Source organism: Amycolatopsis thermophila (assembly GCF_030814215.1).
GTDB lineage: Bacteria > Actinomycetota > Actinomycetes > Mycobacteriales > Pseudonocardiaceae > Amycolatopsis_E > Amycolatopsis_E thermophila.
On the sequence record NZ_JAUSUT010000001.1, the window covers coordinates 5,691,981 to 5,748,053 of the forward strand.

The window sequence follows — 56,073 nt, forward strand, 5'->3', positions numbered from 1 at the left end:
ACCGGCTGGCCCGGTTCAAGGCACCCAGGCGGGTCGTGTTCGGCCCGCTGCCCAAGACCTCCACCGGCAAGATCCAGAAATACGTGCTGCGCGACCAGGCGTGGGCCGGCCGGGACCGGCGTATCCAATGAGTAACAGCCGGGTTGGCCCGCCACCGTCCGGGGTAGCCGGGGGCGGAGAGTTCCGGCGCGGTGGGAGCGGCACCGCGTACGCATGCAAGGCAGGGGAGGGCGCGGTGTTGTGGTTGATGTTGCTGGTCCCGATCGTGATCCTGGTCTCGACGGTGAGTTTGCAGAAGTTCGAGGCCGTGATGCTGGGGACCGACCCGTGGCGGGACCGCCACCGGTAGGCGCCGGGGACGTGCGGGCATGACGACGGTCTTCCTCGTCGACGACCACGAGGTGGTGCGGCGGGGCGTCGCCGACCTCGTGGAGGCCGACGCGGACCTCACCGTGGTGGGCGAGGCCTCGACGGTGGCCGAGGCGCTGGCCCGGGTTCCGGCGGCGCGGCCGGACGTCGCGGTGCTCGACCTGCGTCTCCCCGACGGCAGCGGCATCGAGCTGTGCCGCGAACTGCGCTCGCGAATGCCCCAGCTGCAGTGCCTGATCCTGACCTCCTACACCGACGAGCAGGCCATGCTCGACGCGATCCTCGCCGGGGCCGGCGGGTACGTCGTCAAGGACGTGCGGGGCATGGAACTGGTCTCCGCGGTGCGCCAGGTCGGTGCCGGGAAGTCCCTGCTGGACACCCGCGCCGCCTCCGCGCTGATGTCCCGGCTGCGCGACGACGCCGCCCCGACCGGGGTGGTGGCGCGGTTGTCCGAGCAGGAGCGGCGGTTGCTCGACCTGATCGGCGAGGGCCTGACCAACCGCGAGATCGCCGAGCGGATGTTCCTCGCCGAGAAGACCGTGAAGAACTACGTGTCGCGGCTGCTGCACAAGCTCGGCATGCAGCGCCGCACCCAGGCCGCGGTCCTGGCCAGCAGCCTGCGCAAGGACCGGCCGGGCCACCGGTGAGGCGGCCCGGCCGGGTCCGGGCGTCAGCGCACGTTGAAGGTGTCCGGGTCCGGGCCGGTGCGCAGGCCCTTCTCCAGCTTCGCCAGGTCGGCCAGGTCGCTGTCGTCCAGCTCGAACCCGAACAGGTCCAGGTTCTCCCGGACCCGCGAGGGCGTGACGGACTTCGGGATGACGACGTTGCCCAGCTGCAGGTGCCAGCGCAGCACGATCTGCGCCGGGGTCCGGCCGTGCTTGTCCGCCAGCGCGGTCACCGCGGGCTCGGCCAGCAGCTCGCCGCCCTTGGCCAGCGGGCTCCACGCCTCGGTGATGATGCCGTGCTCGGCGTGGTAGGCACGCAGCTCCTGCTGCTGCAGGTAGGGGTGCAGTTCGATCTGGTTGACCGCGGGCACGATCCGGCTCTCCTGCGCCAGCCGGTCCAGGTGGTGCGGCTGGAAGTTGGAGACGCCGATCGCGCGGACACGGCTGTCGGCGTAGACCTGCTCCAGGGCGCGCCAGCTGTCGGTGTACAGCCCCGCCTCGGGGACCGGCCAGTGGATCAGGTACAGGTCCAGGTACTCCAGGCCGAGCTCGGACAGGCTCTTGTCGAACGCGCGCAGCGTCTCGTCGTAGCCCTGGTCGGCGTTCCACAGCTTGGTGGTGACGAACAGCTCGTCGCGGGCGATGCCGGAGTCGGCCAGTGCCCGGCCCACCGCGGCCTCGTTGGCGTAGGCGGTGGCGGTGTCGATGCTGCGGTAACCGGCCTCCAGCGCGGTGGTGACGGCCCTCGTGGTCTCTTCGGCCGGGACCTGGAAGACCCCGAAGCCCACCTGCGGCATGTGCACGCCGTTGTTGAGCTCGACGGTGGGAATGGTGGTCATGCGTTTCCTTTCGTTCATCGGTGGACGGCCGGGATCTCCGGTGCCGTCCGCTTCGCCGGGCGCTTCTCGAGCGCGCCCGAGACCAGCGCGACGCCGAGCCCGGCGGCGGCCAGCGCCGCGCCGATCCAGTTCGGCGCCGTGTAGCCGAGACCGTGCTCGATCGCGAGCCCGCCCAGCCAGGCGCCGCCCGCGTTGCCGAGGTTGAACGCCCCGATGTTCGCGGCCGAGGCCAGCGCCGGGGCGTCCCCGGCCTTGGTCATCACCCGGGCCTGCAGCGGCGGCACGGTCGCGAACCCGGCCGCACCGAACAACGCGATCGTGATCGCCGCCGGCAGCTGCGCGTGCGCGGTGAACACGAACGCGACGAGCACCACGGCCAGTGCGGCCAGGATGGCGTACAGGCTCGGCATCAGCGCGCGGTCGGCGGCCTTGCCCCCGGCGAGGTTGCCCACCACCAGGCCCCCGCCAAACAGGACGAGCAGCCACGTCACCGCGCCGGGGGAGAAGCCGGCGACCTCGGTCATCATCGGCGCGATGTAGGTGAAGGAGGCGAACACCCCGGCGAAGCCGAGCGCGGTCATGGCCAGCGCGAGCCACACCTGCGGACGGCGGAACACGGCCAGTTCGGTGCGCAGGCTCTGGCCGTCGGCGACCGGCCGGCGCGGCACCAGCGCGATGATGCCGAGCAGCGCGATCACGCCGAGACCGGCGACGGCCCAGAAGGTCGAGCGCCAGCCCAGCTGCTGGCCCAGCGCGGTGCCGGCGGGGACGCCGAGCACGTTGGCGACGGTGAGGCCGGTGAACATGATCGCGATGGCGCCGGCCTGCCGGTTGGGCGCGACCAGCGACGCGGCGACGACCGACCCGACGCCGAAGAACGCCCCGTGGGACAGGGCGGCCACCACGCGACCGGTCATGAGCAGACCGTATCCGGGGGCCAGTGCGGAGACGACGTTGCCCGCGATGAACAACACCATCAGTCCGGTGAGGACGGTCTTGCGCGGGATCTTCGAGCCCAGCGCGGTCAGCAGGGGAGCGCCGACCACGACGCCGAGGGCGTAACCGGAGATCAGGAGCCCCGCGGTGGGCACCGTCACGGCGAGATCGGTGGCGACCTCGGGCAGCACGCCCATGATCACGAACTCCGTCGTGCCGATGCCGAAGGCGGCGATGGCCAGCGCGAGCAGGGCGACAGGCATGAGGTTCCTTCTGACGAGTCTTTGGGGGTTCTCCGCAACGACCCGCCTCGACAATAGTTGCACACGCGGGTTATTGCCAACGGCGGCTACACTAGCAGGAAAGAAAGTGGTGGGTAGGCTGGGAGGCCCGGCGGAAGAGGTGGAGCGTGTCACTGCCCGACGACGCGGTCGAAGCCCGCGCACACGGCTGGCGGACCCTGGCGGCGCTGCACGCGCGGATCGAGGACCGGCTCGAGCGCGCCCTGCAGCGCGAGCACGAGCTGTCCGTCAGCGAGTACACGGTCCTGGAGGTGCTGTCCCGCCAGGACGGCTTCCACCTGCGGATGAACCAGCTCTCCACGGCCGTGGTGCTGAGCCAGTCCGCGACGACACGGCTGGTGAGCCGGCTCGAGGACCGGGGCCTGCTGCAGCGCTACCTGTGCCCCACCGACCGGCGCGGGATCTACACGGAGGTCACGCCGGCGGGCCGCGCCCTGCTGAACGCCGCGAAGCCCACGCACGACCGCGCGCTGACCGGCGCGCTGGCGGAGGCCGAGGAGCTGCCCGAGCTGGCGCCGCTGGTCACGGCGTTGCAGTCGCTGGAACTGCCGGCCGCCGCGTCACGCTGAGGACCGGTCGGCGGGGAAGCGGCCGGGCGGTTCGCGGACCGCTGGAGGAGGAACCTGGACCGGGGAGCCGGGTTCGGCGGTGTTGGCGACCAGCAGCCGGTCCGGGTGTCGGCTAGGCACTGGATCAACGGCGCGACCCGCATCGACCTCGACGAGCGGGACGAGTACGTGACCCCCCACGCTCACCGAAGCCAGCCGGCTTCTTCGGAACCCACCTCGGAGCGGGCACCGCCGCCGCGGGGCGGTGACGCTCTCGCGCTCGTACCGCAAGATCGGAGAAGCGCGCCGCGACGGAACGGTCATAGGGTTCGGGCATGACGAACCAGATGATCTTCGTGAACCTGCCCGTCGCCGATCTCGATCGCGCCAAGAAGTTCTGGGCGGACCTCGGCTACGAGTTCAACCCGCAGTTCACCGACGAGAACGCGGCCTGCCTGGTGTTCAGCGACACGATCTTCGCGATGCTGCTGAGAACCGAGTTCTTCACGACCTTCACCGGCAAGCAGATCGCCGACAGCGCGAAGTCCACCGAGGTGCTGCTGGGCCTGTCCGCGGAGAGCCGGGAAGCGGTGGACGCGCTGGTGGACAAGGCCGTCGCGGCCGGCGGGCGGGAGAGCCGCGACCCGATGGACCACGGCGTCATGTACCAGCGCTCGTTCGAGGACCCGGACGGGCACACCTGGGAGATCATCTGGATGGACCCGGCGAACATCCAGAACTGATCGCCGTATAACGACCTATACGGCGCGGCTCAGCAGCCCAACCGGTCCGCCAGCTCCGGGAAGCCGGAGACGTGAAGATCGGCCCGGACGTCTCCGGCCCGGTCGGCGGCGTGGTCCGGACCCTTCTCCCGCGGGCGCTCCAGGAAGGCGGTGCGCAGGCCGGCGGCGCGGGCGCCGTCGAGGTCCCACGCGTGCGCGGCCACCATCAGCACCTCGTGCGGCGCGACGTCCAGCAGGCCCGCCGCGGTCAGGTACACCTGGGCGGCCGGCTTGTAGGTGCGCGCGAGCTCGGCCGACAGCACGCAGTCGAACCGCAGGTCGGCGGCCTTGAGCAGGTGCGTCATCAGCGCGAAGCCGCCGTTGGACAGCGCGGCGACGACGTACCGCGACCGCAGCCGCGCCAGGCCCTCGGCCGAGTCCGGCCACGCGGGCAGCCGGTGCCAGGCCCGCACCAGCCGGGCCCGCGCCTGCTCGTCCACCTTCCCGGCCACGCCGTGCGTTTCGAGGAGCCCGTCCAGGGACTCGCGGTGCAGGGTGTCCAGGTAGGCCCATTCGCGCGAACCGTCCAGTACCCGCCGCATCGAGGGCAGGTACTCCTCGCGCCAGGCGGAGGCGAACCCGCCCGGGTCCAGCTCGACGCCGGCCGCGCCGAACACCTCGGCCACCTGGTCGCGCACCCCGCTGTACCAGTCCACGGTGGTGCCGAAGATGTCGCACGCGATCACGCGCACGTCGCTGACGTCGCTCATGACTCACCTTTCGGTCGTGCCCGGACGTGCACCCGTTCGCCCTGCGGGCCGAACAGGCTCAGCACCTCCGCGGTGTCCGGGCCGGGGTTGCCGAACCAGTGCGGGGTGCGCGTGTCGAACTCGGCGGCCTCACCCGGGGTGAGCACCACGTCGTGCTCGCCGAGCACCAGCCGCAGCCGCCCGTTGAGGACGTAGAGCCATTCGTAGCCCTCGTGCACCTGCCGGTCGGGCGCGGCCGACGGCTGCCCGGGCGGGTAGATCATCTTGTACGCCTGCAGTCCGCCCGGCCGCCGCGTCAGCGGCAGGAACGTGATGCCGTGGCGCACGACCGGCCGCGCGTGCACCCGCGGATCACCGGTGGCCGGCGCGCCGACCAGTTCGTCGAGCGTGACCTGGTGGACCCGCGCCAGGGGGAGCAGCAGCTCCAGCGTCGGCCTGCGGCCGCCGGACTCCAGCCGGGACAGCGTGCTGACCGAGATCCCGGTGGCCGAGGCCAGCTGCGCCAGCGTCACCCGCCGCTGTTTGCGCAGCGCCCGCAGCCGCGGCCCGACCGCGGCGAGCACGTCCTCGGAGATCTCCCCGTCGCCCACCCCGCCCATCTTGCCGCAGGGAAAACGGACCCGGGCGCGGCGCGCCAGCGCGGGAAGCCCCGCGGTCGTAACGGTGACGGCCGGGCGGACGACTTCGACAGCATTCGCCCCCGGGGGAAGGGAAGGCGTGCCATGTGCGGAATCGTGGGATACCTGGGCCACCGGCCCGCACTGCCGATCCTGCTGGAAGGGCTGCGCAGGCTCGAGTACCGGGGGTACGACTCGGCGGGTGTCGCGCTGGGGCGCGACGGCAGGCTGCTGGTGCGCAAGGCCGCCGTGCGCGTCTCGGAGTTGACGCGGCTGACCGCGAACCTCGCCGGCAGCACCACCGGCATCGCGCACACCCGGTGGGCCACGCACGGCCCGGCGACCGCCACCAACGCCCACCCGCACACCGACTCCGGACGCCGGATCGCGGTGGTGCACAACGGGATCATCGAGAACGCGACCGCGCTCCGGGCGACGCTCAGCGCGTCCGGTGTGCGGCTGGTCTCCGACACCGACAGCGAGGTCCTCGCCCACCTGATCGCCGCGGCGGCCGCGCGCGGCGGCACCCTGACCGAGTCGGTGCGCACCGCCCTGGCCGACGTCGAGGGCACTTACGGGCTGCTGGTCCTCGACGCCGAACGACCGGACGTGCTGGTCGCCGCCCGGCACGGCAGCCCGCTCGTGCTGGGGCTGGGGGACCGCGAGATGTTCGTGGCCTCGGACCTGGCCGCGCTCGTGCGGCACACCCAGCAGGTGATCTACCTCGAGGACGGCGAGCTGGCCACGGTGCGGGCCGACGGGTACGAGACCGGCAGCGGCGCCGCGCGTGAACCGACCGTGGTGGAGGACCTGCCGGCCGACTACGAGCTGGGCGGATACCCCGACTACATGGCCAAGGAGATCGCCGAACAGCCGGAGGCCGCCGAGCGGGTCCTGCGGGGGCGCCTGGACGAGCGCCTGGGCACGGCCCGCTTGGACGGGCTCCGCCTCACCGCGCGGGAGCTGCGCGGGATCCGCCGGGTCAAGTTCCTCGGCTGCGGGTCGGCCTACTACGCCGGGCAGATCGGTGCGGGCCTGGTCGAGGAGCTGGCCCGGGTGCCCGCCGACGCGGAACCGGCCGCCGAGTTCCGCTACCGCAACCCGGTGGTCGACCCGCACTGCCTCTACGTGGCCGTCAGCCAGTCCGGGGAGACGGCCGACACCCTGGCCACCGTGGAGGAGCTGCGGCGCAAGGGCGGCCGCGTGGCCGGCGCGGTCAACGTCGTCGGCTCGGCCATCGCGCGGGAGTGCGACAGCGGCGTGTTCCTGCACGCCGGGCCGGAGATCTCGGTGGCCTCGACGAAGGCGTTCACGAACATGGCGCTGTCGTTCGCGCTGCTGGCACTGACGCTGGGTCGCGTCCGGGACCTCTCGCTGGGGGAGGGCAGGCGGATCGCGGCCGGGCTCGCCGCGCTGCCGGAGCTGATCGGCCGGGTGCTGGCGGAGGAGGACCGGGTCGCCTCCCTGGCCGGGCGGTTCGCCGACGCCGCGCACGTCTTCTTCCTCGGCCGGGTCCGCGGCTGGCCGGTGGCGCGCGAAGGCGCGCAGAAGCTCAAGGAGATCTCCTACGTGCACGCCGAGGCCTACCAGTCCTCGGAGCTCAAACACGGCCCGCTGGCGCTGGTCGACCCGGCGATGCCCAGCGTGGTCCTGGTACCCGACGACGACCTGGCGGCCAAGAACCTCGGCACGATCGAACAGGTCAAGGCCCGCGGCGGCCCGGTCGTCGCGGTCACCACCGCCGATCTGCCGCTGCCGCAGGCGGACGAGGTCGTCCGCCTGCCCTCGGCGGGGCCGGAGCTCGACCCGATCCTGATGACCATCCCGCTGCAGATGCTGGCCTACCACGTGGCGCGCAAGCTCGGCCGCGACATCGACAAACCCCGCAACCTGGCCAAGAGCGTCACCGTGGAGTAGTTATTCTAGTGCTAGAGTAAACGGGTGGCCCCCTCGCTGACGCCCGCGGAGCTGACCCTGCTCGGGTTGCTCGTGGAGAAAACCCGGCACGGCTACGAGCTGGACGAGGTCATCACCGCACGCGGCATGCGCGAGTGGACCGAGATCGGGTTCAGCTCGATCTACTACCTCCTGGGGCGGCTCCGGGACCGCGGCCTCATCACCGAGGTCGCCGCGCCGGGCACCGGCCGGGCCAAGGCCCGCAAGGTGTTCGGGCCGACCGCGCAGGGCCGGCGGGTGTGCGCGGCCGAGGCCGAGGCGGCCCTCGCCGAACTGCGGCCGGTGTTCCCGCCCGTCCTGGTCGGACTGGCGAGCCAGCCCGTCGTCCCGCCCGACCGCGTGCGTGCCGCCCTGGCCCAGCGCGCTACGGCGCTGGAGGAACGCGTTGCCGCCGTGCGCCGCGCAGCGCGGGCTCAGGCGGGTGCACCCGCGCACGTCCGGGCGATCTTCGACCATTCGCTCCACCAGCTCACCGCCGAACAACAGTGGCTGTCGGACTACCGCGCAGCACTCGACGAAGGAGACACCTGACCGTGCCGCCCTACGACCCGAAACGGGAGCTGAAAGCGCTCTACGCGCCGAAGAACACCGAGTGGGCGCTGGTCGACGTGCCCGAGCAGCAGTTCATCGCCATCGACGGCAGCGGCGACCCCAACACCTCCGCCGAATACGCGCGCGCCGTCGAAGCCCTCTACACCGTGGCCTACACCATCAAGTTCGCCGTCAAACGCGGCGGCGGCCGGGAATTCACCGTGGCGCCCCTGGAGGGCCTGTGGTGGGCCGAGGACTACGCGGCCTTCACCCGGCGCGACAAGGACTCCTGGCACTGGACGATGATGATCAGCCAGCCGCCGTGGGTGGGCGAGGACGTGGTCGACGACGCCCGCGACACCGCGCTGGCCAGGAAAAGGCTTCCCGCGATCGGCGAAATTCGCCACCACACCCTGCGCGAAGGACGCTGCGCCCAGGTCTTCCACGTCGGCTCCTACGACGACGAAGGACCGGTGCTGGCCCGCCTCGGCAGCTTCCTCGACGCGCACGGTCTCCGCCACGCCGGTCTGCACCACGAGATCTACCTCAGCGACGCGCGCCGGACCGAGCCCGCCCGCCTGCGCACGGTCCTGCGCCAGCCCGTCGAACCCCTCGGCTGAGCGGCCCGGTCCTTCGCGGGGACGTCGGCCTCCCGGACCGGGGACCGAGTGCTCTTCGCCGGGGCGCGCCCGGCCGTGAAGCTGGTCGTGGGTCACCGGGCCCGGAACGCGGAGAGCGATCATGAACCACGCGATCACCGGCGACAGCGTCGTCGCCGGCGTGGACGGACCTCCGGGCTCGACGCGGGCCGTCGAGTGGGCTGCGCGGGAGGCGTCGCGGATGCACCGGCCGCTGATCCTCGTGCATCAGGTGTACGCGAAGCCGCTGCTGGGCGCGCCATTTGCCCGGCGGGCTGCTCCCCGGGTGCGGGTCACCGTCGAGTCGAGTCTGGACGGTCCGATCCCGTTGCTGGTCAACAAGTCCGGAACGGCGCGCGTGGTGGCGCTGGGTTTGGCCGACCGCAGCGCGCTGCGCGACCTGCTGGCCGTGCACGGGCGTTCGCCGGTCACGGTCGTCCACAGGCGCGAGCCGGCGGGGCCCGCTGGTCGCGGTGGACACTGTGGAGCGAATTCGACCTGGCCGAGGCGTTCGGGTTCGTGCCCGACCCGTTCGGCACCGCGCCGCGCGACGACGCCGGGCGTGAGGTGCTGGACCGTTCCCCGGCCGCGTGGCGGGTCGAGTACCCCGAGATCGAGGTGCGGCCGGTGAGCGAACGCGAGCAGCCGCGAGCACGGCTGCTGGAGTGGAGTGCGCAGGCGCAGCCGAGGCCGCGGGGGATTCCGCGGCATGCTGCTCGATTCGACCACCCAGGCCCTGATCCACCACGCCGAATGCCCCGTGCTGATCGCCTGGTCGCGCCTCGATCAGGGACTTCTTGCGCCCTTGTGCCCGGCGCCCCTCCCGCGTTCCCCGGGGGACCGTCGTGCACGCTGAGGAGCGCGGAGCGACCGACCCGGGAGGAGTCCGCTGTGGACGGTGCGGGCCGCGAGAGCGACCGCCGCCCACTCGCCGGCCGACTACGCCGACCGCGCCAGCGCGGTCTCGATGACCTCGCGGCTGTCCACGTGCAACGCCTCCGCCGCGCTGCGCCCGGTCGCGGCCAGGTACGCGTCCACGAGCCGGTTGCCCACCGCGTAGCCGGCGCCGGCGGGCAGCCCGACCGGCGTCGCGCCGAACCGCGCGGCCGCCTCGTCGCCGTGCACCCACGCGGTGAAGTTCCGCATGCCGGTCACTCCCAGTCCCTCCACGACCTTGGCGAACACCGCGTCGTCGTGCAGGTGCGGCACGCCGAGGCGGGCGTAGCCGAGCTCGTCGCCGTAGAGCTGGCGGGCGAAGGCGTCGGCCAGCCCCTCGGACACCACCTGCTCGCCGACGGTGACCGTCGCCGGATCCCACACCACGCCGCCCTCGGCGTAGCGGAGGTTGTGGTGCAGCTCGTGCACCGCCGTCGCCTCCAGGCGCGCCAGGTTCTCCGGGTAGGGCCAGAAGTTGAGGAACAGGTAGCCGGGCACGCTGCCGTTCGCCGTCATGCCGAGGGCGGGGCCCATGAAGTAGGCGTCCCCCGGGTCGCCCAGGACGATGAGGACGGTGACGTCCGGGACGGTGATGCCGGGGGTGGCCGCCAGTTGCACGGCGAGGGCGTCCTCCAGTGCGTGCTCGATCCGGGGCCACGCGTCGGCGTCGTGCAACGCCTCCAGCGCCTCCCGGCAGGGCTCCTCGTCGCGGTCGAGCGGGAACCCCGATCCCATCCGGTGCATCGCAACGAGGTCCACCTCGCCCGGGAAGTACCGGTACATGCCTGCGGCGGGCGCCAGCATGGCCCGCAGGAGCGCGGCGCGGTCGGCCGGCGGGGCGCGCAGGATGTCGCGCATGGCGGGGCAGGTGTCCAGGACCGTGATCGTCATGCCGACGACGGTAAGGTCTCCAGTGGCGGGAGACTCAAGCGTCAGAGTGCGGCGAGTTCCGGTTCCAGGTCGTCCAGGCCGAGCGTGCCCACCGACAGGGCCGCCATGTGCCACGCCTTCAGGTCGAACCGCGGGTCGCGTGCCCGCGCGGCCGCACGGCCGGCCAGCCAGGCCCGCTCGCCGAGCTTGTAGCTGATCGCCTGGCCCGGCACGCCCAGGTAGCGCACGATCTCGCTGTCCAGGAACTCCGACTCGCGGGTGGTGTGCGCGCCGAAGAAGGCGCGGCCGGTCTCCGCCGTCCAGCGCAGGCCCGGCCCCAGCCCGGCCTCCTCCGGGACGGGCAGGTTCAGGTGCATGCCGATGTCCACGATCACCCGGATCACCCGCATCATCTGGGAGTCCAGGTACCCCAGCCGCATCCCGGGGTCGGCGAGGTAGCCCAGCTCGTCCATCAGCCGCTCGGCGTAGAGGGCCCAGCCCTCCGTCGTCGCGCTCACCGACCCCGCGCTGGTCTGGAACAACGACAACCGGTCGGCCAGCGTCGCCCAGTGGGCGAACTGGAGGTGGTGCCCCGGCACGGACTCGTGGTACCAGGTGCTGACCAGCGTCCACAGCGGGAAGCGGGTGCGCCCGAGGGTGGGCAGCCAGGTGCGGCCCGGCCGGGAGAAGTCCCGCGCCGGACGCGTGTAGTAGGGCGCCGCCGCGCTGCCCGGCGGGGCCAGGCGCGTCTGGAGCACCCGGACCGGGGGCGCGAGGTCGAAGTGCGTGCCGTCGAGGTCGGCCATCGCCCGGCCGGTGAGGTCCTCCAGCCACTGCCGGACCTCCTCCGCGCCCTCGACCGCGGGCCCTTCGCGGTCCAGGTAGGCCATCGCCTCCAGCACCGGGGCGCCGGGCAGGACCCGGCCGGCCTGCTCGCGGATCTGCCCGGCCAGCGCGTGGTACTCCTGCCACGCCCACTCCGTCGTGGCGGCGAGGTCGAGGTGCGCCCCGGTCCACTGGCGGGCCAGCAGCAGGTAGCGTTCCTCGCCGACTCCGTCGGGGGTGCCCTCGGCCTGCGGCAGGTACTCGTCGGTGAGGAACGTGCGCAGGGCGGCGAGCGCGTCCTGCGCGGCGCTGCTGGCGCGGTTCAGGTCGGCCCGCAGTGCGATCGGCACCTCGGCGCCGGCGGCGAAGTCCGCGAACCAGCCCCGCCCGTCACCGTCCGCCATCCACGCGGCGAGCTGGCCGGCGGCGGTGTCCACCTGGCGGGGCGCGGCGAACAGCCCGCGCCGGGCGCCCTCGCGCAGCGACGCGGTGTATCCGGCGAGCGCTTCGGGCACCCGGGAGATCCGGCGCGCGAGGACGGCCCAGTCCTCGTCCGAGTCCGTGGGCATCATCAGGAACACGTTCCGCAGGTTCTGCAGCGGCCCGAGGATGTTGCGGACCGAACGCAGGTGCTCGCCGGACGCGCTGACCGCCAGGCCGGTCTCCAGCCGCTCCCGCAGCAGCCGGGCGCAGCGGCGCTCGTCGTCGCCCTCCGGGGTCAGCGCGTCGAGCCGGGCCAGGGTCGCGGTGGCCAGCTCGTCGCGGGCGAGCTGGCCGTCGGGGGAGAGGTCGGTGAGGCGGTCCTCCCCGGGCGCGATGCCGAGCATGGTGCCCAGCTGGGGGTCGGCGGCACAGGCCTGGGCGACGTGGGAGTCCGCGAGATCACGCACGGCGGCGGTGGGGTCCGGCACGGTCGGAGTCTAGATCTAGGCTCGGAGGGGCAAGGCAACGCACGCGGAAACGGGGACAGTGTGACAGCAGCGCAGGGCCACGACTTCACCTCGCTCTACCGGCACGGCTTCGTGCGGGTGGCCTCCGCGGTCCCGGAGGTCCGCGTGGCCGACCCGGAGTTCAACGCGGACGCGACGCTGGCGATGGCCCGCCGCGCGGCCGACGACGGCGTGGCGCTGACCGTGTTCCCCGAGCTGGGCTTTTCCGCCTACACCGCGGACGACCTGTTCCACCAGGACGCGCTGCAGGGCGCGGTCGACGACGCCGTGGCCCGGTTCGTCCAGGAGTCGGCGGACCTGCCCGGGGTGTTCGCGATCGGCGCGCCGCAGCGGATCGACGGGCGGCTGTTCAACTGCGGCATCGTCGTCCACCGTGGACAGGTGCTGGGCGCGGTGTCGAAGAGCTACCTGCCCAGCTACCGCGAGTTCTACGAGAAGCGGCAGTTCGTGGCGGCCCGCGACGCGGTGTCCGAACGGGCCCGCATCGCCGGGCAGGACGTGCCCTTCGGCAGCGACCTGCTCTTCGCCGCGCCGAACGTGCCCGGCCTGGTGTTCCACGTCGAGATCTGCGAGGACGGCTGGGTGCCGGTGACCCCGAGCGGGTTCGGCGCGCTGGCCGGGGCGACGGTGCTGCTCAACCTGTCGGCGAGCAACATCGTGATCGGCAAGGCCGGGTACCGGCGCACGCTGTGCACCGGCCACTCCGCGCGGTTCGTCGCGGCCTACGTGTACTCGGCGGCCGGGCCGGGGGAGTCCACGACGGACCTGGCCTGGGACGGTCAGGCGGTGATCGCGGAGAACGGGTCGTTGCTGGCCGAGGGCGAGCGGTTCGTGGCGGACCAGCTGGTCACCGCGGACGTCGACCTGGAGCGGCTGGCCGCGGACCGGTTGCGGATGACCAGTTTCAGCGACAACGCCCACGACCACCGGGAGCGGCTCAAGCGGTTCCGGCGGGTGGAGTTCGACCTTCAGCTGCCGCCGGGGCCGGTGCGGCTGCGGCGCGAGATCCAGCGTTTCCCGTACGTGCCGGCGAACACGGCCGACCGCAACGAGCGCTGCCGCGAGGTCCACCACATCCAGGTGCAGGGGCTGACGCAGCGGCTGGCGGCGACCGGGATCGAGAAGGTCGTCATCGGCGTGTCCGGCGGGCTCGACTCGACCCAGGCGCTGATCATCGCCGCGCAGAGCATGGACAAGCTCGGCCTGCCGCGGGAGAACGTGCTGGCCTACACGATGCCCGGGTTCGCCACCAGCGACCACACCCTGGCCAACGCGCACAAGCTGATGAAGGCGCTGGGGGCGTCGGCGCACGAGATCGACATCCGGCCCTCGGCGAAGCAGATGCTGGCCGACCTCGGGCACCCGGCCGCCGACGGGGCGCCGGTGTACGACGTGACGTTCGAGAACGTGCAGGCGGGGGAGCGGACCTCGCACCTGTTCCGGCTGGCCAACCACCACGGCGCACTCGTGGTGGGCACCGGCGACCTCAGCGAGCAGGCGCTGGGCTGGGCGACCTACGGGGTGGGCGACCAGATGTCGCACTACAACGTCAACGCCTCGGTGCCCAAGACGCTGATCCGCTACCTGATCGCGTGGGAGGTGGCGACCGAGCGGCTCGGCGAGGGCGCGGACGAGGTGCTGCGCTCGATCCTGGCCACCGAGATCTCGCCCGAGCTGGTGCCGGGGGAGGGCCCGGGCTCGGGGCCGGCGCAGAGCTCGGAGGCGAAGGTCGGCCCGTACGAGCTGCAGGACTTCCACCTGTACTACCTGCTGCGGTTCGGCTACCGGCCCAGCCGGATCGCCTACCTGGCTCAGCACGCGTGGGGTGACGTCGACACCGGCCAGTGGCCGGACCTGGTGCCCGAGGACGAGCGCAACAGCTACGACCTGCCCACGATCAAGAAGTGGCTGCGCGAATTCCTGTGGCGCTTCATCCAGACGAGCCAGTTCAAGCGCTCCGCGATGCCCAACGCGCCGAAGGTCGGATCGGGCGGATCGCTGTCCCCCCGCGGCGACTGGCGCGCGCCCAGCGACGCGAGCGCGCGGGCGTGGCTGGACGAGCTGGAGGCGAACGTCCCCGGCTGACGCCGCAACGGGCGGGCGTGCCCGCGCCGGCGAGGGGAACCCCGCCGGGTCAGGTGACGCGTTGCCCGGGGAAGGTGAACTGCGTGTCGATGTCGGAGGCGACGGCTTCGAGCAGTTCCTCGGTCAGGTCGCTCAGGGCCCGCGCCAGGGCGAGTTCGGCCGCGATCGGCGGCAGGTGCTGGCCGCGCGGTCCGTTCTGGACCAGTCCGATGCCGGTGAAGCGGGTACCGTCGGTGCCGCCGAGCCGGATTTCCGCGCGCGTGACACCCCCGATCTCGTCCAGGCCGATGTCCATCTTCCAGTGGCAGGGTTGCCGCATGCACGCTCCTCGTCCGATCTGGCCTCACTGTCCCTGTTCGCGCCGTCCCGGCCCAAGAGTCGGAAGTCCCTAACTCCCGCGCTGCACGGCCCAGGCGAGCACCAGCCCGCCCGAGTTGAGCGCCAGGTGCACCAGCGCGGGGGCCAGGATTCCGCGGCCGCCGTAGCGCAGCGCGCACAACGCGACCCCGGCGGCCGCCGCCCCGGCCATCGCCAGCACCGACAGCACCGGCAAGGGGATCTGCCCCGCCGCGGCGTCGACGGCGGCGTTGCGGCGCAACGCCAGTGACGGCAACAGGTGCCACAACCCGAACAACGCCGAGGCCCCCAGCACGGGACGCCAGCGCCACCGGTCGCCGCCGCCGAGCAGCGCGGGCAGGACGCCGCGGAAGGCGACCTCCTCCACGAGCACGGTGCCCAGCGGGATGCGCACCAGCGCCAGCCACACCACCTCGCCCACCGGCGGCCGCCCGACGCGGCCGTCGTGGAACAGGGTCCGCAGCGCGGGCACGGCCAGCGCGACCGCGAACCCGGCCACGACCACCAGACAGGCGATCCCGCCGGTGCGCGCCGACCGTCCCCCGTGCCGCGCGGACAGCCCCATCTCGGCCCAGCCCAGGCCGGCCAGCCGCCCCAGTCCGATGAGGACACCCGCCGTCGCCGCCCCGCACACCGGGTAGGCCCAGCCGGGCAGGACCCGGTTGGCCAACGTGGTCGCCGCGGCCAGCGCCGCGACGGCACCGGCGACGGCGATCCGGCCCGGCAGCCGGGGCAGGGCGTCGATCTCACGCATCCACCCCAGTGTGCCCGCCGGGCAGGGACCAACGGCCCTTCACCTCCGGCCCCCTCGCCGGTCACGCTGGACACCGGAGCACCCGACGTGGAGGACGGAGATGACCGGCGCAGCACTGGTCCGGACGGGCGGCCGTGAGTGGATCCCCGTGCCGGCGCGCGGGTTGAACTGAGGTGCGCGATGACGGCCCCCGTCTCCCCGCTCCTCCGGTTCTGGCGACTGCTGCGCCCGGGCGGGCCGCTCGCGCGTCCGTGGGACCGCTGGGAGGCGCGCCTGCTGATCGCCGCGATCCTGCTGGCCCTTCTCGCCGTGCCGGTCTCGGGCGCGCTGGCGTCGGACGTCTACGGGCGGCAGGCGGAGGTCGCGCGGGAGCAGCAGGCCGACCGGACCCGGGCGAGCGCACTGCTGCTGGCCGACGCGGACCCGTTCGTGACCGGCGGACCGGCCGCCCAGGTGGACGAGGTCCCGGCGCGCTGGCTCCTGCCGGACGGCACCGACCGCACCGGATCGCTGCAGGTCCCGGCGGGCACGCACCGGGGTGCGCGGGTGCCGATCTGGATCGACCGGACGGGGGAGCCGGTCCCGCCGCCGCTGTCGACGTTCAACGCGCTGAGCATCGCGCTCAGCATCGCCCTGCTCGTGTGGCTCGGCGTGGTACTGGCCCTGGCGTTCGTCGTGTTCGTGGTGCACTTCGCGCTCGACCGTCTGCGCGCGGCGGCCTGGGCCCGGGAATGGGAGACCCTCGGCAGCGACCGATGACCGCTCCCGGGAACACCTCCACGGTGTATAACGCCCTATACGGCGCGGCTTTGTCGCGACCTATTCAGGTCGCTGCAGCTTCCCCGCCGGGCGCAACTTCGTCGCAAGGACGGCGGCCTGGGTCCGGCGCTCGAGCCCGAGTTTGGTGAGCAGCCGGGAGACGTAGTTCTTCACGGTCTTCTCCGCCAGGAACATCCGCTCGGCGATCTGGCGGTTGGTCAGGCCTTCGCCGATGAGCTCCAGCAGGGTCCGTTCGCGGTTGCTGAGGGCGGCCAGCGGGCCGGTCTCAGCGGCGTCGGCGCGCAGCTTCGCCATCAGGGTGGCCGCTGCGCGCGTGTCGAGCAGCGACCGTCCCGATCCGACCTCACGCACGGCGGACACCAGCTGGAGCCCCTGGATGTCCTTGATGACGTAGCCGCCGGCGCCGGCGAGGATCGCGTTGAGCATGGCCTCCTCGTCGGTGTAGGAGGTCAGGATCAGCACGTTCAGCTCGGGCAGCCGGGACCGCAGCTCGCGGCACAGCTCGATGCCGTTGCCGTCGGGCAGCCGCACGTCGAGCACGGCCACGTCGGGCCGCAGCGCCAAGATCCGGGAGAGGGCCTGGGCCGCGGTCGACGCTTCGCCGACGACGGTCAGCCCGGGGTCGGTCTCGAGGAGGTCGCCGACCCCGCGTCGCACGACCTCGTGGTCGTCGACGAGAAAGACCTTGATCACGCCGTCATCCCTTCCGACCGACGGAACCCACCCAGGGTACGGGCGGCCGCACCCCGGGCAGGCGGCCTTGGTCCCGAATCGTGGGGACCAAGGTCCCCAACCGAGTGGTTCGCCTCGCCCGCCCGTTCAGGGCCGGAGAACCGCCGCGCCGCGGACCCGGCCCGCGGCGAGGTCGGCCAGCGCCTGGTCGGCCTGGTCGAGCGCGTACTCCGTGGTCACGACGCGCAGCGGGTGCTCGGCGGCAAAGCCGAGGAACTCACGCGCGTCACGGCGGGTGGCGGAGGTGACGCTGCGCAGCGTGCGCTCCTGGAACAGGTGCCGCTGGTAGTGCAGGGCCGGGACGTCGGTGAGGTGGATGCCGGCCACGGCGAGTGTGCCGCCGCGATCGAGGGCCGCCAGTGCGGGCGGCACGAGGTCTCCGGACGGGGCGAACAGGATCGCCGCGTCGAGCGGTTCCGGTGCCGGGTCCTCGGCGTCGCCCGCGGAGGTGGCGCCGAGGTCGAGCGCGAGCTGCCGGGCGCGGTTGCTGCGGGTCATGACGTGCACGGTGGCACCTTCGGCCAGGGCGACCTGGGCGGCCAGGTGTGCGCTGGCGCCGAAGCCGTAGATCCCGAGCCGCCCGCCGCGGGGCAGTTCGCTGCGGCGCAGGGCGCGGTAGCCGATGATCCCGGCGCACAGCAGGGGCGCCAGCTCGGTGACGGAATAGCCGCCGGGCAGCCGGTGCGCGTAGGCGGCCGGGACGGTCGTGAAGCGGGCGTAGCCGCCGTCGTCGTCCCAGCCGGTGTAGCGCGAGTCCGGGCAGAGGTTCTCGGCGCCGCGGCGGCAGTACCGGCACTCGCCGCAGGTGCCGCGCAACCAGGCGGCGCCGACGCGGTCGCCGGGGGTGAACCCGGTGACGTGCGGGCCGAGGGCGGCGACCTCGCCGACCACCTCGTGGCCCGGGACCACACCGCCGCGGTGTACCGGCAGGTCGCCTTCGACGACGTGCAGGTCGGTGCGGCAGACCCCGCACGCGAGGACGCGCAGGAGCAGGTCCCCGCCGGCGACGTCGGGGACCGGTTCGTTGCGCAGTTCGAACTTGCGGGTGCCCGGAGGGCCGGGCCGGAACACTCGCCAGGCGTGCACGGTTCCAGCGTGGCCGAGCCCGGCGCCCGCGGTTAGGGCCGAAGGGCCCGAGCGCTGGTGCGGGCCAGGTCAGCTGACGGGGGCGGACCAGGTGAGCCGGGTGCCGCCGGTCGCGAGCGCGGTCACGGTGCAGGTGCCGCCCGCCTGGGCGGCCCGTTCGGTCAGGTTGTGCAGGCCGCTTCGGGCCACCTTCTCCGGGATGCCGGTGCCGTTGTCGACGACGTCGATCACCAGGTCGTCGTCGACCGAGACCGTGATGGTGAGCGTGGTGGCGCGGGCGTGGCGGACGGCGTTGGCGAGGGCTTCGCGCAGGACGGCTTCGGCGTGTTCGGCCAGTTCGCTGCCGACGACGCCGATGGGGCCGGCCATGCGGACGGTGGTGCGCAGCCCGGTGTCGCCGGTGACCTCGGCGATGATCTCGTTGAGCCGTTTGCGCAGCTGGGTGGTGCCCTGCAGGCCGCCGTGCAGGTCGAAGATGGCGGTGCGGATCTCGGCGACGATGTTCTGCACGTCGTCGATCATGTCCGCCAGGCGCCGCTGGATCTCCGGGTTGCGGCTGCGCATGTGCGTGCTCTGCAACGCCAGACCGTGCGCGAACAGGCGCTGGATGACGTGGTCGTGCAGGTCGCGGGCGATGCGGTCGCGGTCGGCGACGACCTTGAGTTCGCTGAGGGAGCGCTGGTCCTCGGCCAGCTGCAGGGCGAGTGCGGCCTGGTCGGCGAAGGCGGCGGCGAGGGTGAGCTGGGTGGTGTCGAAGGGGTCCTGGCCGGCTTTGCGGAGTGTGACGAGCACGCCGGAGACGTAGTCGCGGGACGCGCGCAGTGGCAGGACCAGTGCGGCGCCGAACTCGGTCGACAGGTCGTAGGCGAGGTTCTCGACGAGCCGGGGCTGGGCGTCGGTGTAGGCCGCGCCGCAGCTGGAGCCGGCGATCGGGATCTCGCGCCCGATGAGGGGGTCGGGGTCGAGGCCGGCGCAGACGGTGATCGTCAGGTGGGTGACGTCGGCGGGGGGCGCCTCGGGGTCGTCGGGCTGGGCGATGAACGCGTAGTCGGCCCCGGCGAGGGCGAGCGCGCGGTTGGCGATCAGGTAGAGGACGTCGGTGGGTTCGGCGGCGGCGAGCAGTTCGGCGCGGATCTCGCTGGTGGCCTCCTGCCAGCGCTGCCGCAGCTGGGCCTCCTCGTAGAGGCGGGCGTTTTCCACCGCGATGCCGGCCGAGGCGGCGAGTGCCTGCACGACCACTTCGTCGTCTTCGGTGAAAGGCTGTCCGTTCTTCTTCTCGGTGAGGTAGAGATTTCCGAAAACCTCATTGCGGACGCGCACCGGTACGCCGAGGAATGTGCGCATCGGGGGGTGGTGTTCGGGAAATCCGGACGAGGCGACGTGCCGGGAAAGATCGTCGAGGCGGATGGGTTTCGGTTGCTGGATGAGCAGGCCGAGCAGGCCGTGCCCGGTGGGCAGGTCGCCGATCCGGCGGCGGGTCTCCTCGTCGATGCCCTCGTAGACGAACTCGGCGAGCTCTTCGCGGTCGGGTGCGAGCACACCCAGTGCGCCGAAACGGCAATCGACGAGGTTGATCGCGGCGTGCACGATCCGGCGCAGGGTCGCGTCCAGTTCGAGACCGCCGGCGACGGCGAGCATCGCCTCGAGCAGCCCGTCCATCTGGTCCCGGGACTGCACCAATTGCTCGATGCGTTCCTGCACTTCTCGCAACAGTTCGCGCAATCGCAACTGGGACAGCGTTTTGCGCAACCCGGCGATGAGTTGGTCAGGGTCGGAATCGCTGGTCCCGGGCATATCGCCAGACTGGCATGCCGATTGCGTGAACACCAGTCAAAAGCGTCCACGCGGTGGGCGATCGTGGTCGTGGAAAGGGCACAAAGACCCCGGGCGCGGTGACGCCGGGCCCTCGTGCGGGGTGGGGTGCGGGGGGACAGTGGGGTGATCCTGGTCCCTTCGTGGCCTGGAGGTCCGGATGTCTCTCGCGAGCCAGGACCCGGTCAGGGCCGCACTCGACGCGGCGATCCGTGCGCCGTCGCCCCACAACAGCCAGCCGTGGCGGTTCCGGGTGTGCGGTGACCGGATCGACGTGGTGCTCGACGGCGACCGGATCCTGAAGGTCGCCGATCCGGAGGGGCGGGAGGCGCGGCTGGCCTGTGGGGCGGCGATCCTGAACGTGCGGCTGGCGTTGCGCGCCGCGGGGCGGGTGCCGGTGGAGGAGCTGATGCCGCGGCGGGACGCTCCGGAGCACCTGGCGACGGTGCGGCTCGGCGGGTGGCGGCCGGCGACGACGGACGATCTGGCGCTGGCGCGGGCGATCGGGTACCGGCGCAGCAACCGGCGCGCGTTCACGTCGCGGGAGGTGCCGGTGTGGGTGCGGCAGGCGCTGGTGCGGGCGGCGGCCGAGGAGGGCGCGGACCTGGTGGTCGTCCACGACGCCGGGCGGCTGGCGGAGCTGGAGGTGCTGGTGCGGGAGGCCGAGCGGTTGCAGGCGGAGGATCCGGCGTTCCAGGAGGAGGTGCGGCGGTGGACGGCGACGGACCCGTCGCGCGAGGACGGGGTGCCCGCCGCGGTGGTGGGGCGGGGGCCGGAGTGGCCGTACGACCGCAGGCCGCTGGTTGCGGTGCTGGTCTCCGGTGCGGACACGCGGCTGGAGCAGGTGCGGGCCGGGCAGGCGTTGCAGCGGGTGTTGCTGCGGGCGACCACGGCCGGGGTCAGTGTGTCGTTCGTGTCGGAGCCGGTGGAGATCCCGTTGTTGCGGGCGGCGGTGGGCCGGCTGGCCGCGGTGCCGGGGTCGCCGCAGGTGGTGCTGCGGTTCGGGTACGGGTTCGCGGCTCCGGCGACGCGGCGGCGCCCGGTGTCGGCCGTGACGCGTTACACCGGTGGGGGTTAGCGGGGGCCGCGGCGGGGCATCTGTGCGGCATGTCCGTTGACGATTCTCTGCCGACGCTGCGCCGGCTGGCCGACCTGGCGGAGCTGCTGATCCCCGGCGTGGTGGTCTACGTGCGGTATTCGCCGGGCCCGGAGTCCGATGCCGGGCACCCGAGCACCGACCACGAGAGCGGGCTGGAGATGCCGGGGGTGTCGGTCAACCCGCTGAACGCGCCGGGCTGGTGGTCGTTGCCGGTGGAGGACTGGCTGGCGCGGCGGATCTGCCAGTACCTGCACCAGCAGCGGGAGGGGGCGCGGCCGTGGGTGCTGACCGGCAAGGAGGTGGACTTCGGGCCGGACAACGAGCCGCTGCTGGTGGACGTCGAGCCGATCGCGTGGATCGCCGACGAGCTGGTGGAGGAGGCGCGGGATCGGTACCACTCCCGGCTGGACGCGGGGCGCTCGACGCACGAAGATTGATCGTAGGTGTTTCGCGCGCCGGGTGATCGGGAATGCGGGGCCGGGAGGTGAGCGATGGGCGTGGGTGACTGGCTGCGGCGGTGGCCGGTGTACCGGCAGCTGACCGGGGACGACCGGCTGGGCCGGGGCGCGGCGGCGCAGTCGGCGCGGTCGCACTCCCTGATGCCGCGGACGGCTTCGGCGGACCGGGTGGTGCATTCGGTGTGCCCGTACTGCGCGGTGGGGTGCGCGCAGAACGTGTACGTGAAGGACGAGCGGGTCGTCCAGATCGAGGGCAACCCGGATTCGCCGATCTCCCGGGGCCGGTTGTGCCCGAAGGGGTCGGCGAGCAAGCAACTGGTGACCGGGCCGCAGCGGGTGGAGAAGGTGCTCTACCGCGCGCCGTACGGCACGCAGTGGCAGGAGCTGGACCTGTCCACGGCGATGGACATGGTGGCCGACCGGGTGCTGGACGCGCGGCGCAAGGGCTGGCAGGAGACCGACGAGCGGGGCAACCGGCTGCGGCGGACGATGGGTCTGGCGAGCCTGGGCGGCGCGACGCTGGACAACGAAGAGAACTTCCTGATCAAGAAGTTGTTCACGGCGCTGGGCGCGATCCAGATCGAGAACCAGGCCCGTATTTGACACTCCGCCACGGTTCCCGGTCTGGGAGCCTCCTTCGGTCGCGGTGGTGCGACGGACTACCAGCAGGACCTGGTCAACGCCGACTGCGTGTTCATCATGGGCTCGAACATGGCCGAGGCCCATCCGGTGGGGTTCCAGTGGGTGATGGAGGCCAAGGCGCGGGGCGCGAAGGTGTTCCACATCGACCCGCGGTTCACGCGCACGAGTGCGCTGGCGGACCGGCACGTGCCGTTGCGGGCGGGGTCGGACATCGCGTTCCTGGGCGGGGTGATCAACTACATCCTGTCGAACGGGCTGGAGTTCCGGGAGTACGTCACGGCGTACACGAACGCGCCGTTCCTGGTGAGTGAGGAGTTCCGGGACACCGAGGACCTGGACGGGTTGTTCAGCGGGTACGACCCCGAGACGGCGTCGTACGAGACGGCGAGCTGGCACTACGAGAGCGCGCGGCCGCGGGAGGGCCGGGGCGCGCGGGCGAAGGAGCAGTCGGCGCCGGACCAGCACGGGTCGGGCGGGCCGTCGGTGGAGGGTGCCGCGGACGAGATCGCCGCGGATCCGACGCTGGAGCACCCGCGGTGCGTGTTCCAGATCCTCAAGCGGCACTTCGCGCGGTACACGCCGGAGATGGTGGAGCGGACCTGCGGGGTGCCGGCCGAGGTGTTCCTCGAGGTGTGCCGGGCGTGGACGGAGAACTCGGGGCGGGACCGCACGGCGGCGCTGGTGTACAGCGTGGGCTGGACGCAGCACTCGATGGGTGCGCAGTACATCCGGGCGGGGTCGATCATCCAGTTGCTGCTGGGCAACATCGGGCGGCCGGGTGGCGGGGTGTTCGCGTTGCGCGGGCACGCCTCGATCCAGGGATCGACCGACATCCCGACGTTGTTCAACCTGCTGCCGGGTTATCTGCCGATGCCGGACACCGGTCACGGCGACATCGGCGAGTACCTGCACCTGGTGCGCGGTGACCGGCAGAAGGGGTTCTGGCGCAACGCCGACGCGTACCTGGTGTCGTTGCTGAAGGAGTACTGGGGCGACCACGCGACGGCCGAGAACGACTGGTGCTTCGACTACCTGCCGCGGATCAACGGCGATCACGGCACCTACCGGACCGTGATGGACATGATCGACGGGAAGGTGTTCGGGTACTTCCTGCTCGGGCAGAACCCGGCGGTGGGGTCGGCGAACGGGCGGTTGCAGCGGCTGGGCATGGCGAACCTGGACTGGCTGGTGGTGCGGGACCTGGCGATGATCGAGAGCGCCACGTTCTGGAAGGACTCGCCGGAGATCGAGTCCGGGGAGATCGTGCCGGAGCGGTGCCGCACCGAGGTGTTCTTCTTCCCGGCGGCCTCCCACGTGGAGAAGTCCGGTACGTTCACCCAGACGCAGCGGATGCTGCAGTGGCGGGACAAGGCCGTCGACCCGGCGGGTGACCAGCGCAGTGAGCTGTGGTTCTTCTACCACCTGGGCCGGATCCTGAAGGAGAAGCTGGCGGGGTCCACCGACGAGCGGGATCGTCCGCTGCTGGACCTGTGGTGGGACTACCGGATGGAGGACGGTGACGAGCCCTCGGCCGAGGACGTGCTGCGCCGCATCAACGGGGTGGACCTGGAGACCGGGCGTGCGCTGAACGGGTACCTGGAGCTGAAGGCCGACGGCAGCACCCTGTGCGGATGCTGGATCTACAGCGGCGTGTACGCCGATGAGGTGAACCAGGCGGCGCGCCGCAAGCCGCACGACGAGCAGGGCCCGTACGAGTCGGAGTGGGGCTGGACGTGGCCGTTGAACCGGCGCGTGCTCTACAACCGGGCGTCGGCCGATCCGCAGGGCCGCCCGTGGAGCGAGCGGAAGAAGCTCGTGTGGTGGGACGCGGAGAAGGGCGAGTGGACCGGGCACGACGTGCCGGACTTCGAGAAGACCAAGCCGCCGGGCTTCCGGCCGGAGCCGGGGGCGGTGGGACCGGACGCGCTGCACGGTGACGACCCGTTCGTGATGCAGTCCGACGGCAAGGGCTGGTTGTTCGCGCCGAACGGGGTGCTGGACGGGCCGCTGCCCACGCACTACGAGCCGCACGAGTCGCCGGTGCGCAACCCGTTGTACGGGCAGCAGGGCAACCCGGCGCGGAAGGTGTACCCGCGGGTGGACAACCCGTCGAACCCGGCGCCGCCGGAGCGGCTCGGCGAGGTGTTCCCGTACGTGTTCACCGCGTCGCGGCTGACCGAGCACCACACCGCGGGTGGGATGAGCCGTCAGTTGCCGTACCTGGCGGAGTTGCAGCCGGCGTTGTTCGTGGAGGTCTCGCCGGAGCTGGCGGCCGAGCGCGGTCTGGTGCACCTGGGCTGGGCGCACGTGGTGACGAGCCGGTCGGCGGTGGATGCGCGGGTGTTCGTCACCGAGCGGATGCGGCCGCTGCGGATCGAGGACCGGGTGGTGCACCAGATCTGGATGCCCTACCACTGGGGGCAGACCGGCCTGGTCGACGGTGACGTGGTGAACGACCTGCTCGGGGTGGTGGCGGATCCGAACGTGTTCATCCAGGAGAGCAAGGTGGCCACCTGCGACATCCGGCCCGGCCGCCGCCCGCGCGGCCCCGGCCTGCTGGCCTACCTGGAGGAGTACCGGACGCGGGCGGGGATCACGGTGGCGACGGGGACGCACCTCGACACGGCAGGCGGCGCGGAGGGGCGGTCATGACGAACAGCTTCTACGGCCCGCTGGAGGACCCGGCGGGCGAGGCCGGGTACCGGGAGCACCCGCCGCGGATGGGCTTTTTCACCGACACGTCGGTGTGCATCGGCTGCAAGGCGTGCGAGGTGGCGTGCAAGGAGTGGAACGGGGTGCCCGACGACGGGTTCGACCTGCTGGGCATGTCGTTCGACAACACCGGGATGCTGGGCGCGAACTCGTGGCGGCACGTGGCGTTCGTCGAGCAGGAGCGGCCGGGCGCGCGCTCGCCGGAGCCGGTGGACCTGGGGTTGCCGTCGTTCGACCTGCCGGGCGCCGGCAGCGGAGCGGAGACCCGCACCGACTTCCGGTGGCTGATGAGTTCGGACGTGTGCAAGCACTGCACGCACGCCGGGTGTCTGGACGTGTGCCCGACTGGCGCGTTGTTCCGCACCGAGTTCGGGTCGGTGGTGGTGCAGCCGGACATCTGCAACGGCTGCGGGTACTGCGTGTCCGGTTGCCCGTACGGGGTGATCGACCGGCGCGAGGTCGACGGCCGGGCGTGGAAGTGCACGCTGTGCTACGACCGCCTGCGGGACGGGCTGGAACCGGCGTGCGCCAAGGCGTGCCCGACCGATTCGATCCAGTTCGGACCGCTGGAGGAGCTGCGGGAGCGGGCCGCGCGCCGGGTGGACGCCCTGCACGAGGCCGGGGTGGGCGAGGCGCGGTTGTACGGCGAGAGCCCGGACGACGGCGTGGGTGGTGACGGCGCGTTCTTCCTGCTGCTGGACGAGCCCGAGGTGTACGGTCTGCCGCCGGACCCGGTGGTGCCGACGAAGGACTCGGGGTCGATGTGGAAGTTCGCGGGCGTAGCCGCCTCGGCGCTGGTGGCCGCCGCGGTGTCGGTCTTCTTCGGACGGGGCGGATGATGAAGGAACAGGTCGCGGTGCCGCGGGCGGAGTTCCGGTCCTACTACGGGCGGCCGGTGCTCAAGCCGCCGGTGTGGGAGTGGAAGATCCCGGCCTACCTGTTCACCGGCGGGTTGTCCGCGGGGTCGGCGATGCTCGGCGCCGGGGCGGACCTGACCGGGCGCCCGGTGTTGCGCCGGGCGAGCCGTCTGGGCGCGCTGGGCGCGCTCGCGGCGAGCCTGTACCTGCTGGTGGCCGATCTGGGGCGGCCGGAGCGGTTCCTGCACATGCTGCGGGTGGCCAAGCCCAGTTCGCCGATGAGCGTGGGCACCTGGATCCTGGTCGCCTACGGCCCGGGTGCCGGGGTGGCGGCGGTGGCCGAGCTGGTGCCGGCGCGGTGGCGGGGCACGATGCCCGGGCGGTTGCTGCGGTGGCTGGCGCGGCCGGCCGGGTTGTCGGCAGCGGCGATCGCGCCCGGCGTGGCGTCCTACACGTCGGTGTTGTTGTCGCAGACGGCGGTGCCGGGCTGGCACGAGGCCTACCGGCAGCTGCCGTTCGTGTTCACCGGGTCGGCGGCGGCCAGTGGCGCGGGGTGGGGTCTGGTGTTCGCCCCGGTCGGGGAGGCCGGGCCGGCGCGGCGCCTGGCGGTGGTCGGGGCGGCGGCGGAGGTGGTCGCGTCGAAGGTGATCGACCAGCGTCTCGGGCTGACCTCCCAGGCCTACACCACCGGGAAGGCACACCGGCTGCGGAAGTGGTCGGAGTACCTGACGCTGGGCGGCGCGGTGGGCGCGCTGGCGGGCCGTCGCAGCCGGGCCGTGTCGGTCGCGTCGGGGCTGGCGTTGCTGGCGGGCAGCGCGTTGCAGCGGTTCGGGGTGTTCGAAGCCGGTGTGGAGTCCACGAGGGACCCGAAGTACGTGGTGGTGCCGCAGCGGGATCGGGTCAGCCGGGGGAGCGAGCGCTGAGCAGGTTCGCCAGCGAGAAGCTCTCCCCGCGCGCGAGCAGGCGGACGTCGGTGGCCGGGTGACGTCGCGCGGCCTCGTGCAGGAAGTTCGACACCGGTGAGGTGAACTTGCCGTAGTCGTCGAAGTGCACGGGCACCACGTGGGTGGGGTTCATCAGCTCCAGCATGCGCCCGCCCTGGTGGTCGTCCATGGTGACCAGGACGCCGAGCACGCGGGTGCCGCCGAGGTGCAGCACGGCGAGGTCGATCTCGGGGTAGCGGCGGCGGATCTCGGTGAGTTCGTCGTGGATGATGGTGTCGCCGCTGACGTAGATGCGCAGCGTGGCCGCGCCCGGCCGGGCGGTGTACTCCCAGATGCTGCCCATCACCGGCGGCAGGATCCGGTTCAGCGGGCCGCGGGAGTGGCGGGCCGGGACCGCGGTGACGGTCAGCTGGGCGTCCCCGTCGGTGAGGGTCTCCCCGCGCCACGTGGGTAGCGCGACGGTGGCCCGGAAGCCGCGCTTGGCCAGGCGGATCGCGGCGTGGCGGGTGGTCAGGATCGGCACGTCCGGCGGCAGGTCGCGGCGGGCGACGCGGTCGAAGTGGTCGCCGTGCAGGTGGGACAGCACCACCCCGGACAGTTCGGGCAGGTCGGCGATCTGGGCCGCGGGTTCGGTGCGGCGCCGGGAGACGAGCCCCTGCCCGAAGTAGGACCACTGCCCGCGGTGCAGGAAGTTCGGGTCCGTCAGGACCCGGAACGGCCCCAGCCGCACCAGGGTGGTGGCGGTGCCGATGAACGTGAGCGAGTCCGGGGGGAACACACAACCCGGGCTACCCACCAGCGTGCGGATGATTCACCGCGCGGGGCGGGGGAACCCGGCCGCGGTCGGGATCCGCAGCGCCGGGCCGGACTGGTTGCCGTGCCTGCGCGAGTCCGCCTACCAGGGCAGCCGGGTCGCCGTGACCGCCAGCGTGGTCAGCGGCACGGTGAACCTCCCGCCGAGGCGGTCGATCGCGGCGCCGACGTGGTCGAGCACCTCGGCGCGCTGCCCGGGCGCGAGCGGGGTGAGGCCGCCGGTGGTGGCGAGCTGGTCCAGCCACGCATCGCGGGTGTAGGTGCGCTCGGCGTCGAAGCGCCACCGCTCCGGCTCGTCGAAGGTCGCCGCCTCCCGCATGCCGTCGGCGATCTTGGCGAATCCGGCCTGGTAGAGGTCGGCCGGCGCGGCCTGGAGGGTGAACGGCGAGCCGGGCACGACCCGCCGGTAGACCTCGGCGAAGGCGTCGACGACCTCGGGCGGGGCTGCGAAGGCGTGCGCGAACACCGCGAACCGGCCACCGGGGCGCAGCACGCGCGCGACCTTGACCAGGCCCGCGACCGGGTCGACCCAGTGCCAGGACTGGGCCGCCACGACCGCGTCGAAGGTGCGGCCGGCCGGGTCCCACGCCTCGAAGGTGGCGACTTCGGTGGCGACGCCGTTGTCCCGGGCGAACCCGGCCATCCGCGGGTCCGGGTCGACGCCGAGCACGCGGCAGCCGGCCGCTCGGAGCTGGCGCGCGGCGATCCCGGTGCCGCAGCCGACGTCCAGGACGTCGGCGCCGGCGGCCGCGATCCGCTCGATCAGGGCGGCGGGATAGGGGGGCCTGGACCGGTCGTAGCGGGCGGCGTCGACGCCGAACGACTCGGCCGTGGCCCGGGCCTCGTGCGGTAAAGTGGGCATGCGCCCACCCTAGTGGGCGGGCGCCCACTAGGACCAGGGAGGAGCACGCGGTGCCCACCGGGGTGCACATCCAGGACCCGCGACGCCAGCTGCTCGACGCCGCCGAACGGGTTCTGCTCCGGGACGGGCCGAGCGGGCTGACCAGCCGCGCGGTGACCGCGGAGGCGGACTGCGCGAAGGGCGTGCTGCACCGGCATTTCGCCGATTTCGACGACTTCCTCGCCGAGCTGGTGCGGGAACGCATCGCCCGGCTCGAGGACCAGGCGGTCAGCCTGCGCGGGGCGGCCGGGACGGGCACCGTCGCGGGCAACCTCGTCACCGCGCTGACCGGCCTGTTCGACCCGGTCGCGATCGGTGTGGTCGGGCTCGTGGTGTTCCGGGACGAGCTGCGCGCCCGCCTGCGCCGGGCGTGGCCGGGGATCCCGGTGCTGACGGAGGCGGCCGCCCTGATCGCCGCCTACCTCACCGACGAGTGCGACATGGGCCGCATCGCCGCCGACGCCGACGTCGATTCGCTCGCCCTGTCCCTGATCGGAGCGGGCCACCTGCTCTTCGCCGGCCGCGACGGCAGCCCACCCGAACCCGGCGAGGTGGAGCAGGTGGTGACCGCCGTGACCGCCGACGTCGTCCAACGCAGACTGCTGTGAAACCCGTGCGGCACAAGGGGAAATGCCGGTTCCGGGCGCGCCGCCGACGGCGCGTCCAGCCGCGCAGTCCGGTGGTCCGTCGCCCATGAACCTCCGCGTACGGCGTCTCGCCGGCCACGGCGACCGCGGGGTCGTAGCTGCTGCCGTCCCGGTTGAAGGTGCCTTGTCGCGGATGCCTTGCAGGATCGCTTACGCCCGGCGCAAAGGTCCAGACCTCTGTTCGGCCCCTGCCGATCGCCGGTAGGTTGGCGGACATGGCAAGGCCGAACAGCACCGTCGTCGTGCTCGCCGGCCCCGGCGCGGACGAGGTCCTGGCCGGGCTCGACGGGCTGGCCAACGTCCGCGTCACGCGATCCGGCGAGCCGGCCGGGCTGGTGGGGCAGTCACACGCCGCGTACGTGGTGCACGACCGCGACCCGCTGGCGGCGGTGGCCGCCGCGTGGGCCGGGTTCTTCGACCGGCAGGCCGAGCCCGGCGCGCTCGAGGTCGCCATCGAGGCCGCGGTGGCCGACCTGCGCCGCGGCACGACCCTGCTGCCCGACTACTACCTGGTGCTCGACCCGGAATCCCTGCCCGAAACGGGCAAACACTGGTGGCTGGGCGTGCTCGCCGGTGCCGCGCCCAGCCGCGTGGTGCCGGTCGCGCCGGACGTCGCGGCGGTGCGGGAAGCGCTGTCCCGGCTGCCGTCGGGCCGCTGGTGGCCCGACGACGTGCCGGCGTGGCTGCGCGGCCTGGTCCGCGTCGTCCCGGACCAGGCCGGCCTGCCGCGCCTGGCTCAGCTCTGAGTGACCGGCTCCAGGACCACCACCGGGATCTCCCGGCTGGTCTTCTTCTGGTACTCGTCGTAGTCGGGCCAGACCTCGGTCATCTTCGCCCACATCGCGGGCTTCTCCGCCGCCGTGGCGACGCGGGCGGTCGCCGGGAAGCGATCGCCCTTGATCTGCACCTCGACGTGCGGATCGGCCTGCAGGTTGAGAAACCACGCCGGCGGGGTGTCCGTGCCGCCCTTGGAGGCGACGACCAGGTAGGCGCCCTCGTGCTCGCGGAAGATCAGCGCGTGCGTGCGCTGCTCACCGGACTTGCGGCCCTTCGTGAACAGGATCAGGATCGTCGTCCCGTTGCGCCAGTGGAAACCGTCCTCGCCGTCGGTTTCGAGGTACCGGTCGACGTGCGGCTGCCCGTGGAGGTCGATCGCGGAACTCATGGTCCCGACCCTACCCATCCAGGCCCCAGTCCCTGATCACCTGATCGGTGTCCGCGCCCGGCGCGGTGGGCGGCTTCGGGTCGGCGGCGGGCGTGCGGGAGAACCGGGGCGCGGGCGCGGCCTGAACCGCGCCGTTGACCTCGCGCAGCGACCCGCGCGCGGTCAGGTGCTCGTCACGGGTCGCCTCGGCCAGCGACAGCACCGGCGTCACGCACGCGTCCGTCCCGGCGAACACCGCCGCCCACTCGTCGCGCGTCCGCGAGGCGATCACCTCGGTGAACCGTGCGCGCAAGCGGGGCCAGCCCGACCGGTCGCCCTGCGCGGGCAGGTCCTCGCCGTCCAGGCCCAGCCCCTTGAGCAGCTCGGCGTAGAACTGCGGCTCCAGCGCGCCCACCGCGATGTACTCGCCGTCGGCGCAGCGGTAGGTGTCGTAGTAGGGGCAGCCGGTGTCGAGCAGGTTCGTGCCGGGCTCGTCGGCCCACGCGCCCTGCGCGCGCAGCGCCCACACCATCTGCATCAGCACGCTCGCGCCGTCGACCATCGCCGCGTCGACCACCTGGCCGCGGCCGGAGCGGTCCCGCTCCACCAGCGCGGCGAGCACGCCGGTGACCAGGAACATCGAGCCGCCGCCGAAATCGCCCACCAGGTTCAGCGGCGGCACCGGCTTGCCCGCGGTGTCCCGCACCGCGTGCAGGGCGCCGGTCAGGGAGATGTAGTTGATGTCGTGCCCGGCCTGGTTCGCCCTCGGACCCTGCTGGCCCCAGCCGGTCATGCGGCCGTAGACCAGGCGCGGGTTGCGGGCGAAACAGTCCTCGGGCCCGACGCCCAGCCGCTCGGCCACACCGGGCCGGAAGCCCTCCAGCAGCACGTCGGCCTTCTCCACCAGCCGTCCGACCAGGTCCTTGCCCTCGGCGGTCTTCAGGTCCGCCGCGATCGAGCGCCGTCCGCGCAGCAGGTGGTCCCGCGCCTGCGGCGGCAGCACCTGCAGGCCCCCGGCGGGCCGCTCGACGCGCACCACGTCGGCGCCGAGGTCCGCGAGGACCATCGCCGCGTGCGGGCCCGGGCCGATCCCCGCCAGCTCCAGCACCCTGATCCCGGCCAGCGGCCCCATCGGCACCCGCCCTCTCCCTCGTTCGCCCGTGCAGTGCCCCGGATTGTGCCAGCCCGGCCGGACGGGCGGGTGTGACCCGGTCCACGGCGCTACACGGACCACTCACGGATCGAGGCGCATCATGGAGTTCAGGGCACCCGCCGGGGCGCCCGCCGTGGTGAGGGAGCTGACATGCCCTACCAAGACCTCGGAGCGTTCGTCTGGCCCATCATGGTGCTGATCTGGGTCCTGGCCGCGTCCTACTCCCGCGCGGCCATGCACCGCCGGTGGCAGGCCCGCGCACACCCCGCACCGCCGCGCCCGCCGTCACGACCGGTGGACGCGCCGGAGGCCGCCGAGTCCCTGCGCGCCCTGTGGGAGCAGGCCCGCGAGCGCTACGCGCGGATAGCGGGGGAGTACGGCTCCTACGAGTCCGACCCCATTCAGGTGCTTCGCCGGCCCGCGCTGGCCGACCCCGCGGTGCCCTCGACCAGCCGGTTCATCGACGCCTTCCACGAGGCGATGGCGCTGCACACCGAGTCCTACCCGCCCACCGACCTGGCGAAGACCTACGTCGAGGCCACCGAGAACGCCGAGAAGGCCTGGACCGCGGCCTGCGAGGCGGCCGACAAGCTGCGCGCGTCCCGCTTCACCGCCGATGAGCGCGCCCTGATCAACCAGGGCATCAAACTGCTCGAGCTGGCCGAGGGCGCCACCACCCCCGCCGAGCAGGAGGCCGCCCTCGCCGCGGCCCGTCAGGTGCTCGGCAAGCTCGAACGCAGCACGGGCACCCGGCTCGACTGGCGGGTCCCGCGCCCGGCCCGGCAGGCCATCGACCGGCTCGGCAAGCCGCCCCTGCCCCCGGCATGACGAGGGGCCCGGCACGCGCCGGGCCCCTTCGGCACCAGTACCCGGCTAGCTGCGGGCCTGGGCTGTCTTGCGGTTGTTGGCCTTCTGGATCGCGTCGACCAGTTCGTTCTTGTTCATCGACGAACGGCCCTTGATGTCCAGTTTCTTGGCCACGTCGTACAGGTGCTGCTTGCTGGCCTTGGCGTCCACGCCCCCGGCGGTCGCGGCCGGTTTGCGGCCCGCGCCGCGGCTGGCCTGCTTGTCCGACGGGCCCTTGCGGCCCTTCTCCTCCCAGTGGTCGCCGACCTTCTCGAACGAGTGCTTCAGCGACGCGTACGCCGTCTGGTGCGCGCGCCGGCCCTCGCCGTAGGTCTCGACCGCGGAGTCGTGGGTCTTCACCCACGTGTCCTGCGCCTTCTTCGAAGACCGCTTCAGCGTGCTGGGCAGGGCTTCACGTCCAGGCATCGGAGCACCTCCTGTCTCCTCTCGTGCCTGGTGAAAGGCTTCCCGGCACGGTTCGACGTCAAACTTCGCCGTCCTCGACCCGCATCGCCTGCTGCTCGGCGCCCGCGGCCGGCCGCTCCCGCCCGCGGTCCTCGCCGATCTCGGTGGCCTCGGCGTCGACCATGTCGTTCGCGCGGTCGGGGGCGGAGAACTGCCCGGCGGGCGCCTCGGAGTCCGGCTCGCGCGCCCGGTCCGGGTCGCTCACCCGCCAGCTCACCGGGTTTTCCAGCGGCTGGGGCTCGGCGTCGAGTTCCAGGTTCTCCTGCTGTTCGGATCGCACCGGGTCCTGACTCATGTCGGCTCCTTTCAGCCCGGCAGCGTCTCGCCGCCGAGCGCGGCGAGCACCTCGCCGGTGTAGTACGAGGACAGCTGGTTCGCGGCGAAGAACACATAGGACGGTGCCAGCTCGTCCGGCTGCGCCGCGCGGCCCATCGGCACCTGCTGCCCGAACTTCTCCACGTGCCCCGGCGACATGGTGGCCGGGATCAGCGGTGTCCACACCGGACCCGGCGCGACCGCGTTGATACGGACACCGCGGTCGGCCAGTGCCTGGGCCATCGCGTAGGTCCAGGCGATCACCGCGCCCTTGGTGGCCGAGTAGTCGATCAGCGACTTGTTGCCGCGCAGCCCGTTCACCGACGCGGTGTTGATGATCGACGAACCCTCCCGCAGGTGCGGCAGCGCGGCGTGCGTCACCCGGAAGTAGCTGTGGATGTTCACGTCGAACGTGCGCATCCACTGCTCCTCGGTCAGGTCCTCCGGCGCGTCCAGCTCCTGCTGGGTGGCCACGTTGTTGACCAGCACGTCCAGCCCGCCGAACTCCCGCACCGTGTCGTCGACGACCTTGCGGCACTGCTCGCGCGAGGCCAGGTCACCGGGCAGGAGCAGGCACTGGCGGCCCTCCTTGCGCACCAGCTCCGCGGTCTCCTCGGCGTCGGAACGCTCCTCCAGGTAGGCGATCGCGACGTCGGCGCCCTCCTTGGCGAACGCGATCGCGACCGACCGCCCGATGCCCGAGTCCCCGCCGGTGACCAGCGTGCGCTTGTCGCGCAGCAACCCGCGCCCGGTGTAGCCCTCCATGCGGTCCTTCGGCCCGGGCTCCATCTCGTGCGTCACGCCCGGCGGTTCCTGCTGCTGGGGTGGCTGTCCCATGCGCGCACTCCTTCCTCACCTGCCACCGGGTGTCCCCGCTCGCGCCCGGGCCAAACGCGACGGTTGGTGGCCGCCGGCACCGGGTATCCGCCTGCCCATGAACTCGCCAGCGAGCACCGGCCTGCGCGTGGTGGTCACCGGGGCCAGCGGCAACATCGGCACCAGCACCGTGCAGGCCCTCGGCCGCGACCCCGGGGTCGCCTCGATCGTCGGGGTGGTCCGCCGCGAACCGGAGCGGACACCGCCGAAGGTGCGGTGGCACACCGCCGACCTGGCCGAGGACCAGGTCAACCACGTGGTGCGCGGCGCCGACGTGGTCATCCACCTGGCCTGGCTGTTCCAGCCCTCCCACGACCCCGCGCTGACCTGGCGATCCAATGTGCTGGGCGCGATCCGGGTCTTCGAGGCCGCCGCCCGCGAGCAGGTGCCCGCCCTGGTGTACTCGTCCTCGGTCGGCGCGTACTCGCCCGGCCCGAAGGACCGGCCGGTGCCCGAGTCCTGGCCCACCCACGGCTGGCCCGGCGCGGCCTACCCGCGCGAGAAGGCCTACCTGGAGCGTTACCTGGACGGCTTCGAGAGGGCCAACCCGGACATGCGGGTGGTGCGGCTGCGGCCGGGGTTCGTCTTCAAACGCGAAGCCGCCTCCGAGCAGCGGCGCCTGTTCGCCGGGCCGTTCATCCCCGGCAGCCTGGTCCGGCCCGCGCTGATCCCGGTCATCCCGGACGTGCCGGGGCTGCGCCTGCAGGCGGTGCACTCCGCCGACATCGGCGAGGCGTTCCGGCTGGCCGCCCTCAAGGACGTGCACGGCGCGTTCAACGTCGCCGCCGACCCGGTGGTCGACGCACCCGCGCTGGCCCGCCTGCTCGGTGCCCGCACCGTCCCCGTGCCCGCGTGGGCGCTACGGGCCGCGGTCGCCGCCGGCTGGTACGCCCACCTGCTGCCCGCCTCGCCGGGCCTGCTCGACACCGTGCTGCGGCTGCCGATCATGGACACCACCCGCGCCCGTGACGAGCTCGGCTGGATCCCGCGCCACGACAGCCTCCAGGCGATCGGCGAGTTCCTCAGCGGGCTCCGCCGCGGCGTCGGCATGGACACCCCGCCCCTGGCGCCCGACGACGCGGGCCGGCGTCTGCACGAGGTGAACACCGGGATCGGCTCCCGGCCCTGAGCCGCACGCGCGCCGTGATGATAGGAATGGCGGCGTGAGCATCGAGACCGCGGCCGACGAGGCCGTCACGCTGACCAGCGAACTGATCCGCATCGACACCACCAACACCGGTGATCCGGACACGCTGGTGGGGGAGAAGGCGGCCGCGGAGTTCGTCGCGGAGAAGCTCACCGAGGTCGGCTACGAGATCGAGTACGTGGAGTCCGGCGGGCGGAACCGGCACAACGTGTTCGCCCGCCTCACCGGTGCCGACCCCGGCCGCGGCGCGCTGCTCGTGCACGGCCACCTCGACGTCGTGCCCGCCGACCCCTCCGAGTGGTCGGTGCACCCGTTCTCCGGCGCGGTGCAGGACGGTTACGTGTGGGGCCGCGGCGCCGTGGACATGAAGGACATGCTCGGCATCATGCTGGCGCTGGCCCGCCACTACAAGCGCGAGAACGTCGTGCCGCCGCGCGACATCATCTTCGCCTTCCTGGCCGACGAGGAGGCCGGCGGCAAGTTCGGCGCCCAGTGGCTGGTGGAGAACCGGCGCGACCTGTTCGAGGGGGCGACCGAGGCGATCAGCGAGGTCGGCGGCTTCTCGATCAACCTCAAGGACGACGTGCGCACCTACGTCGTGGAGACCGCCGAGAAGGGCATCCGGTGGATGAAGCTGCGCGTGCGCGGCACCGCCGGCCACGGCTCGATGATCCACCGCGACAACGCGGTCACGAAGCTGTCGGCCGCCGTCGCCCGCCTCGGGCAGCACCGGTTCCCGCTCGTGCTCACCGACTCGGTGCGCGAGTTCCTCGCCGGGGTCACCGAGATCACCGGCTGGGACTTCCCCGAGGACGACATCGACGGGGCCGTGGCCAAGCTGGGCAACATCTCGCGCATGATCGGGGCGACCCTGCGCGACACCGCCAACCCGACGATGCTCACCGCCGGCTACAAGTCGAACGTGATCCCCTCGGTCGCCGAGGCCGCGGTGGACTGCCGCATCCTGCCCGGGCGCGAGGAGGCGTTCAACCGCGAGCTCGACGAGATCCTCGGCCCGGACATCGAGAAGGAGTGGATGGAGCTCCCCCCGGTCGAAACGACGTTCGACGGTGCGCTGGTGGACGCGATGACCGCGTCGCTCGTGGCGGAGGACCCGGGCGCGAAGGTGCTGCCCTACATGCTCTCCGGCGGCACCGACGCCAAGTCGTTCCAGACCCTGGGCATCCGCAACTTCGGGTTCGTGCCGCTGCAGCTGCCCGCGGACCTCGACTTCTCCGGCCTGTTCCACGGCGTGGACGAGCGGGTGCCGGTCGAGGCGCTGAAGTTCGGGACGCGCGTGCTGGACCGCTTCTTCCGCGCCTCGTGACCGGTTCCTGAGGCGCGGAAGAAGCGGGTGTGCGTACTCGCGTGCGGAACGTGCCGGTGAGGGTGACCGTGCTCGGGGCCGCCCACCTCGCGGTCGCTTCGAGCTGAGGGCGACGGCACCACGGACGAGCAGCTGCGCGCCGTCTCCAATCTCACGCGCCACCGGATCGTGGCCGTGCTCCGCTTCGAGCCGGCGACGATCACGCAGATCGCCGAGCGGGTCGGCCTCGCGAAGGGGAGTTCCAGCTACCACGTGCGGCTGCTGGAGCGGGTCGGCCTGGTGAAGGTGGTGCGGACGCGGAAGGTGCGGGGGGGTCATCGAGCGGTATTACGCGATGGCCGCGCGGTCGATCGTGTTGCCGGATCCGGGCGAGGGCGGGCCGGATGTGCTGATGCGGCACGCGGTGGCGGATCTGGAGGCAGCGCCCGCGGACGGCGAGCGGCACGTGCGGGTGGCGCATCTGCGGCTCACCGACGAGCAGTTCGCGCAGCTGGGGGCGCGGCTGCAGGCACTGGCGGATGAGTACCGGGAGCTGTCCGATCCGTCGCTGCCGGACGCGTCACTTGTCTTCGCACTGTTCCACCCGGCACCGCGCCAGCACGCCGACGGGGGCGCCCGATGACCTCAGACGTTCGGACGTTGCCGACCGGGTTCGGACGGCTGTGGACCGCGCAGACGATCTCCTCGCTCGGTGACGGGGTAACGCACGCCGCGCTGCCGCTGCTCGCGTTGACGTTGACACGAGAGCCGATGCCGCTCGCCGTCGTCACAGCCGCGGGGACACTCCCGTGGCTGCTCTTCGGGGTGCTCGGCGGTGCGCTGGTGGACCGCTGGGACCGCCGGCGCACGACGTGGGTGGCGGACGCAGCAAGGGCGGTGCTGCTCGCGATACCCGCGGCAGCGGCCGTGCTCGACGTACCGTCCATTCCGCTGCTCGCGGGCGGGCGGGCTGTCCCGCTGCTGGCCGACGCGGTGTCGTTCATGCTCTCCGCACTGCTCGTCCGTACGCTGCCCGTGATGCCCCGGCCCGTGCCGGAGGTCCGCGAGTCGCTGCTCCGGCAGGCGCGGGCCGGGGCCTCCTACGTCTTCCGGAACCGGGTGCTGCTCGGGCTCGCGCTCCGTCCGGCGGTCGGGAACGTCGCCTTCCTCGCCGTGGAGACCGTCCTCGCCCTCTTCGCGCGCGACCGCCTCGGCATCGACACCTACGGCTTCGGCCTGCTCCTCACCGCGGAGGCCACCGGCGGCCTGCTCGGTGCGGGCGTCGCCTCCTACCTCGGCCGACGACTCGGCACCGGCACCGCACTGACCTGCACGGCCGCCGTCGAGGGGCTTGCCATCCTGGGCCTGGCCGCTTCCCCGAACCCGTACGCGGCCGGGCTGGCGCTCGCCGTCTGCGGGGCCGGCATGGGCGCCACGATGGTGCTGGGCCCTCCCTCCGCCAGGCGATCGTCCCGGCCCACCTCATGGGCCGGGACGCCGCCACCTCCCGCATGCTGGCCATGTGCGCCGCCCCCGTCGGCGCCGTCCTCGGCGGCCGGCTGGCCGGCACCTTCGACATCCGCACGCCGCTCTACGCCGCCGCGGTCCTCCTCCTGGCGATGACGGCCGTCACGGCATCCATGACCAGCAACCGCCTGGTCGACGCGGCGCTGCGTGCCGCCGCCCCGGCCGGCGGTCCGGATCACCCGGCGACCACGGTTCCCGAGACCGCCCCCGACCTGTTGTGACGCGGGTGTGCCGGCGGCGCGCATCCTCCGCGAGACCCCTCGCGGAGGACACCCCGGTGGTGCGGGTCAGACGAGGACTTCGGGCAGGCCGGTCGCCGGCTGGCGTTTGCGGCGCAGCCACACCCGTCGCGTGCCGTCGGAGTACAGGCGGACCGTCGACAGCTCCCACCCGCCGTACTCGGCGTTGATCGACAACTGGGTGGCCGCGGCCCGCCGGGAGACGCCGGGCGGCAACTGCAGCCGGCGGTACTCCCAGTCCTCGTCGACCACCGCCTCCTGATGCTTCATGGCTGGATCACCTGGACCCCTTCTCCCGCCGCGGAGCCGACGACCACCCGCCCGCTCCGCTCCTCGACGGTAACCGAATCCGGCTGCCGGACCGTCGGGAAACGGTACTTCTCGACCGGCTCGCCGCCGCGCACGTCGAACCCGACGACCTCGTTGCGCTCGGTGAGCGTCACCCACGCCAGCGCGCGCTGCGCGTCATAGGCGAGACCGTACGCCCCGCCGGGCACCGGGTACCGCTGCCGCAGCAACAACGGACCGGTGGAAAACGCCAGAAGGGCACCGGCGCGGGTGTCGACCACCAGCACCCGCCCGAAGGAGTCGGCGACCGCGTTGGTGGCGCCGTCCCCGGCGCGCAGGCCCTCGGCCATCGTGCCGCCGTCGACGTCGACCGAGAACAGCGCGGTCCGCAACCGGTCCAGCACCACGGTGTTGCCGTCGGCCTGGACCACGTCGTCGGCGCTGTAGAGCTGGCCCTGGATCGTCCTGGTGAGCCGGTCGCCGGTGAACACGTCCACCGCCTTGCGGTCCCGCACCGCGACCAGCGTCCGGTCGCCCTCGGCCAGGGCGCCGGCCGGCTCGCCCGCGACCGCCAGCGTGCTCACCTGCCCGCCGGGCAGGGAGATCCGCGCGACCTGCCCCGCCGCCGGCAGGGTCGCCAGCAGGACCCCGCCGGACACCCGCAGCCGCTCGGGCCGCGCGGCCACCGGCACCCGCACGGGCGCGGCGGCGGGGTCGTCGGCCCGGTACAGCAGCACCGCGTCCGGGACGGCCACGGCGAGCGTGCCGGTGGCCGGGTCGGCGGCGACCGCCGTGACCTCGCCCTGGGTGGCGAAGACGGTGCCCGCCGGGGCGGCCGCGGGCTGCGGCGACACCGGCGCGGTGGCGGCGACCGGGTTCGCGACGACCTGCAGCGTGTCGCTCGAGTCGCCCGGTTTCGCCGAGCAGCCGCCGAGCACCAGGGCGCAAGCCAGCACCGCACCGGTGCCCACCGTGGCCGACCTGCGCACTAGACCTCCGGATCGCATACCGCCATTGCCTCCAGCATCCCTGGAAAACGCCGCCGCGTCACGTGCCATCCACCTCGCGGTCACTTCGTGCCCCGCTCGGGGTAACCGAACTCGACCGCGCTGACGTCGTCCAGCGCCGAGGAGATCGCGATCGGCAGCACGATCTCCTCCGCCGCCAGCGACCCGGTCAGCTGGCCGGTGTCGCGCGCCCCGACCACCGGCGCGACCACACCCGGCCGGTCCCGCACCCACGCCAGCGCCACCACCAGCGGCGACACCCCCAGCCCGTCGGCCGCGGTGGTGACGGCCTCCACGATCCGCGCCGCCCGCTCGGTGCGGTGCTGCTCGACGTACCCGGCGTACTCCGCGGACGCGCCCCGCGAATCCGCCGGGGTGCCCTTGCGGTACTTGCCCGTCAGCACACCCCGCCCCAGCGGCGCCCACGGCAGCACGCCGAGCCCGTGGTAGCGCGCGGCCGGGACCAGCTCCCGCTCCACGCCCCGCTCCACCAGCGAGTACTCCACCTGCGTCGCCACCAGGCCCGCCGGCCCGCTCGCCGCCGCGGTGGCCAGCTGCCAGCCGGAGTAGTTGCAGGCCCCGGTGTAGCGGACCTTGCCCGAGTGCACCGCGTGGTCCAGCGCCGACAGGGTCTCCTCCAGCGGCACCGACTCGTCCCACGCGTGCAGCTGCCACAGGTCCAGGTGGTCCACGCCGAGCCGCCGCAGCGAACCGTCCAGCGCGGACAGCAACGCGCCGCGCGAGGCGCCGCCGCCGAACGGGCCGTCGGTGCGCCGGGCCACGGCCTTGGTCGCGACCACGATCTCGTCGCGCGGCACCAGGTCGCCCAACAGGCCGCCGAGGATGCGCTCGGCCTCGCCGCCGGAGTAGATGTCGGCCGTGTCGACCAGCGTCCCGCCCGCCTCGACGAACGCGACGAGCTGGCTGGCCGCCTCGTCCGCGTCGGTCTCCGCGCCCCAGGACATCGTGCCGAGCGCCATCCGGGAGACCCGCAACCCCGACCTGCCCAGCTGTCGCTTCTGCATGCACGAAGAGTAACCAAAGTAGCGGCGCGGACTTGACGAAGGCGGCTCATGGGGTGACGTGCGCCGCCGATAGCCTTGCCCACCGTGCGAACGCGACTGATCTCCCGCAAGGCCCGGTGAGCATGGGCTGGTTCGAAGCACTCGTCCTCGGCCTGGTCCAGGGCCTGACCGAGTTCCTCCCGATCTCCTCCAGCGCCCACCTGCGCATCACCGCCGCGCTGGCCGGCTGGGGCGACCCCGGTGCGGCGTTCACCGCGGTCACCCAGATCGGCACCGAGCTGGCGGTGATCCTGTACTTCTCGAAGAAGATCGGCAAGATCCTCACCGCCTGGTGGCGTTCGCTCCACCGGCGCGAAGCGCGCCACGAACCGGACGCCCGGCTCGGCTGGCTGATCATCGTCGGGTCGATCCCGATCGTGGTGCTCGGCCTGCTGTTCCAGGACGCCATCGACCACGCCTTCCGCGACCTGCGGCTGACCGCCACCATGCTGATCGGGTTCGGCATCCTGCTGCTCATCGCCGACCGCGTCGGCCGCCAGTACCGGACGCTGGACCACCTCACCGTGCCGCACGGCCTGGGTTACGGCCTGGCCCAGGCGATGGCCCTGATCCCCGGCGTGTCCCGGTCCGGCGGCACCGTCACCGCCGGCCTGTTCCTCGGCTACACCCGCGCCGAGGCCACCGAGTACGCCTTCCTGCTCGCGCTGCCCGCCGTGTTCGGGTCGGGCCTGTACAAGCTGACCGACATCGGCGGCGGCGACAGCCCGCAGTGGGGACCCACGATCCTGGCGACCCTGGTGGCGTTCGGCGTCGGCTACGCGGTCATCGCGTGGCTGATGAACTTCATCAAGACCAAGAGCTACGTGCCGTTCGTGGTGTACCGGATCGTCCTCGGCGTGCTGCTCATCGTGCTGGTCGCCACCGGCGTCCTTGATCCGGACGCGGGTCCGGCCATGTAGGTTGGCGGCGTGGCTACCGTGATCCTGCTCCGGCACGGCCGCTCGACCGCCAACGGGTCGGGCGTGCTGGCCGGGCGGACCCCCAAGGTCGGGCTCGACGACACCGGCCGCGCCCAGGCGCGGGCGCTCGTCGAACGGCTGGCCGGCGTCCCGCTGGCCGAGGTCGTGGTCTCGCCGATGCTGCGCTGCAAGAACACCGTGGCCCCGCTCGTCGCCGAGCGGGGCCTGACCCGCACCGTCGACCCCCGCCTGTCCGAAGTGGACTACGGCGAGTGGACCGGCCGCGAGCTGAAGACCCTGGTCAAGGAGCCGCTGTGGCGGGTCGTGCAGGCCCACCCGTCGGCCGCGGTGTTCCCCGGCGGCGAGGGCCTGGCCGGCATGCAGGCCCGCGCCGTCACCGCCGTGCGCGAGCACGACGCGCGCATCAGCGCCGAGCACGGCGACCACGCGGTCTGGCTGCTGTGCAGCCACGGTGACGTGCTCAAGTCCATCCTGGCCGACGCGCTGGGCCAGCACCTGGACTCGTTCCAGCGGATCGTGGTCGACCCCGCGTCGGTGTCGGTCGTCCGCTACACCGAGGTGCGCCCGTTCGTGGTGCGGATCAACGACCACAGCTCGGACCTGACCGGGGTGGTGCCACCGGCACCGAAGCGCGGTAGGAAGAAGAAGACGACGTCCTCCGACGCGGAGATCGGGGGGTCGACAGGACAGAAGGGCCGCGCTGGATGACACCGGACAACCCGTTCTCGCAGGCGAGCGACCTGCCCCACGGTCTGCCCCCGTTCGACCGGATCACCGACGAGCACTTCGGCCCCGCGTTCGAGGCCGGGCTGGCCGAGCACGCCGCCGAGATCGAGGCGATCGCCGCCAACCCGGAGCCGGCGACCTTCGAGAACACGATCGTCGCGCTGGACACCTCCGGCCGCCTCCTGCAGCGCGTGTCGTCGGTGTTCTTCAACCTGACCTCCTCCGACACCAACCCCGCGCGGCAGGAGCTGCAGGCCGAGATCGCGCCCAAGCTCGCCGCGCACTCCGATGCCATCCACCTCAACCCGGCGCTGTTCGCCCGCGTCCGCGACCTCTACGAGCGGCGCGACCAGCTGGGCCTGGACGAGGAGTCGGCCTGGCTGCTGGAGCGCACCTACACCGACTTCCAGCGCGCCGGCGCCGGCCTCGACCCCGCCCAGCAGGACAAGCTGCGCGCGCTGAACGAGGAACTGTCCACGCTGAGCACCCGGTTCCAGGAGAACCTGCTGCGCGACACCAACGACCTCGCGGTGCTGGTCGAGGACCGGGCCGAGCTGGCCGGGCTGTCCGAGGGCACCATCGCCGCCGCGCGGGAGGCGGCCGCCTCCCGCGGCGCGGAGGGCTACCTGCTCACCCTGAACCTGCCCACCTCCCAGCCGCTGCTGTCGTCGCTGGAGAACCGTGCGCTGCGGGAGAGGCTGTTCACCGCCTCGATCTCGCGCGGCAACCGCGGCAACGACAACGACAACACCGCCGTGCTGGCGCGGATCGTGCAGCTGCGCGCCCAGCGGGCCGCGCTCCTGGGCCACCCGAACCACGCCGCGTACGTGATCTCCGACGAGACCGCCCGCACCGCCGAGGCCGCGGTCGGCCTGCTCGAGCGGCTCGCGCCGGTGGCCGTGGCCAACGCCCGCCGGGACGCCGAAGAGCTGCAGAGCTACCTGGAGAAGGACCACCCGGGCGCCGAGCTCGAGCCGTGGGACTGGGCCTTCTACGCCGAGCGCGTCCGCAAGGCGCGCTTCGACCTCGACGACGCCACCCTGCGGCCCTACTTCGAACTGGACCGCGTGGTGCGCGACGGTGTGCTGTTCGCCGCCAACCAGCTGTACGGGCTGACCTTCACCGAGCGGCACGACCTGCCCGTCTACCACCCCGACGTGCGCGTGTTCGAGGTCTTCGACGCCGACGGCAGCCCCCTGGGCCTGTTCCTCGGCGACTACTACACGCGCGACTCCAAGCGCGGCGGCGCGTGGATGAACACGTTCGTCGACCAGTCCGGGCTGCTGGGCGAGCGGCCGGTGGTGGTGAACAACCTCAACATCGCCAAGCCCCCGGCGGGCGAGCCGACGCTGTGCACGTTCGACGAGGTCACCACCCTGTTCCACGAGTTCGGGCACGCGCTGCACGCGCTGCTGTCCGACGTGCGGTACCCGAAGTTCTCCGGCACCAACGTGCCGCGCGACTTCGTCGAGTACCCGTCGCAGGTCAACGAGATGTGGATGCTGTGGCCGGAGGTGCTGGCCCACTACGCCAAGCACGTCGAGACCGGCGAGCCGCTGCCGGAGCGCCTGGTGCGGCGGCTGGAGGAGTCCGCGCAGTACGGGCAGCCCTTCGCCACCACCGAGTACCTCGCGGCGTCCCTGCTCGACCAGGCCTGGCACGGGCTGGGCACCGAGGACGCGGTCGGCGACGTCGCCTCGTTCGAGGCCGCGGCGCTGGAGAAGGCCGGGGTGGCGGTCCCGGCGATCCCGCCGCGCTACCGCAGCACCTACTTCGCGCACGTCTTCAGCGGCGGCTACTCGGCCGGGTACTACTCCTACATCTGGAGCGAGGTGCTCGACGCCGACACCGTGGAGTGGTTCCGGGAGAACGGCGGCCTGACCCGCGCCAACGGTGACCACTTCCGGCGCACCCTGCTCTCGCGCGGCGGCAGCGGCGACCCGATGGCGTTCTTCCGCGCCTTCCGCGGCCGCGACCCGGAGATCGCGCCGCTGCTGGCCCGGCGCGGCCTGACCGGCGCCTGACGCTCACCCCCGGCGGGGCCCGCCTCGCCGGGGGTGCGGACCTACCGGTGGCCGCGGTGCGGGATCAGGGCGACCAACGCCCCGGCGGCGCACAGCACCGCGGTCCAGGCCACGGTCGCGGCGGGGGTCGTGCGGTCGGCGACCACGCCGGCCAGCCACGGGCCCGCGGTCTGCCCGGCCGCGAACACGGTGGTGAACGCCCCCAGGGTGGCGGTCCAGTCGGCGGGCGGGGTGTGGTCCTTGATGAGCGTCGTGACGGCGGCGGGCACCCCGATGAACGTCGCCCCGTAGACGACGGCGGAGGTCAGCACGACCGGCAGCGCGGCGGAGACCAGCGCGAGCGCGGAGCCCGCGGCGAGCACCGCGAGCAGGGTCGCCAGCCCCCGGCCGCCGCTCCACATCGCGGACGCCACCACGACCGCCACACCCAGCGCCGTCCACACCAGCGTCACCTGGGCGACCGTCGCGTCGTGGGCGGCGAGCACGGCGGACAGGAACGTGATGTAGGTGATGTAGCCGAGGGCGAACAGCAGGTAGGCCACCGCGACCGGCCACAACCGCGTCACCCGGGCCCGGCCGGTGCTGGCGGCGGGGCCGTCCCCGGCGACCCGGGCCGCCGGCCAGCTCACCAGCGCGGCCACCGCCGCCACGGCGCCGAGTCCCAGCCAGGCCAGGCGCCAGTGCGGTCCCAGCGCGGGGATCGCCGCTCCACTGAGGACGATCCCGAGCCCGCTGCCGGCGAAGTAGACGGTGATGGGTGTCCCGGACACGGCGCGGGCGGCGATCCGCGACGCCAGCACGCCGCCGACGATGAACACGACCGCGCCGGTCAACCCGGCGACCGCGCGCACGACCAGCAGCACCGCGAAGTTCCCGCTGACCGCGGTGGCCGCGAGCGCCAGCGCGGTCAGCACCATGCCCCAGCGGAACGCGGCCGCGGTGCCCATCCGGCCGGCGACGGCGGCGGTGACCAGCGCACCGAGGAGGTAGCCGAGCCCGTTGGCGGTGCTCATCACGCCCGCGTCGGCGAGGCTCCACCCCAGATCGCGGCCCATGGCCGGGACGGTGAGCCCGTAGGCGAACCGCGCGAAACCCAGGGCCGAGGCGGTGCCCAGCGACAGCCGCGCGGCCTGCCACACCGGCTCACCGGGCATCACACCACCCTCCCCGGCCGGCCGAGTGGTGTGCCAACGCGGCGGGCCGGCCCCCGCCAGGGGAACCGGCCCGCCACGTCACGACGGAACTCAGATGAGGCCGAGCTTCTTCACGGCCTCGCGCTCCTCGGCCAGCTCGGCGACCGACGCGTCGATCCGGGTGCGGGAGAACTCGTTGATCTCCAGGCCCTGCACGATCTCGTACTTGCCGTCGCGGCAGCGGACCGGGAAGGACGAGATCAGGCCCTCCGGGACACCGTAGGAGCCGTCGGACGGGACGGCCATCGAGGTCCAGTCACCCTCGGGGGTGCCCAGCACCCAGTCGTGGATGTGGTCGATGGCGGCGTTGGCGGCCGACGCGGCCGAGGACGCGCCACGGGCCTCGATGATCTCGGCGCCGCGCTTGGCCACGCGCGGGATGAACTCCTCGGCCAGCCACTTCTCGTCGTTCACGGCCTCGGCGGCGTTCCGGCCGCCGACCTCGGCGTGGAAGATGTCCGGGTACTGGCTGGCCGAGTGGTTGCCCCAGATGGTCAGCTTCGTGATCTCGCCGACCGGCGCGTTCAGCTTCTTGGCCAGCTGGGCGACGGCGCGGTTGTGGTCCAGGCGGGTCATGGCGGTGAACCGCTCGGCCGGCACGTCGGGCGCGTGCGACTGGGCGATCAGTGCGTTGGTGTTGGCCGGGTTGCCGACCACCAGCACGCGGATGTCGTCGGCGGCGCCGGCGTTGATCGCCTCACCCTGCGGCTTGAAGATGCCGCCGTTGGCCTCCAGCAGGTCCGCCCGCTCCATGCCCTTGGTGCGCGGACGCGCACCCACCAGCAGAGCGACGTTGGCGCCCGCGAAGGCCTGCTTCGCGTCGTCGAAGATGTCGATGCCCGCCAGCAGCGGGAACGCGCCGTCCTCCAGTTCGAGCGCGGTGCCCTCGGCCGCCTTGACCGCCTGCGGGATCTCCAGCAGCCGCAGCTTCACCGGCGTGTCCGGGCCGAGCAGCTGACCGGACGCGATGCGGAACAGCAGCGCGTAGCCGATCTGGCCGGCGGCGCCGGTGACGGTGACGTTGACGGGGGCTTGGGTCATTGCGTACTCCTGCGGACGGATTCTTGGCTTGTGCTCGTGACCTTATCGCCCTCTGCCTGCGCTGACGTGGTGCGTCGCCTCACGTTCTGCTGAACCGATCGAGTCGAGTCCTCCACCGGCACCTCGAACGCCCTGCCCAGCGCGATGATCCCGGCCTCCATCCGGCCGAGGCTGGTGAGCACGGAGCGTGCCGTGGCGTTGTCCGTCTCACGGGTCTCCGGCACGGCGGTGTTGCGGACGAGTTTGCCGCGTTCGTCGCCGTCGAGCCGGTCGCGCAGCACGTCGATGTTGCGGCTGATCCGTTCGACCACGCCGGTGAGCCGGTCGTCGGCGGGCAGCAGGCCCGGTTCCGATCGGGCGGCGATCTGCCGGGCCCGGAACCCGATCCGCTCCAGCGCCGACAACACGTACCAGCCGTAGTCGCGGCGGCTGGCGAGGCTGATCGGGTGCGTCAGCGGCTCGATCGTGGTGCGCACCTTCTCCACGGCGCGGTCCAGCTCGCGGGAGAGTTCGATCACGCTCACGTTCTCCCGCCCGGACAGCAGCGCCTCGGCGCTGGCCAGGAACTCGCACAGGTCGACCAGCACGGCGTCGATGTCGCTCACCATCACGGTGCGGGTGCGCACCGGGACGACCACCACGGCCGCCAGCAGCCCGGCCGCGGCGCCGATCGCGGTCTCGGCGACCCGCAGCCACAGCACCTCGACGGTGAAGGTGCCGAGCAGGCTGTAGAGCAGGCCCAGCATGCACGTGATGAAGAACGCCATGATCAGCTGCGACACTCGCGCCACGTAGACCAGGCAGAACACGCACACCAGCAGCAGCGCGACCGTCGCGACGGTGTTGCCGGTGACCAGCAGCGCGAGCAGCATCCCGCCGAAGATCCCGCCGAGCGTTCCGGTGACGCGCCGGAAGCCCTTCACGAACGTCGCGCCCGTGGTGCTGGTGTTGAGGAAGACCACGAACACGGTCAGCACCGCCCAGTACCAGCGGGACTGGGACAACAGCTCGCCGCCGAGCACCGCGAGCCCGCCGCCGATCAGGGCCTGGATGGCGCTGCGCGTGCGGTTGTCGTATGCGAAGACGTCCGTGCGCTTCGCCGGCTCCTCCTCGTCGGGCAGCTCGGTCTCGGCCGAGTAGTCCTTCTCGGCCACGCGCTGGGCGTTGACGTCGGCCAGCGCCAGCTCCGCGATCGCCCGGCGCACCTCGTCGCCCGGTTCGGTGCGTTCCTTGAGCCGGCTGCCGGCGACCAGCATCTTGCTGAACTCCTCGGTCTCGCTGATCACCGGCAGCTCGCGCGGGTCGCGTTCGATCAGGGAGTCCAGCCGCAGCAGGCCCGCGACCAGCTCGTCGCGCACCTCGGCGGGCAGCTCGGCCTCCTCGGTGACGCGGCGCACGGTGATCGCGAGCCACTGGCAGGCCAGCTCGACGGCCAGCAGCCGGCGGCGCAGCAGCTGGGTGCCGGTCTCGTCGAACAGGTCGCTGATGGTGTCCTCGATCATCAGGACGGCCGCGTGCAGGCGGGTGTCGGCCTTGCGCAGCTGGTTGGTCCGCCATTCGCTGCCGCCGCTGGCCAGGCTCGCGGCCGCGGCCCGCACCACCCCGCTGATCCGCGCCCGGAAGGCCCGCCGGGCGCGCAGCAGCTCGGCCTCGGGCCGGCGCCGCAGCACCAGGAACCGCATGACCGCGTGGCAGGCCAGCCCCACCGCGAGCGCGAGGACGAACTCGGGCAGCTGGCGCGGGCGGATCGCCAGGAACATCGCGAAGAAGAACATGAAGAACGACATCGCGCCCAGTGCGGTGCCGCGCGGCGCGAACCGCTGTGCGTAGACCGCGACGAAGATCAGCACCACGAACACGACGCTGTCCAGCGGCGGCAGGGTGGATCCGAACGCCGCCACGGTCAGCGAGGCCGATCCGCAGACCAGGACCAGCACCAGCGTGACCGCCTGGTCCTTCGGGGTCTTGTCGTTGATGTTGAACGCGGAGTTCATCGCGGCGATCGAGGCCACCATGATGTCCGGGATCGGGCGTCCGAGCAGGAGCAGCACGACGATCGCCAGCACGATCCCGCCCACCGCGATGCCGGCCAGCCGCAGCCGGACCAGGCCGGGGTCGGCGGCGACCAGCCGGTCCTGCGCCACCTTCGCGAGCGTCATGCGCGGCTCCCGAGCAGTTCCCACTCGGTCAGCGCGGTGCGCCGCCCGGTCGCCGCGGTGATCCGCAGCCGGTAGGCGCGGTAGGCGCCGGGCTCGGCGATGGTGAACGGGCGGGTCTGGCGGCGCCACCGGAACCGCTCGCCGCGCCGCTCGTCCAGCCGCACCCAGGACTGCCCGTCGTCACCCTCCAGCACCCAGTCGCTCGGGTCGCCACCCCGCGCGGCCGAGGTCAGGGTGTACATCTCGACCCGCGCGGGCTCGCGCACCGCGCACTCGAGGACCGGGGTGCGGGACCGGAAGGTGACCTGGGTGGCGGCGGTGTCGGCGAACAGCTGCGTGAGGTCGGTGCCGTCGTCGCTGGTGCCGGTGCCGGTCACGTCGGCCAGCGGCGCCCCGCCCAGGGACGGTGGCGGGTCGCCCCAGTCGGTGGGGGTGTCCGTCACGTCGAACTCCAGGCGTGCGGCGGCGACGAGGTCGGCGTGGGACAGCCAGGTCGAGCCGTGCGGCTTGCCGTCGATCGTCACGCCCCGCACGTAGGGACCGGTGCCGGGTGCGCTGATCTCCACTGTCCTCCCGTTCTCCAGACGCAGGGTGGCCCGCTCGAACAGCGGCGCGGTGAGCACGTAGCCGGGGTTGCCGGGGGCCAGCGGGTACAGGCCGAGCGCGGCGAGCACGTACCAGGCCGACATCTCACCGTTGTCCTCGTCGCCCGGATAGCCCTGGCCGATCTCACCGCCGGTGTAGCAGCGGGTCAGCACCTCGCGCACGATCGCCTGCGTCTTGGCCGCCGCCCCGGCGTGGCAGTACATCCACGGGATGTGGTGGCTGGGCTGGTTGGAGTGGCCGTACTGGCCCATCCGCACGTCGCGCGCCTCGGTCATCTCGTGGATGATCCCGCCGTAGGAGCCGGGCGCGCGGCCCGTCTCCGGCGTGGCGAAGAACGTGTCCAGTGTGGACTCCAGCGCCGCGCGGCCACCGAGCAGGTCCGCCAGGCCGGCGCCGTCGTGCGGCACTGAGAACGCGGTGTTCCAGCCGTTGGTCTCGGTGTAGTCGAAACCCCACAGGGCCGGGTCGTAGTGCTCCGGCGCCCAGCGCCACCGGCCGTCGCGGTGGCGGCCCTGGAAGAACCCGGTGCGCGCGTCGAAGTGGTTGACGTACTGTGCCGCCCGCTGCCGGAAGTAGCGCGCGTTGTCCAGGTACTCGGCCTTGCCGGTGCGGGCGTGCAGGGCCTCGGAGAGGGCGGCGAGGCCGAAGTCGTTGACACACCCCTCCAGCGCCCACGACAGGCCCTCGTGGGTGGTCAGCGGGGTGAACCCGAGGAAGATCGACTCGCGCAGCCCCTGCCGCCCCACACTGCGGTTCGGCGGCGTGACGGTGGCGTTGCGGACCGCCGCGTCGTAGGCCGCGCGCACGTCGAACGTGCGCACACCGCGCAGGTACGCGTCGGCGAACGCGACGTCGGAGCTGGTGCCGGTCATCAGGTTCGCGTAGCCGGGGGAGGACCAGCGCGAGATCCAGCCACCCTCCCGGAACTGCTGCACGAACCCCTCGATCAGCTCCCCGCACCGGCGTGGTGCGAGCAGCGCCAGCGCGGGCCACACGGTGCGGTAGGTGTCCCAGAAGCCGTGGTTGACCGACATCGGCCCGTCCACGACCTTCGCCCCGGTCCGGGTGCGCGTGCTCGGCCACCAGCGGCGCCGCACCGGGCTAGCGTGCCGGAGCCCGCGCCGCGTGCGTTCGTGCCCCGAGTTCGGGTACAGGAACAGCCGGTAGAGGCCGGAGTAGAAGGTGGTCAGCTGATCCGGCGTGGCGCCTTCGATCACCACCCGGCCGAGCAGGTCCTGCCACTGCGCCCTGGCCCGTTCGCGAACCTGGTCGAAGGTCGTGCCCGCCGGGATCTCCTCGTCGAGGTTGCGGCGGGCCTGGTCCAGGCTGATCAGCGAGGTGGCGATGCGCAGCTCGACCACCGGCGCGTCGAAGGACAGGTAGCCGGCGCCGGGCCACCGCAGCCGTTTCCCGCCGGTCGCCGGCCGGTCGAACGTGCCGTGGACGAACATCCGCCGCGCCCCCACCGACAGGCGGCTGCGTGCCCAGGTGTGGCCGGTGACCACCCCGCGCGCCGGGTCCACACGCAGCCCGCCGCGCCGGTTGACGTTGTCGAACAGCACCCAGCCGCCATCGCCGGGGAAGGCGAACCGGACGAGGGCGGCGTGGTCGGCCGGTGCGAGATCGACGGCGATGCCGTTGTCGAAGCGCACCCCGTAGTGGTGCGGCCGGTCGGTCTCGTGGTCGTGTGAGAACGGCAGCGCCCGCGCCGTCCGGTCCACGGTCACCGGACCGATTCCCGGCAGGAATTGGAACGGGTGCCGGTCGCCCATCCACGGGCTCGGTTCGTGGCTGACGGCGAAGGCCTGCAGCTCGGGGCGGTTGTCCGCGTTGTTGCGCCGGTGGTACTCGTACAGCCAGCTCAGCGACCCCGCGTCCGTGACCGGCGTCCAGAAGTTGAACCCGTGCGGCACCGCGGTGGCCGGGAAGGTGTTGCCGCGGGAGAACTCGTTGCTCGAGTGGGTGCCGCGGGTGGTGCGCACCCAGTCGACCGCGTCCCGCGGACCGGGCGGCGGCACGTCGGCGATGCGGACGTCGTCGATCCAGCCGGTCACCGGCTCGCCCGGCGGCGGTTCGAGCAGCAGCACGATCGCGCGCGCGGTGCGCCCCGCGGCCTCGCCGAGGGAGTGCCGCACCAGGTTCCATTGATCGAGGTACAACGTCTTCGACGCGCCGGCCGCCGCCGCCGAGCCGCCGATCAGGCTGCCGTCGTCCAGTTCGACCGCCAGCGCCACGAACGTGCTGCGCCACGACGGCCCCGCGTCGGACTCCGGGAACACCACATAGGACAGTGCGGTGTCCGCACCGATCGGCGCGTCCACTTCGAACAGCACTTGACGTGCGCCTTCGCCGGCGGCGTACCGGGCGGCCCGCAGCCCGGTGAACCCGGCACCGGCCCGGGCGGCCGGCGCGCGCTCCGGTCCCGCGGCGACGGTGACGACCGGGCCGGTGCGGGGCCGCGGATCACCGTCCTCGAACGAGGAGAAGAAGTGGGTCCGGCTCACGCCGCCTACCGTAACCGGCCACCCCGGTCACTTCCCGCCGAGCAGCTCCACCTCCGACAAACCGGGCGCGCCGCCGGTGCTGTCGGTGATCCGCAGCCGGTAGTGCGCGTAGGCGCCCGGCGTGGCGATCTTGAACGCCCGGGTCTGCCGGCGCCAGGGGAACGTCTCCCCGGACCGGGTGTCCAGCGTCGTCCAGGACTGCCCGTCGGCCGAGCCCTCCAGTACCCAGCCCCGCGGGTCACCGGCCGCCGCGCCGGAGGTGAGCGTGTAGAAGGTCGCCGCCACCGTCCCGCCCACCGGGCAGTCGACCGTGGTGAGCGGGCGGGCATCGGTCGCGGAGGTGTTGTCGAACAGCGGCCCGCCGGGCGTGGTGAGGTCGGCCGGCGGCTGCGGGACCTCGTCGCCGTGGGTCAGCGACGGCGGCACGTCGGCGGCGCCGGTGCCCCAGTTGGAGGGGTTCGGGCCCATCGCGAAGTCGAGGGTGGCGCCCCGGGCCAGCAGGTCGTGCGGCAGCGACGTCGACGACCAGGGCTTGCCGTTCACCCGCAGGCCCTGCACGTAGACGTTGCGGGCGCTGTTCTTCGGCGCGTTGACCACCAGGTCCCGGCCGCCCGGCAGGTGCACGGTCGCCTTGGTGAACAGCGGCGACCCGACCGCGTACTCGGGGCTGCCCATCCGCAGCGGGTAGAACCCGAGCGCGCCGAAGACGTACCACGCCGACATCTCGCCGTTGTCCTCGTCGCCGGCGTACCCCTGGCCCAGTTCGCTGCCCAGGTAGAGCCGGGACAGCGCTTCCCGCACCCCGGCCTGCGTCTTGGCCGGCTGCCCGGCGTAGTCGTACATGTAGAGGATGTGGTGGCTGGGCTGGTTGGAGTGCCCGTACTGGCCCATCCGCACGTCACGGGCCTCGCGCATCTCGTGGATCTGCCCGCCGTAGGCGCCGGGGAACCCGGCGGTCTCCGGGGTGGCGAAGAACTGGTCGAGCTTGCGGCCCAGCGCCTCGCGCCCGCCGTAGAGGTTCGCCAGGCCCTGCCCGTCCTGCGGCACGGTGAAGGCCATGTTCCAGCCGTCGGTCTCGGTGTAGTCGTAGCCCCACGCGCGCGGGTCGTACTGGCCGGCGGGGACGCGGAACCGGCCCGAGGAGTCGCGGCCCTGGAAGAACCCGGCGGCCGGGTCGAACATGTGCACGTAGTTCTGGGCGCGATCGCTGAAGTACTCGGCGTTCTCCGCGTATTCGCGGCGGCGCGGGTCGTCCGGGGCGGCCTCGTCGGCCAGCTTTCGGGCGAGCATCGCGATGCCGAAGTCGTTGAGGTAGCCCTCGAGCGCCCACGACATGCCCTCACCCGTCGAGGCCGGGGTGTAGCCGAGGAAGATCGACTGCTCCAGGCCCTTGCGGCCGACGTTCTCGTCCGGCGGCGCCACCGTGGCGTTCTTGATCGCCGCGTCGTAGGCGGCCTGCACGTCGAAGCCGCGCACGCCCTTGAGGTAGGCGTCGGCGAAGGCCACGTCGGAACTGGTGCCGGTCATCAGGTTCGCGTAACCGGGGGAGGACCAGCGGGCGATCCACCCGCCGTCGCGGTACTGCTGCACGAACCCGTCGATCATCTTCCCGGCCATGTCCGGTGACAGCAGCGAGTAGGCGGGCCAGGTGGTGCGGTAGGTGTCCCAGAACCCGTTGTTGACGTAGATCTCGCCGTCCACCACCTTCGAGCCGGTCCGGGTCGGCGTGTCCGGCCCCGCCTTCGGCGCGACGGGGCTGGCGTAGGCGTGGCGCGGGCCGCCCGTGGTGCCGACGTTCTCGAACCCGGAGTTGGGGTAGAGGAACAGCCGGTACAGGTTGGAGTAGAGGGTGGTCAGCTGGTCCTGGCTCGCGCCCTCGACCTCGATCACGCCGAGCGTCCGGTCCCAGGCGGCCTGCGCGGCGGAGCGGACGGTGTCGAACGCGGTGCCGGCCGGGATCTCCTGCTCCAGGTTCCGCTTGGCCTGGTCGAGGCTGATCAGCGAGGTCGCGATCCGCATCGTCACGGTGCCCGAGCGGGCCGGGTCGAACCGCAGGTAGCCGCGCACGTGGTCACGGCCGTCGCCGGGCAGCATCGATCCGCCGGTGACCGGCCGGTCGAAGCTCGCGTAGACGAACATGCGGCCCGCGCCGGCGGAGTTGCCGCTGCGCACGTCGGTGAACCCGGACAGCGTGCCGCTCGCCGGGTCGAGGGTCAGGCCGCCGGCGTCGTTGATGTTGTCGAAGACCAGGTTCGCGTCCGGGCCGGGGAAGGTGAACCGGAACATCGCGGCGTGGTCGGCCGGGGTCAGCTCGGCCCGGATGCCGTTGTCGAAGGTGACGCCGTAGAAGTAGGGCCGGGCGGTCTCGTTCTCGTGGCGGAACGGGAGTGCGCGGGCCGCCCGGCCGGCGTCGGGTACGCCGCCGGCGGCCGAGGGCATGACCTGGAAGGTCTGCCGGTCGCCCATCCACGGGCTCGGTTCGTGGCTGAGCGCCAGCGCCTGCATCGTGGGCAGGTTCTGCGCGTTGTTGCCCTCGTGGTAGCGGTAGAGCCAGTTCATCGACCCGGCGTCGGTCACCGGGGTCCAGAAGTTGAAGCCGTGCGGCACGGCGGTGGCGGGGAAGTTGTTGCCGCGGGAGAACGTGCTGTTGGCGTTGGTGCCGCGGGTGGTGAGCACGTGGTCGGACAGGTGGTCCACCCGCGCCCGCGGTGCGGCCGGGGCGAGCTGGATGTCGTCGAACCAGCCGTTGAACGCGCCCGGCCCGTCCGGGTTGTCGTAGGCGACGAGGACGCGCGCGACGGTCTTGCCGCGGGCGACGGTGCCGATCGCGCTGCGGACGAGGTTCCACTGGTTGGCGTAGAGCGACTTCGCCGCGCCCTGCCCGCGTGGGGTGAGCGGGAAGCCGTACTGGTCGAGCGCGCCGAGGTCGGACAGGTAGGTGCCGTCGGTGAACGCGAGGTCCACCGCGACGTTCGTGCTCGGGTACTTCAGGTCGTCGCCGGTGAGTTCGGGGAAGACCTTGTAGGACAGCTCGGTGTCCGGGCGCACCGGGACGCGCACGTCGAACACCTTGTTCCAGGAGTAGCCGTGCCGCGCGGTCTGGGTGCCGCCGTAGTGGAAGGCGCGCAGACCGGTGAACCCGGCGCGTGGTTTGCTCGTGTAGCCGCCGGGCGGGCCACTGTCCGGGTAGGACCGCATGGCGGGCAGCGGCGGCGGCGCGGGCTGGTCGTCGGCGAGCAGGAGTTCGGCCAGTTGCACGATGTCGGCGCCGTGGTTGGCGCTGATGTCGAGCCGGTAGAAGCGGTGGGTGGCGGGGGTGGCGAGGCGGAACTGCCTGGCCTCGAACCGGGCGCCGAACGTCTGCCCGGACTGCGTGTCGAGGGTGGTCCAGGTGGTGCCGTCGTCGGAGCCCTGCAGCGTCCAGTCCCGCGGGTCGCGCTCGGGGGCGTCGTTGGCCGAGGTCAGGCCGTAGCGGGTGATCGCGACGGGCTCGGCGAACTCGGCCTGCACCCACCCCGACGAGGCGAACGCGAGCCACTTCGACTCGGGCCGCCCGTCGAGCACGTTGACCGCGACCTCACCGGCGCCGGTGTTCTCCGCGCTCGCGGTCGCGCCGGTGGCTTTGCCGCGCACGTCACCGGGGATGGCCGAACCGTTGGCGCCGTTGACCCCGGCGGCCCGGGGGGCGCCGTCCGGCCCGGTCTCCACGGTGTCGGCCCAGTCGGGCGCGGGTTCCCCGGCTTCGAACGACGACGAGAACCGGGCGGGCTGCTGCGCTCCGGCGGGCGGCACGGTGACCATCCCGGTGATCAGCAGGGCGGCGACCAGCACGCGAATGGTTCGGACCATGGATCGCAGCGAAACGCGCGGCTCCACCACCCGTCAAGCAGGCACGCCAAACCTGGCGCGAACCGGACAAGGAAGGGTGAATCCCCGGGCGCGATCAGCCGTACCGGGTTTAGGAAGCCGGACACGCGTCGCGGACCGGTACCTCCGCACGGCGGCTCGCCGCCCAGACCCGTGAACGCGCACGCGGCGAACACGGTCGTCGTGGTGGTCGCGCCGAGCGCGGAGCCGAGCGCGTAGAAGATCATGTAGCCGCCGATCACGCTGCTGGTGCGCTCCGGGTGGGCCGCGGTGAGCAGGTGCTGGTTGCTCACGTGCACGGCCTGCACGGCGAAATCGAGCACGACCACGCCGAGGGCGACGAGCCACAGCGACCGGGACGCCTGACCGGTGGCGAGCCACGAGGCGGCGAGGAGCGCGAGGGCCCCGCCGGTGACCGCGCTCGCGAACCCGCCGTCGGCCCAGCGCCCCGCGCGGGCGGCGCCGAGCGCACCGGCCAGGCC

53 protein-coding genes and 1 pseudogene (2 of these 54 running past the window's edge) are annotated in these 56,073 nt (G+C 72.7%); 27 read left to right on the forward strand and 27 right to left on the reverse strand.

Annotated features, from left to right (window positions below):
* Positions 1–131: the end of an acyl--CoA ligase family protein gene (locus FB470_RS27925; RefSeq protein WP_306996374.1), read on the forward strand. The gene continues 1,423 nt to the left of window position 1, outside the view; 131 of the gene's 1,554 nt are visible here — the last part of the coding sequence; its start codon lies beyond the left edge, outside the window; its stop codon occupies positions 129–131.
* 237 nt (positions 132–368) lie between these two features.
* Entirely contained in the window at positions 369–1,016 is a 648-nt protein-coding gene (locus FB470_RS27930) for a response regulator (RefSeq protein ID WP_306996376.1), read from the forward strand.
* A gap of 23 nt (positions 1,017–1,039) precedes the next feature.
* Here the strand turns inward: FB470_RS27930 and FB470_RS27935 are convergent, their stop codons facing one another.
* Together FB470_RS27935 and FB470_RS27940 are read right to left on the reverse strand one after the other, a co-directional pair.
* Positions 1,040–1,873 (reverse strand): aldo/keto reductase, encoded by an 834-nt coding sequence (locus FB470_RS27935; protein ID WP_306996378.1) that lies wholly within the window; start codon positions 1,871–1,873, stop codon positions 1,040–1,042.
* 14 nt (positions 1,874–1,887) lie between these two features.
* A complete protein-coding gene (locus tag FB470_RS27940; RefSeq protein WP_306996380.1) occupies positions 1,888–3,072 on the reverse strand; it encodes an MFS transporter in 1,185 nt (394 codons plus the stop codon).
* Positions 3,073–3,218: 146 nt separating this feature from the next.
* Between FB470_RS27940 and FB470_RS27945 the strand changes: the two genes are divergently transcribed.
* Together FB470_RS27945 and FB470_RS27950 are read left to right on the forward strand one after the other, a co-directional pair.
* The gene (locus FB470_RS27945) at positions 3,219–3,680 is read left to right on the forward strand and encodes a MarR family winged helix-turn-helix transcriptional regulator (protein WP_306996382.1); all 462 of its coding nucleotides are present in this window, start codon (positions 3,219–3,221) and stop codon (positions 3,678–3,680) included.
* Positions 3,681–3,994: 314 nt separating this feature from the next.
* On the forward strand, positions 3,995–4,402 hold the full coding sequence (locus FB470_RS27950) for a VOC family protein (RefSeq protein ID WP_306996384.1): 408 nt from the start codon (positions 3,995–3,997) through the stop codon (positions 4,400–4,402).
* Positions 4,403–4,431: 29 nt separating this feature from the next.
* On the opposite strand, the gene FB470_RS27955 is transcribed toward FB470_RS27950, so the two are convergent.
* Positions 4,432–5,151 carry a haloacid dehalogenase type II gene (locus FB470_RS27955; protein ID WP_306996386.1) on the reverse strand — a complete coding sequence of 240 codons (720 nt, stop codon included), beginning with the start codon at positions 5,149–5,151 and terminating at the stop codon, positions 4,432–4,434.
* Positions 5,148–5,741: a helix-turn-helix domain-containing protein gene (locus FB470_RS27960; protein WP_306996388.1), complete on the reverse strand. Its 594-nt coding sequence runs from the start codon at positions 5,739–5,741 to the stop codon at positions 5,148–5,150. Before FB470_RS27960 ends, FB470_RS27955 begins: the two co-directional genes overlap by 4 nt.
* 132 nt (positions 5,742–5,873) lie before the next feature.
* On the opposite strand from FB470_RS27960, the gene glmS reads away from it, so the two are divergent.
* From glmS to FB470_RS27985, 5 genes are all read left to right on the forward strand, one after another.
* The gene (gene glmS / locus FB470_RS27965) at positions 5,874–7,685 is read left to right on the forward strand and encodes a glutamine--fructose-6-phosphate transaminase (isomerizing) (RefSeq protein WP_306996390.1); all 1,812 of its coding nucleotides are present in this window, start codon (positions 5,874–5,876) and stop codon (positions 7,683–7,685) included.
* A gap of 24 nt (positions 7,686–7,709) precedes the next feature.
* A complete protein-coding gene (locus FB470_RS27970; protein ID WP_306996391.1) occupies positions 7,710–8,255 on the forward strand; it encodes a PadR family transcriptional regulator in 546 nt (181 codons plus the stop codon).
* Between the two features lie 2 nt (positions 8,256–8,257).
* Positions 8,258–8,875 (forward strand): GyrI-like domain-containing protein, encoded by a 618-nt coding sequence (locus FB470_RS27975; RefSeq protein ID WP_306996392.1) that lies wholly within the window; start codon positions 8,258–8,260, stop codon positions 8,873–8,875.
* 121 nt (positions 8,876–8,996) lie between these two features.
* On the forward strand, positions 8,997–9,524 hold the full coding sequence (locus FB470_RS27980; RefSeq protein ID WP_306996393.1) for a universal stress protein: 528 nt from the start codon (positions 8,997–8,999) through the stop codon (positions 9,522–9,524).
* A 78-nt stretch (positions 9,525–9,602) separates the two neighbouring features.
* A complete protein-coding gene (locus FB470_RS27985) occupies positions 9,603–9,749 on the forward strand; it encodes a hypothetical protein (protein WP_306996394.1) in 147 nt (48 codons plus the stop codon).
* Between the two features lie 83 nt (positions 9,750–9,832).
* On the opposite strand, the gene FB470_RS27990 is transcribed toward FB470_RS27985, so the two are convergent.
* Together FB470_RS27990 and FB470_RS27995 are read right to left on the reverse strand one after the other, a co-directional pair.
* Positions 9,833–10,720: a DUF2268 domain-containing putative Zn-dependent protease gene (locus FB470_RS27990; RefSeq protein WP_306996395.1), complete on the reverse strand. Its 888-nt coding sequence runs from the start codon at positions 10,718–10,720 to the stop codon at positions 9,833–9,835.
* A gap of 41 nt (positions 10,721–10,761) precedes the next feature.
* On the reverse strand, positions 10,762–12,435 hold the full coding sequence (locus FB470_RS27995; RefSeq protein WP_306996396.1) for a DUF885 domain-containing protein: 1,674 nt from the start codon (positions 12,433–12,435) through the stop codon (positions 10,762–10,764).
* Between the two features lie 60 nt (positions 12,436–12,495).
* Here FB470_RS27995 and FB470_RS28000 point away from each other — a divergent pair, with 60 nt between their 5' ends.
* Entirely contained in the window at positions 12,496–14,559 is a 2,064-nt protein-coding gene (locus FB470_RS28000) for an NAD(+) synthase (RefSeq protein ID WP_306996397.1), read from the forward strand.
* A gap of 49 nt (positions 14,560–14,608) precedes the next feature.
* On the opposite strand, the gene FB470_RS28005 is transcribed toward FB470_RS28000, so the two are convergent.
* Positions 14,609–14,878: a dsRBD fold-containing protein gene (locus tag FB470_RS28005; protein WP_306996398.1), complete on the reverse strand. Its 270-nt coding sequence runs from the start codon at positions 14,876–14,878 to the stop codon at positions 14,609–14,611.
* Positions 14,879–14,947: 69 nt separating this feature from the next.
* The gene (locus FB470_RS28010; RefSeq protein WP_306996399.1) at positions 14,948–15,670 is read right to left on the reverse strand and encodes a CPBP family intramembrane glutamic endopeptidase; all 723 of its coding nucleotides are present in this window, start codon (positions 15,668–15,670) and stop codon (positions 14,948–14,950) included.
* 180 nt (positions 15,671–15,850) lie between these two features.
* On the opposite strand from FB470_RS28010, the gene FB470_RS28015 reads away from it, so the two are divergent.
* Entirely contained in the window at positions 15,851–16,429 is a 579-nt protein-coding gene (locus FB470_RS28015) for an Rv1733c family protein (RefSeq protein ID WP_306996400.1), read from the forward strand.
* A 60-nt stretch (positions 16,430–16,489) separates the two neighbouring features.
* On the opposite strand, the gene FB470_RS28020 is transcribed toward FB470_RS28015, so the two are convergent.
* The 3 genes from FB470_RS28020 to FB470_RS28030 form a co-directional block, all read right to left on the reverse strand.
* Positions 16,490–17,143, reverse strand: coding sequence for a response regulator (locus FB470_RS28020; protein WP_306996401.1), 654 nt, complete (start codon positions 17,141–17,143; stop codon positions 16,490–16,492).
* A 126-nt stretch (positions 17,144–17,269) separates the two neighbouring features.
* Positions 17,270–18,268 (reverse strand): zinc-binding alcohol dehydrogenase family protein, encoded by a 999-nt coding sequence (locus tag FB470_RS28025; protein WP_306996402.1) that lies wholly within the window; start codon positions 18,266–18,268, stop codon positions 17,270–17,272.
* Positions 18,269–18,337: 69 nt separating this feature from the next.
* The gene (locus tag FB470_RS28030) at positions 18,338–20,062 is read right to left on the reverse strand and encodes a GAF domain-containing sensor histidine kinase (protein ID WP_306996403.1); all 1,725 of its coding nucleotides are present in this window, start codon (positions 20,060–20,062) and stop codon (positions 18,338–18,340) included.
* A gap of 178 nt (positions 20,063–20,240) precedes the next feature.
* Between FB470_RS28030 and FB470_RS28035 the strand changes: the two genes are divergently transcribed.
* From FB470_RS28035 to nrfD, 5 genes are read left to right on the forward strand one after another with little or no spacing between them, the layout of a single operon-like run.
* The gene (locus tag FB470_RS28035; protein WP_306996404.1) at positions 20,241–21,158 is read left to right on the forward strand and encodes a nitroreductase family protein; all 918 of its coding nucleotides are present in this window, start codon (positions 20,241–20,243) and stop codon (positions 21,156–21,158) included.
* A 29-nt stretch (positions 21,159–21,187) separates the two neighbouring features.
* A complete protein-coding gene (locus FB470_RS28040; RefSeq protein WP_306996405.1) occupies positions 21,188–21,616 on the forward strand; it encodes a DUF6098 family protein in 429 nt (142 codons plus the stop codon).
* A gap of 54 nt (positions 21,617–21,670) precedes the next feature.
* Positions 21,671–24,931 carry a formate dehydrogenase gene (gene fdh, locus FB470_RS28045; RefSeq protein ID WP_306996406.1) on the forward strand — a complete coding sequence of 1,087 codons (3,261 nt, stop codon included), beginning with the start codon at positions 21,671–21,673 and terminating at the stop codon, positions 24,929–24,931.
* Complete coding sequence (locus FB470_RS28050; protein ID WP_306996407.1) at positions 24,928–25,830, forward strand: 4Fe-4S dicluster domain-containing protein; 903 nt, start codon at positions 24,928–24,930, stop codon at positions 25,828–25,830. Before fdh ends, FB470_RS28050 begins: the two co-directional genes overlap by 4 nt.
* Positions 25,830–26,771, forward strand: coding sequence for an NrfD/PsrC family molybdoenzyme membrane anchor subunit (nrfD, locus tag FB470_RS28055; RefSeq protein ID WP_306999510.1), 942 nt, complete (start codon positions 25,830–25,832; stop codon positions 26,769–26,771). Before FB470_RS28050 ends, nrfD begins: the two co-directional genes overlap by 1 nt.
* Here nrfD and FB470_RS28060 read toward each other — a convergent pair.
* The gene (locus FB470_RS28060; RefSeq protein ID WP_306996408.1) at positions 26,749–27,570 is read right to left on the reverse strand and encodes an MBL fold metallo-hydrolase; all 822 of its coding nucleotides are present in this window, start codon (positions 27,568–27,570) and stop codon (positions 26,749–26,751) included. The two genes, nrfD and FB470_RS28060, sit on opposite strands and share 23 nt — an antisense overlap.
* A gap of 117 nt (positions 27,571–27,687) precedes the next feature.
* Positions 27,688–28,467, reverse strand: a complete 780-nt coding sequence (locus tag FB470_RS28065) for a class I SAM-dependent methyltransferase (RefSeq protein WP_306996409.1) — start codon at positions 28,465–28,467, stop codon at positions 27,688–27,690.
* Positions 28,468–28,517: 50 nt separating this feature from the next.
* Here FB470_RS28065 and FB470_RS28070 point away from each other — a divergent pair, with 50 nt between their 5' ends.
* Together FB470_RS28070 and FB470_RS28075 are read left to right on the forward strand one after the other, a co-directional pair.
* A complete protein-coding gene (locus FB470_RS28070) occupies positions 28,518–29,114 on the forward strand; it encodes a TetR/AcrR family transcriptional regulator (protein ID WP_306996410.1) in 597 nt (198 codons plus the stop codon).
* Positions 29,115–29,368: 254 nt separating this feature from the next.
* Positions 29,369–29,899: a hypothetical protein gene (locus tag FB470_RS28075; RefSeq protein ID WP_306996411.1), complete on the forward strand. Its 531-nt coding sequence runs from the start codon at positions 29,369–29,371 to the stop codon at positions 29,897–29,899.
* On the opposite strand, the gene FB470_RS28080 is transcribed toward FB470_RS28075, so the two are convergent.
* Together FB470_RS28080 and FB470_RS28085 are read right to left on the reverse strand one after the other, a co-directional pair.
* Positions 29,890–30,318: a nitroreductase family deazaflavin-dependent oxidoreductase gene (locus FB470_RS28080; RefSeq protein ID WP_306996412.1), complete on the reverse strand. Its 429-nt coding sequence runs from the start codon at positions 30,316–30,318 to the stop codon at positions 29,890–29,892. The genes FB470_RS28075 and FB470_RS28080 overlap by 10 nt on opposite strands.
* Before the next feature lie 10 nt (positions 30,319–30,328).
* The gene (locus FB470_RS28085; RefSeq protein WP_306999512.1) at positions 30,329–31,429 is read right to left on the reverse strand and encodes a CaiB/BaiF CoA transferase family protein; all 1,101 of its coding nucleotides are present in this window, start codon (positions 31,427–31,429) and stop codon (positions 30,329–30,331) included.
* A gap of 171 nt (positions 31,430–31,600) precedes the next feature.
* On the opposite strand from FB470_RS28085, the gene FB470_RS28090 reads away from it, so the two are divergent.
* On the forward strand, positions 31,601–32,278 hold the full coding sequence (locus FB470_RS28090) for a hypothetical protein (RefSeq protein ID WP_306996413.1): 678 nt from the start codon (positions 31,601–31,603) through the stop codon (positions 32,276–32,278).
* A 45-nt stretch (positions 32,279–32,323) separates the two neighbouring features.
* On the opposite strand, the gene FB470_RS28095 is transcribed toward FB470_RS28090, so the two are convergent.
* Genes FB470_RS28095 through FB470_RS28105 form a run of 3 tightly spaced genes read right to left on the reverse strand, consistent with a single transcriptional unit; the run spans position 32,324 to position 33,913 of the window.
* Complete coding sequence (locus FB470_RS28095) at positions 32,324–32,722, reverse strand: ChaB family protein (protein ID WP_306996414.1); 399 nt, start codon at positions 32,720–32,722, stop codon at positions 32,324–32,326.
* 58 nt (positions 32,723–32,780) lie between these two features.
* Entirely contained in the window at positions 32,781–33,056 is a 276-nt protein-coding gene (locus FB470_RS28100; RefSeq protein ID WP_306996415.1) for a hypothetical protein, read from the reverse strand.
* A gap of 11 nt (positions 33,057–33,067) precedes the next feature.
* Entirely contained in the window at positions 33,068–33,913 is an 846-nt protein-coding gene (locus FB470_RS28105; RefSeq protein ID WP_306996416.1) for an SDR family oxidoreductase, read from the reverse strand.
* Between the two features lie 97 nt (positions 33,914–34,010).
* Between FB470_RS28105 and FB470_RS28110 the strand changes: the two genes are divergently transcribed.
* From FB470_RS28110 to FB470_RS28130, 5 genes and pseudogenes are all read left to right on the forward strand, one after another.
* Positions 34,011–35,081 carry an NAD-dependent epimerase/dehydratase family protein gene (locus FB470_RS28110; protein ID WP_306996417.1) on the forward strand — a complete coding sequence of 357 codons (1,071 nt, stop codon included), beginning with the start codon at positions 34,011–34,013 and terminating at the stop codon, positions 35,079–35,081.
* 34 nt (positions 35,082–35,115) lie between these two features.
* Complete coding sequence (locus tag FB470_RS28115; protein ID WP_306996418.1) at positions 35,116–36,426, forward strand: M20/M25/M40 family metallo-hydrolase; 1,311 nt, start codon at positions 35,116–35,118, stop codon at positions 36,424–36,426.
* A gap of 174 nt (positions 36,427–36,600) precedes the next feature.
* Positions 36,601–36,669, forward strand: a pseudogene (locus FB470_RS28120) (transcriptional regulator); the annotation flags it as partial.
* Between the two features lie 91 nt (positions 36,670–36,760).
* Positions 36,761–37,048 (forward strand): hypothetical protein, encoded by a 288-nt coding sequence (locus FB470_RS28125; RefSeq protein WP_306999627.1) that lies wholly within the window; start codon positions 36,761–36,763, stop codon positions 37,046–37,048.
* Complete coding sequence (locus FB470_RS28130) at positions 37,045–38,028, forward strand: MFS transporter (protein ID WP_306996419.1); 984 nt, start codon at positions 37,045–37,047, stop codon at positions 38,026–38,028. The genes FB470_RS28125 and FB470_RS28130 overlap by 4 nt, the downstream gene beginning before the upstream one ends.
* 191 nt (positions 38,029–38,219) lie before the next feature.
* Here FB470_RS28130 and FB470_RS28135 read toward each other — a convergent pair whose 3' ends face one another.
* From FB470_RS28135 to FB470_RS28145, 3 genes are all read right to left on the reverse strand, one after another.
* Positions 38,220–38,441, reverse strand: a complete 222-nt coding sequence (locus FB470_RS28135) for a DUF5703 family protein (RefSeq protein ID WP_306996420.1) — start codon at positions 38,439–38,441, stop codon at positions 38,220–38,222.
* Positions 38,438–39,448, reverse strand: a complete 1,011-nt coding sequence (locus tag FB470_RS28140) for an NHL repeat-containing protein (RefSeq protein WP_306996421.1) — start codon at positions 39,446–39,448, stop codon at positions 38,438–38,440. Before FB470_RS28140 ends, FB470_RS28135 begins: the two co-directional genes overlap by 4 nt.
* Positions 39,449–39,528: 80 nt before the next feature.
* Positions 39,529–40,491: an aldo/keto reductase gene (locus FB470_RS28145; protein WP_306996422.1), complete on the reverse strand. Its 963-nt coding sequence runs from the start codon at positions 40,489–40,491 to the stop codon at positions 39,529–39,531.
* Between the two features lie 122 nt (positions 40,492–40,613).
* Between FB470_RS28145 and FB470_RS28150 the strand changes: the two genes are divergently transcribed.
* Genes FB470_RS28150 through FB470_RS28160 form a run of 3 tightly spaced genes read left to right on the forward strand, consistent with a single transcriptional unit; the run spans position 40,614 to position 44,221 of the window.
* Positions 40,614–41,450 (forward strand): undecaprenyl-diphosphate phosphatase, encoded by an 837-nt coding sequence (locus tag FB470_RS28150; RefSeq protein ID WP_306996423.1) that lies wholly within the window; start codon positions 40,614–40,616, stop codon positions 41,448–41,450.
* 9 nt (positions 41,451–41,459) lie between these two features.
* Positions 41,460–42,179, forward strand: coding sequence for a histidine phosphatase family protein (locus tag FB470_RS28155; protein WP_306996424.1), 720 nt, complete (start codon positions 41,460–41,462; stop codon positions 42,177–42,179).
* A complete protein-coding gene (locus FB470_RS28160) occupies positions 42,176–44,221 on the forward strand; it encodes a M3 family metallopeptidase (RefSeq protein ID WP_306996425.1) in 2,046 nt (681 codons plus the stop codon). The genes FB470_RS28155 and FB470_RS28160 overlap by 4 nt, the downstream gene beginning before the upstream one ends.
* A gap of 41 nt (positions 44,222–44,262) precedes the next feature.
* On the opposite strand, the gene FB470_RS28165 is transcribed toward FB470_RS28160, so the two are convergent.
* From FB470_RS28165 to FB470_RS28190, 6 genes are all read right to left on the reverse strand, one after another.
* Positions 44,263–45,375 carry a YbfB/YjiJ family MFS transporter gene (locus FB470_RS28165; RefSeq protein WP_306996426.1) on the reverse strand — a complete coding sequence of 371 codons (1,113 nt, stop codon included), beginning with the start codon at positions 45,373–45,375 and terminating at the stop codon, positions 44,263–44,265.
* 90 nt (positions 45,376–45,465) lie between these two features.
* Complete coding sequence (locus FB470_RS28170; RefSeq protein ID WP_306996427.1) at positions 45,466–46,455, reverse strand: malate dehydrogenase; 990 nt, start codon at positions 46,453–46,455, stop codon at positions 45,466–45,468.
* Positions 46,452–48,614 carry an FUSC family protein gene (locus FB470_RS28175; protein ID WP_306996428.1) on the reverse strand — a complete coding sequence of 721 codons (2,163 nt, stop codon included), beginning with the start codon at positions 48,612–48,614 and terminating at the stop codon, positions 46,452–46,454. The genes FB470_RS28170 and FB470_RS28175 overlap by 4 nt, the downstream gene beginning before the upstream one ends.
* Positions 48,611–51,724 (reverse strand): GH92 family glycosyl hydrolase, encoded by a 3,114-nt coding sequence (locus FB470_RS28180; RefSeq protein ID WP_306996429.1) that lies wholly within the window; start codon positions 51,722–51,724, stop codon positions 48,611–48,613. The genes FB470_RS28175 and FB470_RS28180 overlap by 4 nt, the downstream gene beginning before the upstream one ends.
* 27 nt (positions 51,725–51,751) lie before the next feature.
* On the reverse strand, positions 51,752–55,573 hold the full coding sequence (locus tag FB470_RS28185; protein WP_306996430.1) for a GH92 family glycosyl hydrolase: 3,822 nt from the start codon (positions 55,571–55,573) through the stop codon (positions 51,752–51,754).
* Positions 55,534–56,073 carry the final stretch of an MFS transporter gene (locus tag FB470_RS28190; RefSeq protein WP_306996431.1) on the reverse strand. It continues 744 nt past the right edge of the window, so 540 of the gene's 1,284 nt are visible here — the last part of the coding sequence; the start codon falls outside the window, past its right edge; its stop codon occupies positions 55,534–55,536. Before FB470_RS28190 ends, FB470_RS28185 begins: the two co-directional genes overlap by 40 nt.

Excerpts from the sequence above, each read along its gene's own strand:
- FB470_RS28035 (WP_306996404.1), top strand. The coding sequence starts at position 20,241 with ATGTCTCTCGCGAGCCAGGACCCGGTCAGGGCCGCACTCGACGCGGCG.
- FB470_RS28135 (WP_306996420.1), bottom strand. The coding sequence starts at position 38,441 with ATGAAGCATCAGGAGGCGGTGGTCGACGAGGACTGGGAGTACCGCCGG.
- nrfD (WP_306999510.1), top strand. The coding sequence starts at position 25,830 with ATGAAGGAACAGGTCGCGGTGCCGCGGGCGGAGTTCCGGTCCTACTAC.
- FB470_RS27985 (WP_306996394.1), top strand. The coding sequence starts at position 9,603 with ATGCTGCTCGATTCGACCACCCAGGCCCTGATCCACCACGCCGAATGC.
- FB470_RS28030 (WP_306996403.1), bottom strand. The coding sequence starts at position 20,062 with ATGCCCGGGACCAGCGATTCCGACCCTGACCAACTCATCGCCGGGTTG.
- FB470_RS28085 (WP_306999512.1), bottom strand. The coding sequence starts at position 31,429 with ATGGGGCCGCTGGCCGGGATCAGGGTGCTGGAGCTGGCGGGGATCGGC.
- FB470_RS28080 (WP_306996412.1), bottom strand. The coding sequence starts at position 30,318 with ATGAGTTCCGCGATCGACCTCCACGGGCAGCCGCACGTCGACCGGTAC.
- FB470_RS28175 (WP_306996428.1), bottom strand. The coding sequence starts at position 48,614 with ATGACGCTCGCGAAGGTGGCGCAGGACCGGCTGGTCGCCGCCGACCCC.
- FB470_RS28095 (WP_306996414.1), bottom strand. The coding sequence starts at position 32,722 with ATGCCTGGACGTGAAGCCCTGCCCAGCACGCTGAAGCGGTCTTCGAAG.
- FB470_RS28160 (WP_306996425.1), top strand. The coding sequence starts at position 42,176 with ATGACACCGGACAACCCGTTCTCGCAGGCGAGCGACCTGCCCCACGGT.
- FB470_RS27930 (WP_306996376.1), top strand. The coding sequence starts at position 369 with ATGACGACGGTCTTCCTCGTCGACGACCACGAGGTGGTGCGGCGGGGC.
- FB470_RS28110 (WP_306996417.1), top strand. The coding sequence starts at position 34,011 with ATGAACTCGCCAGCGAGCACCGGCCTGCGCGTGGTGGTCACCGGGGCC.
- FB470_RS28165 (WP_306996426.1), bottom strand. The coding sequence starts at position 45,375 with ATGCCCGGTGAGCCGGTGTGGCAGGCCGCGCGGCTGTCGCTGGGCACC.
- FB470_RS27990 (WP_306996395.1), bottom strand. The coding sequence starts at position 10,720 with ATGACGATCACGGTCCTGGACACCTGCCCCGCCATGCGCGACATCCTG.
- FB470_RS28185 (WP_306996430.1), bottom strand. The coding sequence starts at position 55,573 with ATGGTCCGAACCATTCGCGTGCTGGTCGCCGCCCTGCTGATCACCGGG.
- FB470_RS28075 (WP_306996411.1), top strand. The coding sequence starts at position 29,369 with ATGGCAAGGCCGAACAGCACCGTCGTCGTGCTCGCCGGCCCCGGCGCG.
- FB470_RS27940 (WP_306996380.1), bottom strand. The coding sequence starts at position 3,072 with ATGCCTGTCGCCCTGCTCGCGCTGGCCATCGCCGCCTTCGGCATCGGC.
- FB470_RS28065 (WP_306996409.1), bottom strand. The coding sequence starts at position 28,467 with ATGCCCACTTTACCGCACGAGGCCCGGGCCACGGCCGAGTCGTTCGGC.
- FB470_RS28090 (WP_306996413.1), top strand. The coding sequence starts at position 31,601 with ATGCCCTACCAAGACCTCGGAGCGTTCGTCTGGCCCATCATGGTGCTG.
- FB470_RS28145 (WP_306996422.1), bottom strand. The coding sequence starts at position 40,491 with ATGCAGAAGCGACAGCTGGGCAGGTCGGGGTTGCGGGTCTCCCGGATG.
- FB470_RS28010 (WP_306996399.1), bottom strand. The coding sequence starts at position 15,670 with ATGCGTGAGATCGACGCCCTGCCCCGGCTGCCGGGCCGGATCGCCGTC.
- FB470_RS28150 (WP_306996423.1), top strand. The coding sequence starts at position 40,614 with ATGGGCTGGTTCGAAGCACTCGTCCTCGGCCTGGTCCAGGGCCTGACC.
- FB470_RS28125 (WP_306999627.1), top strand. The coding sequence starts at position 36,761 with ATGGCCGCGCGGTCGATCGTGTTGCCGGATCCGGGCGAGGGCGGGCCG.
- glmS (WP_306996390.1), top strand. The coding sequence starts at position 5,874 with ATGTGCGGAATCGTGGGATACCTGGGCCACCGGCCCGCACTGCCGATC.
- FB470_RS27950 (WP_306996384.1), top strand. The coding sequence starts at position 3,995 with ATGACGAACCAGATGATCTTCGTGAACCTGCCCGTCGCCGATCTCGAT.
- FB470_RS28040 (WP_306996405.1), top strand. The coding sequence starts at position 21,188 with ATGTCCGTTGACGATTCTCTGCCGACGCTGCGCCGGCTGGCCGACCTG.
- FB470_RS28105 (WP_306996416.1), bottom strand. The coding sequence starts at position 33,913 with ATGGGACAGCCACCCCAGCAGCAGGAACCGCCGGGCGTGACGCACGAG.
- FB470_RS28005 (WP_306996398.1), bottom strand. The coding sequence starts at position 14,878 with ATGCGGCAACCCTGCCACTGGAAGATGGACATCGGCCTGGACGAGATC.
- FB470_RS28100 (WP_306996415.1), bottom strand. The coding sequence starts at position 33,056 with ATGAGTCAGGACCCGGTGCGATCCGAACAGCAGGAGAACCTGGAACTC.
- FB470_RS28170 (WP_306996427.1), bottom strand. The coding sequence starts at position 46,455 with ATGACCCAAGCCCCCGTCAACGTCACCGTCACCGGCGCCGCCGGCCAG.
- FB470_RS27955 (WP_306996386.1), bottom strand. The coding sequence starts at position 5,151 with ATGAGCGACGTCAGCGACGTGCGCGTGATCGCGTGCGACATCTTCGGC.
- FB470_RS27980 (WP_306996393.1), top strand. The coding sequence starts at position 8,997 with ATGAACCACGCGATCACCGGCGACAGCGTCGTCGCCGGCGTGGACGGA.
- FB470_RS28050 (WP_306996407.1), top strand. The coding sequence starts at position 24,928 with ATGACGAACAGCTTCTACGGCCCGCTGGAGGACCCGGCGGGCGAGGCC.
- FB470_RS27935 (WP_306996378.1), bottom strand. The coding sequence starts at position 1,873 with ATGACCACCATTCCCACCGTCGAGCTCAACAACGGCGTGCACATGCCG.
- FB470_RS28130 (WP_306996419.1), top strand. The coding sequence starts at position 37,045 with ATGACCTCAGACGTTCGGACGTTGCCGACCGGGTTCGGACGGCTGTGG.
- FB470_RS28015 (WP_306996400.1), top strand. The coding sequence starts at position 15,851 with ATGACGGCCCCCGTCTCCCCGCTCCTCCGGTTCTGGCGACTGCTGCGC.